The organism is Pseudarthrobacter cellobiosi (assembly GCF_023913755.1).
GTDB lineage: Bacteria > Actinomycetota > Actinomycetes > Actinomycetales > Micrococcaceae > Arthrobacter > Arthrobacter cellobiosi.
Genome location: NZ_JAMXBJ010000046.1, coordinates 1 through 57,671 on the forward strand (window position 1 = coordinate 1; position 57,671 = coordinate 57,671).

The following is a 57,671-nucleotide window of genomic DNA, read 5'->3' on the forward strand; positions in this document are numbered from 1 at the left end:
CCATGCCCACGATTCTCCCAGCCGCCCCTACCAGGACATGGTTATTCTGTCGGCGTTTTAAGAATTAGGGCCTGTCATTTCTGACCCACGCACCTAGCTGGCGCCTGGGCCTTTGCGCCGGCTTTCGCGGCCGTGCCCCGCTTGAGCGGTGTGGGCCAGCACCGTTCAAGCGGGTCCGGGCAGCTCATCAGGGGATTCCCGGCCGCGAGAGGGCACCCGGCCGGGCCACGGCCGGCCGGCGCCCGGGCCGTCCGGACCTTCCCGAATCTTCGGGTAAACTTGTCTGCGGCCCCTCATGTGGCGTCATCCTGTTGAACTCCCCCAGGACCGGAAGGTAGCAAGGGTAAACGGGCTCTGGCGGGTGCATGGGGGGTCTTTACTATTCCCCCACAGGGCGACCGCCCGCGAGGGATCCTGATTGTCAGCCCGGATTGGTAGGGTTTTCCCGTGACTGTTACTACCACCGCCCTTTACCGCAGATACCGCCCGGACTCCTTCGCCGACGTTATCGGGCAGGAACACGTCACCGAGCCGCTGATGACGGCACTGCGCAAAAACCGTGTCAACCACGCCTACCTCTTCTCCGGCCCACGCGGTTGCGGAAAGACCACCTCCGCCCGCATCCTGGCCCGCTGCCTCAACTGCGCCCAAGGCCCCACGGATACGCCCTGCGGTACGTGCCCCAGCTGCATTGAACTGGCCCGCGGCGGCTCAGGCTCCCTGGACGTCATCGAGATCGACGCCGCCAGCCATGGCGGTGTGGACGACGCCCGCGACCTCCGCGAGCGCGCGACGTACGCTCCCGTTCGCGACCGCTACAAGATCTTCATCATCGATGAGGCCCACATGGTCACCTCTGCCGGGTTCAACGCCCTGCTGAAGATCGTTGAAGAGCCGCCGGAGCACATCAAGTTCATCTTCGCCACCACGGAGCCGGACAAGGTCATCGGCACCATCCGCTCCCGCACGCACCACTACCCTTTCCGGCTTGTCCCGCCGGAGCCGCTGATGGTGTACCTGGAGCTGCTCTGCACCCAGGAAAACGTCCCGGTGGCACCCGGCGTCCTGTCCCTGGTGGTCCGGGCCGGCGGCGGCTCCGTCCGCGATTCCCTGTCCGTGCTGGACCAGCTGATGGCCGGCGCCGGACCCAACGGCCTCGACTACGAACTTGCCGTAGCCCTCCTCGGCTACACCCACGCATCGTTGCTGGATGACGTGGTGGAAGCTGTGGCCGCCTCAGATGCCGCCACCGTTTTCCGGGCTGTGGACCGCGTGGTGCAGACCGGCCACGATCCCCGCCGCTTCGTCGAGGACCTGCTGGAACGCTTCCGCGACCTCATCATCGTCCAGGCCATGCCCGAAAGCGCCCAGGTCATCCTCCGCGGCATGCCGGCGGACCAGATCGCCCGGCTCCAGAACCAGGCGCACAACCTCGGGGCCTCCGAACTCTCGCGCGCCGCTGATGTCACCAACACGGCGCTGACCGAGATGACCGGCGCCACGTCTCCCCGCCTGCACCTCGAGCTGCTCTGTGCCCGCATCCTGCTCCCCAGTTCGGAACAGACCGAACGCGGTATCGCTGCCCGGATCGACCGCATGGAGCGGCGCCTGAACTATGCCGGGAACGACGTCGGCGCTCCCGCTCCGGCGGACGCTGCGGTTTCGGCTGCACCCGCTGCGGTTGCTGCAGTGCCGGCAGCGGCAGCGCCGCTTGCTGCTGCACCCGTTGCCGTACCAGCAGCTTCCGTGCAACCAGTTTCTGCGCCAGCCGTTTCTGAGGCGCCCGCTGCGGCACGTCCGGTTGCTTCGGTTCCGGCCGCGGCACAGCAGGTGGCTGCTGCGCCGGTTGCTGCGCAGCAGCCTTCAGGGCCAGCCGCTGCCGCTCCTGGGTCGGGCCGGCCACAGGCCAGCGGAGCCGACGAGGCCAGACAGTCACTGACGCCGCCCAGGGTCAGCACCAACGACTGGCCTGTTGACGAGTCCACAGGCAGACGGCCCGCTTCCACGCCGCAGCCAACCGGACAGCCCACCCGGGAGACCGGGGCAGACGCCCCCCGCGCAGTTTCCCCGGCCACCCCGCCGGCAAGCACCGACGCTGTCACGGCTCCTGCCACCGCTGCACCCGCTTCGGTTAGCCATGCCCCTGCCACTGCTGCACCGACCGGTGCGACAGGAACTGGCGGGGCAAGCACTGGGGCCGCCGGCACAGGCGACGTCGAAGTCCTGCGCCGCGCCTGGCCGGAAGTCCTCCAGACGCTCTCCAAGATCAAGCGCAGCACGTGGGCGCTGGTTGAGCCGAACGCCCAAGTGGGCGCCTTTGACGGCCAGGTCCTGACGCTAGCGTTCAGCACTACCGGGTTGGCTGGCGCCTTTGGCCGGGCCGACCACGCTGAGAACCTGCGGCAGGCGATCCACAAAACGGTGGGCATCGACTGCCAGATCACCGCAATCGCCAGTGGGGCCAACAGGGCAGCGAGCGCTGAGCCAAACCCAAAAGCACCCGCTAGTCCGGAAGCTCCGGCCAGTTCAGCCGATGTCGCATGGGGCCTGGCCCCTGCTGGCGCCGTTTCCACCCCTGTCGTCCATGCCACCGCGCCGGCACCTTCCCCTGCCCCCTCCCCCGCGACGCGTGCTCCTGAACCGGCCGCGCCTCCTGCCGCGGCTGCACCTGCACCGTCTGCAGGCGCAGTAGTTCCTGCAGAAACTGTCCAGCACGCCGGCGACGTCAGCGCGCCGGCAGCCACTGAGGCCGCCCAGGTATCAGCCGCCGAGGGTCAGCCGGGACCAGCTGAGCCGGATGCCATTGCCGGTTCATTTGCCTACTCCGATGACGACTGGGGTCCTCCGCGCGACGAAGATGCTCCGCCGCTGGACGAGGAACCCCCCATGGACTGGGATCCTTCGGCTGCGGCTGCGCCACGCCTGTCGCCTGCACAGCCAGAGCCTTCAGCGGCGGCACCCGCCAGGCGGCCCGCTCGGGGTACTTCAAAGGCTGCAGCAGCAAAAACCTCCCCAGCAGGCAGGTCCTCCGCTGCTGCATCGGCCGCTCCGTCCCAACCCGATGCGGCATTGGATCCGTGGGGCCGAGCCGTCGAGCAGGCGCCGGGCGTATGGGTGGTTGGCACGGAGCCGAATGTTGGCAAAAGCCTGAACACGTCCGTCCCGGAAGAGGCGACGGAGACCGCTCCCGCACCCAGCTACGAGCCCGCCACTGCCCAGGTCCCTCAAACTTCACCTGTCGTTGGCCAGTCCGATGCGGACGCCAGCTGGGGCTTGCCTCCAGTGGCCGCCGCCGCAATTACCGACGTCGCTGCGCAGCAACCAGCCGTGCAACATTCAGCTGCACCGCAAAGCCCCGCGCTGGAACCCGCCGAGCCTCGGAGCGCGGCGCCATCCGGCCAAGCACCGGCAGCCCCGGCGGCGGAAGTAGTGGTTCCCGAACCGGCTGAAGTCCGCGAGTACGCCATGGCATCGACTGCTCCGGCTGCCGCCCCCCTGCAGCCGGCACCGGCAACTTCCGAGTCCGCTTCCGCCGCCCGGCAGAGTCTTTACCAGCGCCTGTCCAACAGCCCCGAGGCCGAAGCCGGGCGCGCCAAGGCTCCAGCCAGGGCTGCCGCCGCCACCTACGTGCAGGACATACCGAGCGCGGACGATGAAACCATCGAGGAATCCGGCGTCTTTGGACGCGCCGCCGTCGAGCGTATTCTGGGCGGAAAGCTGATCGAAGAGCGGTCCCCGGACGGAAGCCCCATCGTTTCAAGGTTCTAGGCACCTGCAGTACGTACTCCCGCAACGCCAATCACCATCCAAGCCAAACCAAAAGAGGAAAACGTGTACGAAGGTGCAGTCCAGGAGCTGATCGACGAGCTCGGACGGCTTCCCGGCGTCGGTCCCAAATCCGCCCAGCGGCTTGCCTTCCACATCCTCGAAGCGGACCCCCAGGACATGAAGCGACTCGTGGAAGCCATCACCATGGTGAAGGAACGCGTGAAGTTCTGCACGGTATGCGGCAACGTCACCGAACAGGAATTGTGCAACATCTGCCGCGATCCCCGCCGGGACCCGTCGGTCATTTGTGTGGTGGAGGAGTCCAAGGACGTCCTCGCCGTGGAGCGCACCCGGTCCTTCCGCGGCCGGTACCACGTGCTGGGCGGGGCCATCAACCCCATTGCCGGCGTAGGGCCCGAGCAACTGCGGATCCGGGAACTCCTGACACGGCTGAACGACGGCGCCATCCAGGAAGTCATTATCGCCACCGACCCCAACCTCGAAGGCGAAGCAACGGCCACGTACCTGGCCAGGATGCTGAAGACAATCGGCATCGTCGTGACCAGGCTGGCCTCCGGCCTGCCCGTGGGCGGCGACCTTGAGTACGCCGACGAGGTCACGCTCGGCCGTGCTTTCGAAGGCCGCCGCAACGCCCTGACCTGAGCCGACCTCATCTGACCGGGGGTAAGCAGACAGGCGCTCTGACCTGGCCTTGCCAGGGCTCAGGGGCTCAGGGTTCAGGGCTCAGGCGTCCGGGTTGAGCCGTCTTCGGGCAGCCCTGTGGCCGCTAGCCAACAGAATCCCTGCAACCCCGGACTGCGTGCCAACGCCAATGAGTGCCAGTGGCATCTCGGCGCCTGTCTTCTCCTGTTCCTGCCCCTCCACACAAGGAACCTGCGTGCCTTCCGCTGCGTTCTGCAGCTCCCCGGGCAGCCAGTCCAGGGCGTTCTCCTTGGGTTCGGCCTCACCGGCAAGCAGCGCCAGGATCACCATCGGGTTGCTCGTCGCCATCCAGAAGATCCGCTCGGTGTGGTAGACCTCGGCGATTCCACGGAACTCCGGCGAACACCGATAGGACGTAACCCTGCCCAACTCGTCCCGTTGAATATTGATGGCCACCAACACCGGCTCATAGGCCCGGACGCTGGGCAGGAGCGCTATCACCGCCACGACGTTGCCGACCAGAAGCAAAGCTGCGACGCCCCAGGCCAGAACCCTTCCTCTCTGACCCTCGAGCCAACGCGCAGCACCCGCGCCAATGCCGCCAAAGACCATGACTTCAAGGACCATCAGGACAAAAGACACCCCGGCAACTGCTGGCGAGGACTCCGACCAGAACGCGAGCAGCAGCAGGAAAACGACCGAAACGGTGGCGAAGATCAATCCTTTGGCACTGCAGCGCACCCAGTCCAGCAGGGGTCCCTCCACACCAGCCTCGGCGTGATCCGGCCCAGCGCCGCGCTGCGTTTCCCCCCACAGGATAGCGAGCACACAGCTCACCAGCACCAGCATTGCGGCCGTGAGGATGTATACCCAGGCGTGGGATTCCGGCGGCAGGTCACCGCCCGTGACCAGGGCGATCACCAACAGCGTGCCGGTGCCCCAACAGACACCGAGAATGGCGGCACTCCCCCACCAGAAGCGGGCAGACCGGACAGTCTGAAAGGCTGATGCAAGCGCACTACTGACGAGCAACCGAACCTGGCCGCCCGGGGAAGAGCTGTCCCCGGCGTCGTTTTCATCGTCGGGCTGGATTTTTCCGGCGCCGATGGGTTCGTAGACGGGTTCGTCAGCGGCCGGATCCACCTCGTCAGCCATGGTCCGCGTCCGCCACGTTCTGATCAGCTACGTTCTGATCAGCCACGTTCTGATCAGCCACGTGCCGCCTCCATCCCTATGGACAGGCCCAGCCCCCGACAGTCAGCTGCCAGTTCGGCCGGCCAATCCAATCGTGATCCGCTGAAGCGGGCCTGTCCAGTGCCCTGCAGTGCACTTCACTGCACCCCATTGCCCTGCGGTCCAGTGCGAGGACTGTCCCGTGGAGCCAGCTTTAGGCGATGCGGGTTCCGCGTGCCAGCCTGTGCGCCGGGGTTCGCAGCGAGCGCCAACCCAACCACATCAGCAGTCCGGCAAGCAGCAGCTGCAGGCCGAGCCCCAGCGGCCACAAGGGAATGGACTGTGCCAGGTAGCGCAGCTTGGCCTCGCCGTTGGCGCAGGGGTACGTGCCCTCGGGACCGGCCATGGCGTAGCGTGCACCCTGGCTGATGGATTCGATGGCCCCCACCGGCGATGACATTCCGAAGCTGTTGTTGACGCGGACCGTGTAGGGGATGGCATCAGCCACCACCACGTACGGATTCATGGCCAGCATCCACGCCACCCTTTCGGTGCGAACGGCCGGCTGGGCGCGCAGCGGTCCGGAGCAGGTGTACTCCGGTTCCTGCGGCGCTGTTTCGTCGGGTACCGGCTGCAGCGGTTCGTAGTTGCGGTACTGCGCCTGGTTGGCCATGATGGTGCCCTGCGAGAGCCCGGCGCCCAGGCCGAAGGCAATCAGGGAACCGAATACCAGCCCGGCCACGGCAAGGTACGTGACCACAATCGAGAACAGCGGGCGTCCAGCCAGCGCGGAAATTCCGACGCCGATGGCACACACCACGCCCACTTCAACGGCCAGCATCAGCAGGGCCACGATGACATGGCCGGGCGTCATGCCGCCAAGGGCGACTCCGATAACCAGGAACGGCGTGCTGGCAACCAGGAAGGCCAGGGCGGCGGCCCAGGCGGCGAAGAATTTGCCCCACAGGATCTGGCCGGGACGGAGCAGGGTCACCTGCAGGATGGCGAGGGTCCCGCCGGCGCGGTCGCCATTAACGGCATTGGCAGACAGTGCGGGCGCCACCAGCAACGCGAAGAGCAGGACAAAGGCCAGGACCACTTCGAAGATCATGGACCCCGGTCCCTGGTCGGCCGGCAGAAAGTTGGAATAGGCGCGCTGGGCTTCGCGCTGGGCGTTCCAGCTGGCCCACGTCAGCCAGGTCACCAGGCCCGTCAGGATGAACCAGATGGCCAGCATGATGTACCAGCCGCGGGACCGGAGCCGCTGCTTCAGTTCCAGGACCACCACATCCCGGATCCCCGCAAGGTAGCCGGCACCAAAGCCGGAAGCCGGCGGGCGCTGCGTTGTATCTGTCAGCTGGCTCATCGCCGCTCCCCCTCGAGGTTCATGTAAGTCTCTTCCAGGGCACCCGAGGCGGGGGCAAAGGAGCTGACCCCGACGCCGGCCAGCACCAGGTCGCGCAGGAGGCGGGCGGCGTCGTCGTCGTTCAGCAACACGAGGCTGACAGCCGGCCGGCGGCCGTCCTCAACCCGGAACGCAAGGCCCAAGTCCGTGAGTTTGGCGGCGAGCGCGGCACCGTCGGTTGCCGAGATGGCGTAGCGCCTGCCGGAGGCGGCAGCCGCGTCCGTGGTCTGGTGCCGGACCGTCTTCCCTCGGTTGACGAACACCGCTGCGTCGGCAATTTCGTCCAGCTCGCTGAGCACGTGGGAGGAGACCACAATGGACTTCCCCTCAGCCGCAAGCTGCCGCAGCATCACGCGCAGCTCCACCCGCGATCCCGGGTCCAGGCCTGACGCCGGCTCATCGAGCAGCAGCACGGACGGATCGTGGATCAGTGCGCGGGCCAGGCTGAGGCGCTGCTGCTGCCCCCGGGACAGGACACGGGCCGGCTGGTCTGCACGGTCGCTCAGGCGGACCCGATCCAGCATCTCGGTGACGCGCTGCGGGATTCCGACCTTGGGCAGCCGGTAGAAACGGGCTATCTGAGTGAGGATCTCACGGGCGGTCAGGGACTCCCACACACCCAGGGTGTCCGGCATCCAGCCAATCCTTTTGCGCACTTCCGCGCGGTGGTGCTGCGGATCCAGCCCATCCACTGTGACAGTGCCGGAATCCGGCGCCAACAGCGATGCCAGCATGAGCAACAGCGTGGTTTTGCCGGCCCCGTTGGGGCCGATCAGCGCGGTGACTTTTCCCGCCGGAGCATGGAAATCCATGTACTCGACGGCGTGCACCTGCCCGAAGCTGCGGCTCACCGCGGTGGCGCTGATGCCGTCCTGGCGCGGGCTTTCCGGCTGGGCCGGAATGCCTGTTTTGTCCCAGTTTTCTGTCATTTCCCGAGCACCTGTCCCCCAAACCGTTCATGCAAACTGACTATATGAGCCTACGCCTGAGCCGACAGGCACAGTATCCGCCGGAAGGCTGAGATTTGGACACAATTCCACGTCCGGCCACAGGCGGCGATAAACTGGGCAGACACGTCACGCCGGCCAGCCGCAAGGCCGTGCCTGACCTCCAGAACTCCGATTGATCCAGTGAAGGTACGCGCATGAGTACGCCCACTTCCGAAGTGCACACAGCAACGCAGCCACAGGAGCTGCCCGAAGCCGCTGCCGTGACGAAACAGCTGATCGTGCAGAAGTTCGGTGGCTCCTCCGTGTCGGATGCCGAGGGCGTCAAGCGGGTCGCCAAGCGCGTGGTCGACGCGCAGCGGGCCGGCAACGAAGTTGTGGTGGTCGTTTCGGCCATGGGCGACACCACCGACGAACTGCTGGACCTTGCCGCCCAGGTGACCGATTCTGCCCCGGCCCGCGAGATGGATATGCTCCTCTCCGCCGGTGAGCGCATCTCCATGGCACTGCTGGCCATGGCCATCAACAAGTTCGGCGCCTCAGCCCAGTCCTTCACCGGCTCCCAGGCCGGCATGATCACGGACGGCATCCACGGCAAGGCGCGCATTATCGACGTCGATCCGCACCGCATCCGCACCGCCTTAGACAAGGGGCACATCGCGATCGTTGCCGGGTTCCAGGGCATGAGCCGCAGCACCAACGAGATCACCACCCTGGGCCGCGGCGGCTCGGACACTACCGCCGTCGCCCTTGCAGCCGCGCTCGACGCCGACGTCTGCGAGATCTACACAGACGTTGACGGCATCTATACCGCGGACCCCCGCGTGGTGCCGTCCGCCCAGAAAATCGACACCATCTCCAGCGAGGAAATGCTGGAACTCGCCGCGTCCGGCGCGAAGATCCTGCACCTGCGCTGCGTTGAATACGCGCGCCGGTTCGGTGTGCCGTTGCATGTCCGGTCCTCATTCAGCCAGAACGAAGGCACCTGGGTCATCCCCAGCGCCGAAGACAAGATCACCACTCAAGAGGGAGTTGCCTTGGAGCAGCCAATCATCTCCGGCGTTGCACACGACCGTTCCGAAGCCAAGGTCACCGTGGTGGGTGTTCCGGACATCCCCGGCAAGGCAGCCGCGATCTTCCAGGTCATTGCCGACGCCCACTCGAACATCGACATGATCGTGCAGAACGTTTCCACGCACGGCACGGGCCGGACGGACATTTCCTTCACGCTCCCCATCGTCGAAGGCGCGGAGGCCCTGGAAGCGCTCAAGGCCGCCCAGCCGGACATCGGCTTCGAGAACATCGAATACAACGAACAGATCGGCAAACTGTCCCTGATCGGGGCCGGGATGCGGTCACACCCGGGCGTCTCCGCGACGTTCTTCAAGGCCCTGTCCGACGCCGGGATCAACATCAACATGATCTCCACCTCGGAAATCCGGATCTCCGTGGTGACACACGCCGATCTCCTTGATGACGCCGTCCGGGCAATCCACAAGGCCTTCGACCTGGACAGCGAGGACGAGGCAACCGTCTACGGCGGCACCGGGCGCTAGCCCTCAGCCTGCTGCACGATCATAAGGATGTTCTGGAGGCCGGTTCTGCCGGCCACCAGAACATTTTCTTTTTGGGCAAAAGCGGGCAACTCAGCCCTGCTTGTCCAATTCTTCGCGGCGCACGGCGTAGTGATGACCTTCGGAATCGGTTTCCACTGCGAAGTGGGAAAGGTCCTCATCAGAGGCCTGCTCAAACTCATCATGCTTGTGGACCACGGGCGAATCCGTGTCCAGACGCGTTGCCGGCCCGAAGACAAAACGGAGCCTGTCAGTCGCGTGCATAAAACCGGTGAGCGCATGTCCCATTGTTTCCACCCCCTTCCCGCGTTGCGGGCGAAAGAGCTGCTACCTCCTGTTGGAGTCAGTGCCCTTATTTTACGCCCGCGGCCCAAAAAAGGGTCTGGTGAGATTGTGCCTGATGGGGAGGCCGGGGGGGTCACCGGAGGGACTGGTCGTCCGGGTTCCTGGGCACAACATAGGTGCTGCCGTCCGGGCGGGTGACCGTTTCCCATTGCTGGGTTTCCCGCTCGCGCTGGACCAGGAGCGCCCGGTTCTCTTCGGTCATGTCATGCACCAGGGAACTGCGATTGGCCGGGCCGAAAATCGCCCGGAGCTTGCCGGTTGCCCGCATGAACCGCTGGGATGCGTTGCCCTTGTCAGCTGACTTGCCTTTGCCCATGAAAGTGACCCCTTCGATAGAACCCAATTACTCGCTCCAGTGTACGCTAACAATTAGTACACTAACTATTGGAGGAATGTGATGATGGTACGGGCCGGCGCTGCGCGGCAGCAGGACGATGACCTCCTCTTGGAGCAACAGCTCTGCTTTGCACTCACCGTGGCATCCAGAAGCGTGGTGGGCGCCTACAAGCCCGTCCTCGAAAAGCTCGGACTCACCCACCCGCAGTATCTCGTGATGCTGTGCCTTTGGGAATCAGCACCCCGCACCCTGCGCAGCATCAGCGAAGCCCTGGCGCAGGCCCCGGCCACCATCTCACCGCTTCTTCGGCGGCTGGAGGAGGCCGGCTTTGTCACCCGCCAGCGGGTGGACGGAAACGAACGCACCCTTGCCGTGGGCCTGACCCCCGCCGGCGCCGCGCTGCGTCAGCAGGCCATTGCCGTCCCGGGCACCATGATGGAACGCCTGGGGCTGACCCGCGAGCAGGTGGGCGAGCTGCACAGATCCATGATGGGGCTCATCGCCGCCGCCGCTGGAACCAACGGGCAACCCGTCGGGGAGTAAACCCGGCAAGGCGTAAAATGGCAGCAACCTAGGAGGGTCCATGCGTTTGCGAACAGTACGGCCATTGCTAGCGGTCCTCGCCGTCGCCTTGCTCGCCGCGTGTACGGGCACGCCGGACGGGACCGGGACTTCATCCGCCAGCCCCACAGCCAGCTCCTCCGCCAGCCCGGGCACCTCGGGGTCCCCCGCTCCGGACACCGAGACCACCGTCCCTGCGCCGTCCCCTTCCGCACCCCCGGCCCCGACGGCAGGCCCCGGCGCCGGCAACGCCGAACTTGCCATCATGGTCCAGCCCTCTTCCACCAAAGCGGCGGTGAACTACACGCTGGTCTGCCGCGACGGCCTCCCCACGGCTGAGAGCAAGCACCCCAGGCCGGAGGCTGCGTGCGCTGCCCTCAAGAACAACGCTGCGCTCCTCAGCCCGGCCCCCAAGAGCAAAGACGTGGCCTGCACCGAACAATACGGCGGCCCGCAGACCGCCACGGTCACCGGGATTGTGGACGATACTCCCGTGGATGCCGCGTTCGCGCGCACCAACGGCTGCGAAATCGGTGCCTGGAACGCAGCCCAGGACGTCCTGGGTGCCAGCGGTGGAGCAACGTAGCCTGCTGACGGCCGATGCCTGGCGTGCCCGCGAAGAAGCGCACGCCCAACGCGTCCGCCGTTACTCGGATCCCTACCTTGCCCGCCGCTCGGCAGGTCGGAAGCACCCGGTGGAGGACTTTCTTTTCACCTACTACACCCAGAAGCCTGGCCAGCTGCTGCGCTGGCACCCGGGAGCCGGCGTCGTACTGACCGCTGAAGCGGCGTCCGCCCGCATGGGCTGGAAGCACTACAAAACGCTCGACGACGGCGAACTCGCCTCCCTAGGGCTGCCGCCAGGAACCACCGCTGTGACTTTTGACCGCGCCCGGTTCCTGGCCGACCGGTACGAGGCTGTGGCCTTCGCGGACATCATTCTTCGCGGTACCGCTGCCCGGCCCTCGCAGTTCGGCTGCTTCGGGCTGCACGAATGGGCCATGGTCTACCGCCAGGACAAATTCGACCTGCGCCATGAATACCTGCAGCTGAGGTTGGGGTCTGCCGGCACGGACAAAGTGGTGGAGGACAACCGGATCCGGTGCTCACACTTCGACGCCTTCCGCTTTTACACGCCCGACGCGATTGCACTTAACGAACTGGCGCCCAGCCGCGAAAACCAGCGGCACATGGAACAGCCGGGCTGCCTGCACGCAAACATGGATCTCTACAAGTGGGCGTACAAGCTGCTGCCCGCGCTTCCCAGCGAACTGGTCATGGATTGCTTCGAACTGTCCTGGCGGATCCGGGCCATGGACATGCAGGCCTCCCCCTACGACCTCGCGGAGTGGGGTCACCCGCCCATTCGGATCGAAACCACTGAAGGCAAAGCGGCCTACGTTGAGCATCAGCGCGCCTTCGCCGGCGAGGCTGCTGCGCTCCGAGGGCGCCTGGCGCAGGCCTTGGCACCGCTTCGAACACAGGGGACGGCATGAAGGATCTGGAGCTGACCATCAGGGTCACGGAAGACCCCGACTCGCCCGAGTTCGAATTCCGGCTGATAGTCCGCGATGGCCACCCTGCTGACGGGTGCACGTTGCCTGACCCCGCAGGAGCGCTGTCAGCCATGGAACGCTTCGGTGAGAACATCTTCTTTCCCAAACCGGGCCCCCCGAAACTCTGCACGCAGCAATACGGCGGGCCGCAGGTGGCCGTTGTGACCGGCTCCATCAACGGCCGTCCCGTCAGTGTGACTTTCCGGCGAACTGATGGCTGCGAAATCTCCCGCTGGCGCGCCATGGCTCCCCTGCTCGGCGGGACAACGGGTTCCCGCGGCGAAACCTGACCATCGGCGGCAGCTCCGCCATCGACAGGAACGCCGCCGGAACCAAGCGGTCCGGCGGCGTTCCCGTGCTGTTGCTGAAAAACTAGAGATCCATGTTGCGGTTTCCGGAGAACTCCGGGATCTCCTGCTTCTTCTTTTCCTTTTTGACCCTGTCCTTCTTGTCTTTCTTGTCCTGGGCCGGGTCATCCGCCGTTTCATCATCAGGGACGGCCACAGCACTGCCTGGTGTGACAACCACGGAGACGAAGGTGGGCACGCTCGAACCGGCGAACGTCACCCGGCCGATATAGGAGCCCTCAGCGAGATCCTTCCAATGGAGCTTCAGAATCCCCGACTGGCCGTTCCCGAGCCGCAGCGGATTGGGGGTCACCGTGGCATTTCCCACGTTGGCTCCGAGCACCGCAGCGTCCACGGACGCTTTGGTGGGCTGCCCATTGGGGCTTGCGTAGAGGTTCACAAAAATCGTGTACACGCCCGGCGCCGGGTTCGGAACCGAAATCGATTCACTGGCAGAGGCCGTCTGCGCCAGCAGCGCCTGTCCCGCCGGATTGAAGACCACCATGTCAAAGTCGGCGGTCTCGTCGGAGGAATAGACGGAGAACTTTGCCAACGGCGATCCGGCCGGAACGGTGACCTCCTTGGCGAAGTTGGACGCGTCCGTTTCCAGGGCCAGCGGTCCGGGAACCAGTTCGATGGCCGAGGAGTCAGCCTTGGACAGTCCGTCCAAGGTGATGTTCACGGGCGTGTTCGTGCCGGAAACCACCGGAATGTCGCCCTGCCCCTGGCCTCCTTCCGAGGTGAAGGCCAGGTTCGCCGGCGCCACCACCGACTGCGGGCGGACGGCCACCGGCGATGCCACGTTCTTGCCGGCACCCTGCCAGACGAGGTTGCCCATGGCAAACTGCCCCAAGGCAGCGCTGGTGTTCTCGAACTTGACCTTAAAGGTGCGCTTCTCGCCGGGAGCGTTGAAACTAAGGATCGACGGCGTGACCGTCACCTTGATGCCAGGAACGCTGGCCTTGGCCCGGTAAACGCCGGGGGTCAGCGCGGTGACAGTCCGGGTGACTTCTGTCTTCCCGGTAAGTGCCCCCAGCGCGAACGAGGCAACATTCATATCCCGCGGCGCAGTTGTTCCGAGATCCGGGATGCCCAGGTCCAGGCCCGTTCCCTGGATGAACTTCAGGTAGTCGTCCTCTGAATTGTCGTAGACCAGGCCGGGATCGAGGACCCGTGCAACGTCCACCTGGCCAGCGCCGGTGGCGGTGACGTCACCGTTCCTGGTGCCGTCTGCTTTCTTGATGTCAGCTGCCGTAGTCATCATGGCTGACTTGATAGTGGCCGGAGACCACGTGGGGTTCTTGGCCAGAATCAAGGCGCCAAATCCAGCCACATGCGGCGCAGCCATTGATGTCCCGGACATCATGCCGAACTGGTCGCCGCCGGAACCGATGGGAGACACCCCTGCCAGCACCGCAACGCCCGGCGCCGCCACGTCAGGCTTGAGCAGGTCTGAGCCGGTGGCGAGCAGCGGGCCCCGGGAGGAGAAGCCGGCGATCTGCGGCTGCGGCGCGGCCGGAAGACCGGTGGTGTCCGTGTTCACCAGGGCGACCTTGATGCCGGGGTTGGCGGTGATCTTGTCCTTGATCTGCTGCGTGGCCGGCGGGTTCACGTGCACTGTGGGGACTGCGTGGCGGTCCAGGTCCTCGGAGGAGGTGGTCACGTTGACTAGGATCATGCCGATGCCGCCGGCACGCTGCACCTCGGCGCTCTTGGCTACGCGGTCCACCACTCCGCGGTCGCAGACAACAATCTTCCCTGTCACTTTGGCGGGATCCAGCGCATTGGGGGCGCACAGTTCCGGGTTTGCTGCGCCGGCGGCTGCGGCACCTACCGCCAGCACAACGTTGCTCGCAGGAACGGGGGCGGCCATGAGACTGGCGCCGCGGTACTTGCTGCCGTCCTCAAATTCGACGGTTCCCTGCAATTCCGTGGAGAAGGAGCTCGCGGCCACCGTGGTCAGCCACGGAGCGCCGTGGTTCACTGTGCTTGCCGCCGGCCCGGAGTTTCCGGCGGATGCGGCAACAAAGATTCCGGCAGAGGCCGCGGAGAGGAAGGCCAGCGAAACCGGGTCTGTGGTGGTTGAGGTGCTGCCGGAGATGGAATAGTTCAGCACATCCACGCCGTCCAGGATGGCTTGATTGATCGCGGCCACGGAGGCGGAGCTGTAGCACCCGCCCGTGGCCGGGTTGTCGTCCTCCCAACACACCTTGTAGACGGAGATCTTTGCCGCCGGCGCCACGCCGCTGGTGATGCCCATATCGGTTGCACCAAGGTTGGCCCGGACGTTCGCGTTGCCCGCGGCCGTGCTGGCAGTGTGCGTCCCGTGGCTTCCTACATCCACAGGCGAAATCAGTTCTTCTGGCGCGCGGTTCTCCGGCGCCACGTACGCCATGTAGTCGTCAGCGAAGTAGCGTGCACTCAGGACTTTGGAGTTGCAGGCGCTGCCGTCAAACGCGGCCCCGGTTCCCTGGCCCTTCTGGCACTCACCGACGAAGGTGTCGCCGTCGGACTTGAGCATGGCGATGTTGCCGTCCGCGGTGCGGTACGGGGCGCCCACCTGGGCCTGTCCGGCGAGTGGTTGCACGTCTTCACCGCCGAAGAACGGGTTGGAGGGGGTGTAGCCGGAGTCAATAACGCCCACTACGACGCCTTTGCCGGCATTCTCCTGCCCGCCGAAGGCAGTCTTCCAGATGCCGTTTTCACCGCTGAGCCCTAGGAAGTCTGTGGTGGAGTAATCCGGCGCGTTCTCCGTGTCCGGTGCCACCATCAGGACGGCCGGGTCCTTGGCGAGCTTAACGGCCTGGTCGGCCGTCAAATCCGCCGAGAACCCGTTGATGGCAGCCGTGTACTGGCGCTTGATCTGGACGCTTTCGGACCCGGCCACAGCGTTCTGCCTGCCCTCAAGGTGCGCCTGGTACTGCTGGACTTCGGGCCGGTCGGCGTCAAGCTTGCGGCCGTTCCGGGGCTTCGTCGCTGCGAGTCCGGGAGACCCGCCGTCGTAGGTGGCCGCCGGCTTCTCCGCCAGGACCACAATGTAACGGCCGGCGGGGTAGTCGCCGGGGTTGATCTTCTTTGAGGCAACTGCCGTGTTTGCTTCAGCGGGCGCCGCGGTAGCGGGGCTCATCGCCATCGAAGAAAGGAGCAGCGGCAAGCCCACGGCCAATGCCGCCGCTTTCCGGAGTCCCCCGCCCCGAATGGGGCTTTTTCCAGTTGATTTCACGAGCGACTACACCTTTCACGAGGAACGGCCGGCCACGTTGCCGGTCTGAAGCAGCTGGGAACGGCACACGACATTACAGATTTTGTAATGCTGTGACCAGCCGTTACAAACAGTACAGACTGAGAGCTGAATATGACATAGGACACATCAGGCGTATACGTCAGTCATGCAGCGTTTAGGGGATGCCCGGGAGACCAGCGGGAACAAAGAAGACCCCCACGTAGTGCCGGACTTTGGGTAAGTCCGGCCCTATGCGGAGGTCTTCTCTGGTGCTAGGAAATCACCCTGGCTCAACCCTTAGGCGTCACCTGCAGGCGGTCGAAGGAGACCTGCTTGCCGTTCTTGTCCAGCACCACCACGTCGTCGCGGCCGCTCTGCACACCCGAGGGCAGGATGAACTCCACCGTGTTGTCGGTAGTGGGGAAAATCCAGCCGATCCCGTAGCTCTTCTTGTTGAGGTACACGAAGTACCACTGGCCGTAGTCGAGACCCTTCAGGGTCACCTTCTGGCCGTTGCGGTACTTGTCCTGCGTGCCCAGGTCGAACGGAGCCGTCTGCTCCTCGAGATCCTGGACAGCGAGGACGGGGACCGTCTCGGGCTGTGCCGGCTGGAGATTCAGCAGCAGTGCGCCGCCGGTCACCGTGGCCGTGACCTGCTTGGCGCCGTTGGTGGCCATTGCTTCGAACGAGACGGCGTCGAGGCGGCCTGCCGCGATGTCGGCAGCGGTCAGGACATGCTCGCGCGTTGCCGTCACGGTCCCGCCCACAGCCAGGGCCTCCTGGCTGATGGAAGCGTCCGGGGCACTGAGCCCGGTCAGGGAGACATTGCCGGCGTTGCCTACGGTGTAGGCGTATGAGACCGTATCGCCTTCGCTGGCGAAACGGTCGCCGTCGGCGTCGGTCCACTCAGCGGAAACGGTGCCTTCCAGCTTGGCGTCGCGGACCTTCAGGTCCACTTCGCCGCCGTCCACTGTGTAGATCTTGCTGCTCTGGCGTGCCGAGCCGACTTCCCAGGTGGTCTTCGGAACGAAGTAGCCCTGCTCCGCCTCGGCAGCGGTCACGGTGTGGCGAGGCGTGGCGCAGGTGTAGCCCTGGCCGGCCGGCAGCACGCCGTAGCGGCAGTTGCCCGGGCCTTCTGGGACGAACGGGCTGAAGTTGCCGGCGGTGGGAACCACTTTTTCGACAAGCGGGCTCGTGTTGCTCACGCTGAAGGTGTACGGAACAGCGTCGCCGGCGGCGTACGGTGCGGTGGCGAGGTCACGGCCGGAGTCCGCACGGGCGCCGGTGATGCTGGCGGAAACCAGACCATCACGCAGTGCCACAGCGGCGCCGGTGAACGGAACCGTCTTGGTGAGCGACGGCGTCGCGCTGGCCGTGATGGCGAAGCTCGCCTGGGGAACAAAGTAGCCGCGCTCGACGTCCCCTGCGGTCACCGTGTGCTTGGCCGTGGTGCAGTTGTAGGTGGCACCGGCGGCCAGGTTGTTGAACCGGCAATTGGGTGCGCTGGGTGCGCCTTGTGCCGGCGGCAGGAAGCCGGTTTCGAAGTTGCCGGACACTGGAACGGAATTCGCCGTCACGTTGGCTGTGCTCTTGACCGCGAACGTATAGCTCAGGACGTCGCCCGCCTGATAAGGGCTGGCGATGACGTCGCGGGCCGGGGCTGTTCCGGTAATGGTGAGCCCCACCTGCGGAGCAACCGGGACGGTGGCCGTGAAGGTGAACTGCGAAACCCGGCCATCCGCCGTCGTAAAGGCAGCGTTAAGGTTTTGAGGACCGCTGGCGTTCGCCGGGGCGGTCAGGGCGACGTTGACGGTCGCCGAGGCGCCTGGCACGACGTCGGGCACGGGCACCGTGGTGGCCGTCCAGCCGGCCGGGGTGTAGACGGTGGCGTTGGCGCCGGAGAGCGTGGCGGCTTCCTGGTTGGTGACCGTGACTGCCACCTGCGAGGTGGCACCCGGGGCCGTGGTGACGGCCGGCACGGACAGCGGGGCGCAGGCGTAGTTCAGCCAAGCGTCGTCGAACTTCGCGAACTGGATGTTGTCCGTGTAGTTGCCCTCATACAGGACACCGAACTTGCCGTCCTCCAGCCGGGACACCGTGGAGTAGGCGGAGAAACCGGTGCGGACGGTGCGCACACCGGGCCAGGTGGCGCCGTCGTCGCAGGAGATACGGGCAGAGACATTCTCGCGGCCGGTCTTGGAATTGGAGTTGGTGAAGATGAGTTTCTTGGCGTCCGCTGAGCCCTGAGCCGCGTCCGGGAACATCCGGGCGATGGAACCGTTGTTTGCCGGGTCCGGCAGTTCGGTGTCCTGGGTGACCGGACCATAGGTGGCGCCGCCGTCTGCGGAGATGGCCACCTTGCGGTAGCCCTGGTTGGCGTTGTCGCGCGAGTTCAGCAGTACGCGGCCGTCGGAAAGTTCCACGGTCTTGTTCTCGTCCATGCGGTCGCCCACGTTGGCACCCTTGTGCCAGGTCACGCCGTGATCGTCCGAGTAGACGCTGTAGGCCTGGATCTTGTTGGTGCCGTCGGCCTGGCGCACATCGCCGGCGTACTGCTGGATCAGGCGGCCCTTGTACTGGCCGTACTTGAGCTGGATGCCTTCGCCGGAGGACGCGAAGTTGGAGCGGATATCGCCTGCCACCGGGCTGGTCTTGCTGGTGCCCGGCTTGGTGACGTTGGTGATGAGCCTTGGCTGCGTCCACGTGACGCCGCCGTCGGAGGATTCGATCACGGCGGAGGAGATCACGCTGCGGTCGGCGTCGTCGTTGCCGAACTGGCTGCCGAAGAAGCCCTGGTCCTTGGAGTACACGAACAGCGCGAAGACCTTGCCGGCCTCGGCGTCGTGGATGTAGGACGGATCACTGTAGCCGTATTTGGGGCCCGTGGCGTCGCCCACGTGGCCGGCGGCGATGACCTGCACGGGGCCCAGGTCTGGCCGCCGTCGGTGCTGCGGCGCTGCACGATCGAGTTGGGGTTCGGAGCGTCTGCGGCGCTGCCGGGGCGGCCGTCCCACGAAGCGAGCACCACGTTGTTGCCCAGGTAGGTCAGGGCCGGGATCCGGTAGAAGAAGTTCGCCGCAGTCCGGTCGGCGCCGATGTTGGCCTCCGCGAATGAGCCGGGAGGAGCGGTGGGGTTGTTCGGGGGGATCGGTGCCGCCTGCGCGGCGATCCCGGATCCGGCCAGCAGCGCCAGCGCTACCAGCCCGGCTCCTGCGGTTCGGCCAATACGTCGGTGCCTGTTCCGCTTAGTAGAAATTCGCAAATCCATATCCTTTCAAGGCGCCGCGGGGCGGCGGATCGGGAGAATTCGGCCGTGAGGGCGGTCTTGGCACCCGAGGGGATACCACCTGCCACATACGACGTCCTACGACCATAGTGTTTAGAGCGTCACATGGCTAGGAGTTTCCGCAAGTTGCTTGGGAGAGGCCTGGGACAGGGCGTTCGGGATCAGTACATTTTCAGCAGGGCAGCCGACGCAGGGGCACATGCAGCAGGCACAAAAACGGGCGCCCCCGTTCAGGGACGCCCGGTTGAGGTTTGCGCAAAGACTTGAGGCCGGGATAAGGGGCGGGCGCCTACTGCCTGGGCGTCCGAACCACGTCACTGATCCACTGGCGGGTCTTTTCGTCCACGGGGCCGGCCACGCGCGTTTCCCGGGCAGCCCGGTCCGCCTTGATCTTCTGCATAACCATCCGGCCCAACCCGGCAAAAACGGCCACGGCCATCATCGGCAACAGCAGAGATTTCGATTTTTCAGCCATGCGGTAATCCTAGTGACGCTTGCTCCGCGAGGCCATAGCCCGCCGTCGTCCTCCACCGCCCGAAAGCCCGCCCCGCCGCGATGACTGTGGCCGATCCCACCGAATACAGGGTGCGGCGCTCGGCCCGGTAGAATGGCCTAGCAAGCTCGCGGAGCGCCCGTCCACACTGTTCGAAAAAGAACGTCCCCAGCATCCCGGAACGGCGTAAGACGGCGTGACTCCGCTGCGCCCTTACCCAATGCTCACGCACAGGAGTTGCCGGATGCCCCGGATCGTTGTTGACGTCATGCCCAAGCCCGAGATTCTGGACCCGCAGGGGAAGGCCATCGTGGGTGCACTCCCCCGTCTGGGCTTCACCAGCTTTAGCTCTGTCCGCCAGGGCAAGCGCTTTGAACTGACGGTTGACGGCGAGGTGACCGACGCAATCCTGGCCCAGGCCCGCGAAGCCGCCGAGACCCTGCTGTCCAACCCCGTGATCGAAGACGTCGTCAACGTCGAGGTCGTCGAGGCCTGAGATGACTGAACTTCCCTTGATCGGCGAGGCAATTGCCGTCGCCGCCGAGCCCCGGCTCGCCGGTGCCCGGATCGGCGTTGTTACTTTCCCAGGCACCCTTGACGACCGCGACGCCGCCCGTGCAGTCCGGCTCGCCGGCGGCACCGCAGTGCCGCTCTGGCACGCGGACACCACCCTGGGTGATGTGGACGCCGTCGTGATCCCCGGCGGTTTCTCGTACGGCGACTACCTCCGCGCCGGCGCAATTGCCCGCTTCGCGCCGCTGATGTCCAAAATCATCGACGCCGCCAACTCCGATGCCAAGCTGCCCGTGCTGGGCATCTGCAACGGCTTCCAGATCCTGACGGAATCGCACCTGCTGCCCGGCTCCATGATCAAGAACGACCACCTGAAGTTCATGTGCCGCGACCAGGTCCTGCGTGTGGAAAACAGCAACACCGCCTGGACCCTGGACTACGAGTCCGGCCAGGAAATCACGGTGCCGTTGAAGAACCAGGACGGCCAGTACATCGCCGACGAAAAGGTCCTGGACGCGCTCGAAGCCGAAGGCCGCGTGGTGTTCCGATACGTGGGCTTCAACCCCAACGGCTCACGCCGCGACATCGCCGGCATCTCCAACGCCGCCGGCAACGTGGTGGGGCTTATGCCCCACCCCGAGCACGCGGTGGAAGTTGGCTTCGGCCCCGAATCCCTGGACGGGATCGGCGGGTCCGATACCGACGGCCTGGGTTTCTTCACCTCCGTACTGAACAAGATTGTGGGAGGCAACAAATGACCGAGATCAATTCGGTGGTCGAGCCTGTCGAGACCTCATCCAAGAAGTTCAACATCGACACCGTCAAGAACGCCGCCAAGACGCCGGACACTGAACTGCCGTGGGCCGAACTCGGCCTGAAGCAGAACGAGTTCGATGAGGTAGTCAAGGTCCTGGGCCGCCGCCCGACCGGCGCCGAATTGGCAATGTATTCCGTGATGTGGAGCGAGCACTGCTCCTACAAGTCCTCTAAGAACCACCTGCGCCAGTTCGGCGACAAGGTGACCGACGAGATGAAGAAGGACATGCTGGTGGGCATCGGTGAAAACGCCGGCGTCACCAACCTGGGCGACGGCTGGGCCGTGACGTTCAAGATCGAGTCCCACAACTCGCCGTCGTTCGTGGAGCCCTACCAGGGCGCCGCAACCGGCATCGGCGGCATTGTCCGCGACATCATCTCCATGGGCGCTCGCCCGGTGGCTGTGATGGATCCTCTGCGATTCGGCGCCATCGACCACCCGGACACTGCCCGCGTGATGCACGGTGCCGTTGCCGGCATCGGCGGCTACGGAAACTCCTTGGGCCTGCCGAACATCGGCGGCGAAATGGTGTTCGATTCCGTCTACCAAGGCAACCCGCTGGTTAACGCGCTGGCTGTCGGCGTGATGCGCCATGAGGACATCCGCCTGGCCAACGCCTCCGGCAAGGGCAACAAGGTAGTCCTGTTCGGCGCCCGCACCGGCGGCGACGGCATCGGCGGCGCCTCTGTTCTGGCGTCCGAGTCCTTCGACGATACCAAGCCGTCCAAGCGCCCCGCCGTCCAGGTCGGCGACCCCTTCGCCGAGAAGGTCCTGATCGAGTGCTGTCTCGAGCTGTTCAAGGGCTCGCTGGTTGAGGGTATCCAGGACCTCGGCGCCGCAGGCATCTCCTGCGCCACGTCCGAGCTCGCCTCCAACGGCGACGGCGGCATGGAAGTTGAACTGACCTCCGTCCTGCTCCGCGACCCCACTCTGACCCCGGGCGAAATCCTGATGTCCGAGTCGCAGGAACGCATGATGGCCGTGGTCACCCCGGAGAACATCGCCGCCTTCGAAGCTGTCATGGACAAGTGGGCCGTGGAGTACTCCTGGCTCGGCGAGGTCACCGACACCGGCCGCCTGATCATCACCTGGGACGGCGTAGTCATCGTGGACGTCGACCCGCGCACCGTGGCCCACGACGGCCCGGTCTACGACCGCCCGTACGCCCGCCCCTCATGGCAGGATTCCGTACAGGCCGATTCCTTCACCGGCTCCGTACAGGACACCGGCCGCCCCTCCGCCCCCGCGGAACTGGCAGCCGCCGTCTCCGAGCTCGTGGCCTCGCCGAACATGTGCAGCAAGGCCTGGATCACCAACCAGTACGACCGGTATGTGGGCGGCAACACCGCCCTGGCGTTCCCGGACGATGCCGGCGTGGTCCGCGTGGACGAGGAAACCGGCCTGGGCGTTGCCCTGGCCACCGACGCCAACGGCCGCTACACCTACCTTGATCCGTACCACGGCGCACAGCTGGCGCTGGCCGAGGCCTACCGCAACGTGGCCACGTCCGGCGCCGTGCCCATGGCCGTCAGCGACTGCCTGAACTTCGGCTCCCCCGAGGACCCGGACGTGATGTGGCAGCTCGCGGAGGCCATCCGCGGCCTGTCCGACGCCTGCATGGTGCTGGGCATCCCGGTCACCGGCGGCAACGTCTCGCTGTACAACCAGACCGGCACCACGCCCATCCACCCCTCCCCCGTGGTGGCAGTGCTGGGCAAGCTCGACGACGTCGCCCGACGCACGCCGTCGGGCTGGCGTGAGGACGGCCAGGCCATCTACCTGCTGGGTACGACGGCGGCTGAACTGGACGGCTCCGAGTGGGCCAACATGCGTGGTCACCTCGGTGGACTGCCGCCCAAGGTTGACCTCGCCGCCGAACGCGAGCTGGGCGAAATCCTGATCAACGCGTCCCGAGACGGCATGGTGGACTCCGCACACGACCTCTCCGAAGGCGGGCTTGCGGCAGCCCTGGTGGAGTCCGCACTGCGCTACGGCGTGGGTGCCCGGATCGCCCTGCAGGACGTTCTGGACCGCGACGGCGTGGACCTGTTCACAGCGTTGTTCTCCGAGTCCCAGGGCCGCGCAGTTGTTGGCGTGCCCCGCTCCGAGGAAGTCCGGTTCAAGGACATGTGCACGGCCCGCGGCTTTGCCCACACCCGCATCGGCGTGGTGGACGCAGCGAGCAACAAGCTGGAGATCAACGGCGTGGACACCATGTCGCTGGACGCCCTCCGCGAAGCCCACGAGGCAACCCTGCCGAAGTACTTCGGCTAGTCCCCTCCCGTCGATTGCTCCGTAACCGCCCTTTTGAACCCTCAAAACGGCGGTTACGGAGCAATCGTTCGTTAAGGCCGGGACCGCCATCCGGCTTGTACCAGGGCTGTGCGGACCTTGGCGACCGCAGGCTTGGCGTCATTGAGCATGTGCCGCTTGGAAATCCTGACTTCAGTCCACCCCAGCGTGTGGTACTTTTCAGAACGCGTGATGTCCCGGACGATCTGCCCGTCCTCACCGTGTTGTTCACCTTCGTACTCGATCCCGATCCGGTACTTGCGGTAGGACAGGTCCGGCTCGTGATGGCGTCTACCGTCGTCGCCGATGATCGGCACGTTCACCTCCGGTTCCGGCAGCCCCGCCCTGACCATGGCCAGCCTCAACAGCGTCTCCTGCGGCGAGTCAGAGCCCACCCGGATGAGTTTGATGGCTTCCTTGGCCCTGCGTAGCCCGCGCTTTCCCTTGTGCCTGTCGATCATTCGCTGAAGATCTGCCAGGCTGCAGAGAGGCATGTCCCTGTCCTCAAACGCCGCCCTCGGCACGCGAACACAACTGTCCCCCATGGCCACAAGTTCGTCCACCGTGAGCATTTCCGCCATGTCCAGCCAGGTTCGCTCCGGAGTGGTCACGGGAATTCCGTCAACTGTGGTGACCTCGTCGCTGTAAAGCTTCATGCGGTGCACAATGACATGCGGCCGGTTCAGGTGTGCCGAGCCCTCAGGCCTGATGACGTGAAACATCTCCGGATTCCCCTTCTGCTGACGTCGCGGCAGCACGAGCATCGCCGCCGCGGTGAGGTGCGACGCGGCGCATCGCTCGTTGACCTCAATGAAGGGCCGGACCCTCTCACTCAAGGGGAGCTCCGCCGTCGAGCTTTCCGACCGGATCCCCTTGCCGAGTCGATGCAGTGCCCGGTGTCGCAGCCGCTTGTGCGACACTCCCGCGCGCGCCGCCTCGACAACTGTGAACGGACGGTTCTGTAGTTCCTCGGGCAGCGGGCGCGGGGTCTTCATGGATTCATCAGAGCAGACTGCCGCGTTCGCTGCAGAAGTTATCCACAGCCTTCATCGATTGCTCCGTAGGCGCCGTTTTGGGCACGCAAAAAGGGCGCCTACGGAGCAATCGATGGGTCAGTCTTCGCTGTGGAGCTCCCGCTGCCTTGAGCTGAGCAGTTCAAACTCCGGCCGGGCGGCCACAAAGCGTTCGACGGCGGTGAGCACCTCCACGAGATGCGCCCGGTCTGCTGCCACCAGGCCGGCGCCCACCTGCGAGCGCCGGTATTGTTCGTGGTCCCCCACCTCCGCTACGGACACATCGAAGCGGCGCTTGAGCTCGGCCAGCAGCGGCCTGATGACGGAGCGTTTCTCCTTCAGGCTCTGGACGTCGCCGAGGAGGATGTCGAATTCAATCCAGCCGATCCACATGCAGCAATCGTATCGATTGCTCCGTAAGAGCCGTTATGGAGGGTCAAAAGGGCCCGTACGGAGCAATCGACGTCGGTCAGATGGTGAGTTCGCCCATCCGGTCCCAGCCGTCGCCGTCGAGCTGGCGGCTGATGATTCGCGGCGTCTCGGCCAGCGCCTGCGGCATGTCCGCCATGGCCTGCTTGAAGTGGGGGCTGTTGACGTGGTCCCCGGCGGCGTCGTCCTTGAAGGCTTCCACCAGCACGAACTCGTTGGGGTCCTCCACGCTGCGGGACCAGTCGAACCACAGGTTGCCGGGCTCCGCCCGCGTCGCTTGGGTAAAGCCGTCAACGAGGCCGAGCCAGCGCTCGGACCAGTCGGGTTTGACCTTGAACTTAACGACGATGAAGATCATGCGGTATTCCTTCTGTTGCAGGGGTGTGGGTTGTTCAGTCTGCGGCCAGGGCCACGTCACAGGCCTGGATGGCCTCACGTGCAGCCTGCTGCTGCGCAGGGGTTCCGGCCCGTTCCGCCCACTGTTCGGCCAGTTGGAACTCCACGAGCGCCTCGTTGAAACGGCCGGCGCTGTGCAAAGTCCAGCCGAGGTTGTTGTGCAGCGCCACCATCCAGCGCCGTGTGTGCGGATCGTGAGCGGTAGAGGCGTATTCGAGGGCGCTCCGGGTCCACAGCTCAGCATGGGCGGAGTCTGCCAGGGCCAACATGTGCAGCGCGTCGACGGCCAGGAACTCCTCACCCAGGTGATCGCCGAGCTCGGCTGCCTGTTCGAACAGGGGTACGGCCATGGCGGCGTGGCCGCTGGAGTTCAGGACGCGTCCGCGTTCCAGCAGGATCCGCACGCCGACGGTGGGTTCTTCCTCGCCGTCCACGGAGTCCAGCAAGGCATCCGCCTCCTCGTAGCGGCCCTGCAGGCCAATGGCCCGGCCAAGCTGCGTGGCGAGTTCGGCCTTTTCGTAGGTGTCGTAGGTTGGGTCAGCAAGGGCGTCCCGGAAGCGCTGTTCGGACAGCTCGGGATCCCCAAAGTTCCATAGGCGGTCAAGGGTCGATTGGTCCAGCATGTACCTTCTCCTGATCAGCTTTCACCTGCGGCGAGTTGGCGTGCCCCTCCAACGTATCGCGAAGTGATGTGCCGTTGCGCCGCCCGGGCCAGCAGGCCTCCCGCCTGGTAGAACCAGTTCGCGTGCCTGCTGAAGGCGGTGATCTTCAGGAACACCCGCCCGTCAGCGCCGATCTCAACTTCGAAGGCTTCTTCGCCGCGTTCAGGATGGCCGGGCAGCGTGCCGTAGCCGAAGCCCGCTGACTGGGGGCCGTCTCCCGGCACCGGCCGCCGCACCCAGACCACCTCGCACGGGGCATTAATACGGAAAGGCCCGACGCCGAACCCGCTCACCACGCGCGCGCCGGGGATCACGACGTCGGACTCGGTCCGGACGCGCAGTCCGGACCGACGCTGCAGTTCCCATGTAAGGATTCCGTACGCCACCCGGCGGTAGAGCGCCAACCCCTCACCCAGGTACTCCTGCGATACGAGGCAGGGGTAGCCTTCCGGCGCCCGGCCGTGCTCGGTGGAGCCGATGCCCGGGTAGTTGAGGCCGCCGGCAGCCAGGCGCTCCCCGGTCAACGGGGCTCACCCGAAGAACCGGACAGCCGCGCCCATCCCAGCTGCTCCTGTTGCTTGCGGCTCAGGGAGGCCACCACCAGATCGTAGGAATCCTCCACCATGTCCCGGACCATGGCGTCGGGCAGGTTTCCGTCCAGCCGCACGCCGTTCCAATGGGTCTTGTTCATGTGCCACGCGCCGGTGATTTCCGGGTGGGCGGCCCGCAGCTGCTCAGCCAGGGCGGGTTCACATTTCAAGCTCACGGACCAGTCGTCGGGGTTCATTGCGGACGCCGCAAACATCTTGGCTTCGTGCCGCGCGCCACCTGCTACGGCAGCCCGGACCTTAAACACGGAGGTCTCCGGACCGAAGGGAAAATCCTCGAAGGCACCGGGAAATGACAGGCATATTGCCTTGAGTTGGGCTGCGTCCATGGACCGAGCCTATAAAGCCCTTCCCGGCGGTGCTAGTCTGCGAAGATGTCACCCGATCAGGCCATCATCCCCGTTCTGGACATGAGCGCCGCACGCCAGCCGTACGGCTCCTTTAGCCCGGAATTCATCGACCAGCTGCGGGACGCCGCCCACAATGTGGGCTTCTTCCAAATCACTGGTTACGGCGCCGCCCCCGGCCAGGCCCAGGAGCTGCTGGCCCTCATCAAACGCTTCTTCGATCTGCCCCTCGAGGAGCGGATGAAGCTGGACAACAGGATTTCACCGCACTTCCGCGGCTACACCCGGATGGGCACTGAAATCACGCAGGGACGGGCCGACGCCCGCGAGCAGATCGACTACTCCCCGGATCGCGAGCCCGTCCACAACTATCCGGCCGATCAGCCGTACTGGCTCCTCCAGGGGCACAATATGTGGCCCGAGGAGGCGTTGCCGGAGCTCAAGCCGGCGGCCATGGCCTGGGCCGACCTGATGTCCAGTGTGGGCATGGAGCTGCTGCGTGGGATCTCGGTTTCCCTGGGGCTGCCGGAGGACCACTTCGACGAGCCCTTCGGCAACGAACCGGCCTGGATGGGCAAGCTGGTGCATTACGTCGGCGGCGTGGTGGAGGCGGCCGGCGACCAGGGCGTAGGCTCCCACGCCGACTACGGTTTCGTCACCCTGCTCCTCCAGGACGAGGTGGGCGGGCTGGAAGTGCTGCCGCCTGGGACCAGTGAATGGGCACCGGTTGAGCCTGTTCCCGGGGCACTCGTGGTGAACCTGGGCGAAATGCTGGAGGTGGCCACGGAAGGTTACCTCGCCGCCACGATCCACCGGGTTCAGGCGCCGCCACCCGGCGTGGACCGTTACTCAGTCCCCTTCTTCTGGTCGCCGCGGTTGGATGCCGTGATCGATCCGGTGCCACTGCCTCCCGAGCTCAAAGCCCAGGCCCGTGGCATCTCCGACGATCCGTCCAACCCGATGCTCGCGTCCTTTGGCCTGAACATGCTCAAGGGCCGCATGCGCGCCCATCCCGATGTGACCGAACGCCACTACCCGGAACTGATGCAGCGCTGATCGTCGCCCAACCCTGAGCCTGCCGCGCACGCGCGTGCCGCGGGAGCTGCGCGTCCAGGGAACCAGTCAGAGGTTGTACTTCCACGCCTGCTGCGCGGGGCAAACGTCCATCACCACGTCCAGGCCGGCGGCCTTGGCACGGTCCACTGCCGCTTCGTCGATAACACCCAGCTGCAACCACACGGCTTTGGCGCCCACCGCAATTGCCTGGTCCATCACCGCCCCGACCTTCTGCGAGTTCACAAAGCAGTCGACGACGTCGAGGGGTTGCTTTTCAGTGGGAATCTCACCCAGGGTGCGGTACCCGGTTTCGCCGTGGACAGGGTGGCCGGGAAGGTTGACCGGGATGATCTCCATCCCGAGCCGGTCGCGGATAAACAGCGAGGTGTCGTAGGCGGCACGCCACTCATTGGTGGTCAGGCCCACGATGGCCCACCGCCCTTTGTTTCGCATCAGGCGCTCAATCACGGCAGGATCGTTGACGTGGACCATGACGCAAGCGTACATCGTCCCCTGAGCGGCCCCTGATCGAATATTTGAATGAATAGCGGGCGTCAATGCCTGGCGTGAACGAATATTACGTTCCGCGGACCCCGATTTGGCGCAGAGCGTACGGTCAGCTGTAGTGGAAGTGACCATCCCGAGCGGCCGAGAGACCTGGATCGATGAAGCCGCAGCATCCCTGACCAAACGCTGTACCCGTTGAGGCGACCATCCTCGGCAAACAGTGAAGGGTGCTACCGCCAGGATCGATGGAGCACATCTATGACATCAGAAGTATCCTCTGCCACGTCTCTGTCCACCCTGAGTCCCGTCAGCGCCGCAGCAGCGGCCGCCGCACTGGGCTCTCCCCAATCCACTTCGAACGCGACGGCGGTCGAAGCAGGGCTGCGTGACGCGCCCGGCCCTTCCAGCAGCTCATCGGGATGGTCCTCGACCGAGCCCAACGACGTCGCCGTGCACGGCGCACCGTCGGGAGGGCCGGCGCGCCACAGCAGCACCACCGCCGCGCAGCACACGGCGGAGCACGAAGCAGCCCAGCACCACGAAGAAACACGCGGCGAAGCACAACCGGACAATGTGGCATTTTGGGAACAGCAGGCCCTCCGCCTGGACTGGGCCCAGCCAGCAGGAACGTCCGGCGGCAAGCCGTGGCACACGGCCCACCGCCGCGTCCCGGCCGACGCCGCAGCCCGAAAAGGCCCGGAGATCACCTGGTTTGAGGGCGGCAAGCTCAATGTCGCCTTCAACTGCGTGGACCGCCACGTAGCCAAGGGCCACGGCGACAAGGTGGCCCTCCACTTCGAGGGCGAGCCCGGCGACCGTCGAGCCATCACGTACGCGGAGCTGCAGTGCGAAGTCTCCAAGGCGGCCAACGCCCTGCAGGCCCTGGGCATCACCAAGGGTGACCGCGTGGTCATCTACCTGCCGGTCATCCCCGAAACCGTCATCATCACCCTCGCCGTGGCCCGCATAGGCGCCATCCACTCGCTCGTTTTCGGTGGCTTCTCCGCTGAAGCCCTGAAGTTCCGCGTCGAAGACACGGGCGCCAAGCTCCTGGTGACCACGGACGGCCAGTTCCGCCGCGGTGTCGCCGTGCCCGTCAAGGACAACGCGGATGCCGCCGTCGCCGGGGACAACGCGATCGAACACGTGCTGGTCATCAACCGCACCACGGCGCCGGAGGACCTGGCCGCCGTCCCCATGACTGAAGGCCGCGACGTGTGGTGGCATGACGCCGTCGGGAGCGCCGCGGAAGTCCACGAACCGGAGGCGTTCGACGCCGAGACGCCGCTGTTCATCATGTACACGTCCGGGACCACCGGCAAGCCCAAGGGCCTGGTCCACACTTCCGGCGGGTACCTGACCCAGGCGTCCTGGAGCTTCGAACACCTCTTCAGCAACCCGGATCCCGCACTCCGTGACCAGGACGTGCACTGGTGCACGGCGGACCTCGCCTGGGTCACGGCGCACACTTACGAGATCTACGGCCCGCTCTCCAACGGCGTCACCCAGGTGATCTTCGAAGGCACTCCGAACACCCCGCACCCGGGCCGCCACTTCGAGATCATCGAACGCTACGGCGTCACGCAGTACTACACCGCGCCCACGCTGGTCCGTTCCCTCATGGGCTGGTTCCCGGACGGCGTGCCGGGCAGCTACGACCTCTCCTCCATCCGGATGCTCGGCACCGTGGGCGAGGCCGTGAACCCCGAGGCCTGGCGCTGGCTGCGCCAGAACGTCGGCGCCGGCACCGCACCCGTGGTGGACACGTGGTGGCAGTCCGAGACCGGCGCCACCATCCTCTCCCCCGCGCCCACGGACACCGAGTTCAAGCCGGGCTGCGCGGCCCGCCCGCTGCCGGGCGTCAGTACCAGGATCGTGGACGACGCCGGCAATACAGTGCCGCCGGGCGTCCAGGGTTTCATTGTGGTGGACACCCCCGGACCCGCTATTGCGCGCACCGTCTGGGGCAACCCCCGCCGCTACTACGACTCCTACTGGAGCCAGTATGTGGAACAGGGCTGGTTCCTCGCCGGCGACGGCGCGAAGTACGATGCCGACGGCGACATCTGGATCCTGGGCCGCGTGGACGACACCCTGAACGTCTCCGGCCACCTGCTGTCCACCATCGAGATCGAGTCAGCGCTGGTGTCCCACCCCGATGTGGTGGAGGCCGGCGTCTGTCCAGTGGCAGATCCCAAGACCGGGCACGCGATTGTCGCTTTTGTCGTACTAAAGCGCGGGCTTTCGCTCCCCAACCGCCCCCTCCCCTCGCAAGCTCGGGCAGGGAACCCGGCGGTCGTGGGCCCAGGCTCTATCGCCGAGGAGCTCCGCAACCACGTGGCGAAGGCGATCGGCCCGATCGCGAAGCCGCGCGACGTCGTCGTCGTCCCTGACGTACCGAAGACCCGCAGCGGCAAGATCATGCGCCGGCTGCTCACCCAATTATTCGAGGGGACCGCCCTGGGCGACACCACCTCGCTCCAAAACGAACCGGCGATCGCCGGAATCCAGGACGTCCTGCGCGAGCGGACCCTAGTAAAGGAAAACTCATGACAGACATCAGCAACGTTGCCCGCCTTTCAGAGCCGCTCAAGTTTGCGTACTGGGTGCCGAACGTTTCCGGCGGCCTGGTGGTCTCCACGATCGAACAGCGCACCGGCTGGGACTTTGACTACAACAAGAAGCTCGCGCAGATCGCCGAGAACTCCGGTTTCGAGTACGCCCTGACGCAGACCCGGTATGCCGCGTCCTACGGGGCCGACAAGCAGCACGAGGCCACGTCCTTCAGCCTTGCCCTGCTCGCCGCCACGGAGCGTCTCAAGGTCATCGCCGCCGTCCACCCGGGCATGTGGCACCCCGGTGTGCTGGCCAAATACATCATCACCGCGGACCACATCTCCAACGGCCGCGCCGCCGTCAACATCGTCTCCGGCTGGCTCAAGAACGAGTTCACCAACTTCGGCCTTGACTGGCTGGAGCACGACGAACGCTACGTCCGCACCGAGGAGTTCATCAGGGTGCTGCGCGGCCTGTGGACCGAGCAGGAGTACAGCCAGGCCGGCAAGTACTACAACATCACGGACTTCACCCTGAACCCGGCCCCCGTGGACGTTCCCGGCCGCGCCCACCCCGAGGTCTTCTTCGGCGGCAACTCGACGGCGGCCCAGGCCACTGCGGGCCGTGTGGCCGACTGGTACTTCTCCAACGGCAAGGACCTGGAAGGCTTCAAGGAGAATATCGCCGGCGTGGTGGCAGCGTCCGGCGAAACCGGCCGAGGCAACGACGGTGCCCTGGCCGCCCCCCGCTTCGGTCTCAACGGCTTTGTGATCGCCCGTGATTCCGAGAAGGAAGCCCGCGATACGCTGCGCGAAATCGTTGAGAAGGCACACAAGCCGGCAGTCCAGGGCTTCCGCGACGCCGTGCAGGAAGCCGGCGCGTCCACCAAGGACGGCAAGGGCATGTGGGCCGACTCCAGCTTCGAGGACCTGGTCCAGTACAACGACGGCTTCAAGACCCAGCTGATCGGCACCCCGGAGCAGATCGCCGAACGGATCGTGGCTTACAAGAAGATCGGCGTGAACCTCTTCCTCACCGGCTACCTGCACTTCCAGGAGGAAGTCGCCGCCTTCGGCCAGGACATCCTGCCGATCGTCCGCGAACTCGAAGCCGACCTGGCCCGCAAAAACGGCACCCAGCTGGACGTGTCCGGGACGCCGGTTGCCGCAGCCGCCGAGTCGGTGGCTGTCTGATGGCTGACCGCAAGTTCGGTTTCCGCACCCGCGCGCTGCACGCCGGCGGCACCCCCGACGCCGAGCATGGCGCCCGTGCGGTGCCCATCTACCAGACCACGTCCTTCGTGTTCAAGGACACCCAGGATGCCGCCAACCTCTTCGCCCTGCAGAAGTACGGCAACATCTACTCCCGCATCGGCAACCCCACCGTGGCAGCGTTCGAGGAGCGCATCGCCTCGCTGGAGGGCGGCATCGGCGCGGTGGCGACGTCGTCGGGCATGGCCGCGGAGTTCATCACGTTCGCTGCGCTGACCCAGTCCGGCGACCACATCGTGGCAGCCTCCCAGCTCTACGGCGGCACCGTCACCCAGCTGGACGTGACCCTCCGCCGCTTCGGCGTTGACACCACCTTCGTTCCCGGCACCGACCCCGCGGACTATGCCGCGGCGGTGCAGGAGAACACCAAGGCGATCTTCGTCGAGGTGGTGGCCAACCCGTCGTCGGAAGTCCAGGACCTGGCGGCCCTGGCCAAGGTAGCGCACGACGCCGGCGTCCCCCTCGTGGTCGACGCCACCCTGAGCACGCCGTACCTTGTGCGCCCGATCGAACACGGCGCCGACATCGTGATCCACTCCGCCACCAAGTTCCTGGGCGGGCACGGCACCACGCTGGGCGGCGTGATCGTGGAGAGCGGCCGGTTTGATTGGGGCAACGGCAAGTTCCCCACCATGACCGAGCCGGTGGCGTCCTACGGAGATGTCTCCTGGTGGGGCAATTTCGGCGAGTACGGCTTCCTCACCAAACTGCGCTGCGAACAGCTGCGGGACATCGGCCCGGCACTTTCCCCGCTTTCGGCCTTCCAGCTGCTGCAGGGCGTGGAAACACTGCCGCAGCGCCTGGACGAACACCTCAAAAACGCCCAGGCCGTGGCCGAATGGCTCGAGGCCGATCCCCGGGTGGCGTACGTCAACTTCTCCGGGCTTCCCTCGCACCCGCATTTTGAGCGCGCGAAAAAGTACTTGCCGCTGGGCCCCGGCTCCGTGTTCTCCTTCGGGGTGAAGGGCGGCCGCACGGCCGGGCAGAAGTTCATCGAATCCCTGCAGCTGGCCTCGCACCTGGCCAACGTGGGTGATTCCCGCACTCTGGTGATCCACCCGGGTTCCACCACGCACCAGCAGCTGAGCCCGGTCCAGCTGGAATCTGCGGGCGTGCCCGAGGACCTGGTCCGGATTTCCGTGGGCCTGGAGGACATCGACGACATCCTGTGGGACCTGGACCAGGCACTGGACGCGGCCTCGGAACCGGTGGTCGAGCTCGTCGGGACCGTGGATTCCTGCACGATTGGAGCCAACGTATGAGCACCAGCGAACGAACCTGGACCGGACCTTCGGCTCCGGAACGCCTGAACCTGCTGCGCGCAGCCACCTCGATTGCGATCGTGGGCGCCTCGGACAAGCCCTCCCGGGCGAGCTACTTTGTGGCGACGTACCTGCAATCGTCCACGCGGTACAAGGTGTACTTCGTGAACCCCGTGGTCAAGGAGATCCTTGGTGAACCGACCTACGCCTCACTGGCCGATCTTCCCGAGAGCCCGGACATCGTGGATGTGTTCCGCAAGCACGATGACCTCCCGGGCGTCCTGGACGAGGCCATCGCGGCCGGCGCCAAAACCCTTTGGCTGCAACTCGGTTCCTGGCATGAGGACGTGGCCGCGGACGCGGAAGCCGCCGGGCTCAACGTGGTGATGGACCGCTGCGTGAAGATCGAGCATGCCCGGTTCCATGGCGGGCTGCACCTGGCCGGTTTCGACACCGGAGTGATCTCCTCCAAGCGGCAGCTGCTTTCCTGACGGACAGGCGCTTCCTGACACAAACCTGATCAGCGGGTCAACTTCTTCAGCCAGATTGAACCGGGGCCCGCGTTGCCGGCCCCGGTTTTTTCTGTCAGTGCTGGGGGGACGATGGCCGACGTCAGGGACTCCCCCGCGGCTTCGGCCAGAGTACCGGCAACCAGCTTTCCGGCCTTGTCGAGCTCGGCAGCGGCGTCAGTGGCGGCCTTGGCAGGACCTTTGCTTTCCTGGGTGGCAGCGTCCTGGGAAGCAGCACCGCCAGGGGGGACACCCGCAGCGTTCCCCGGCGCGCCGCCGTCGTCCGTCTTTGACTTGCCGGGCGACGTGCCGTTTCCGCGGCCTGCCGGCTCCGTGCCCCGGTTCTGGCCTGCGTTTTCCGGACCGTTCGGTGGCGGGGCAGTTTCCCGTTCAACAGTTTCCGGCTGTGCCGGCGCTCCGTCGTCGCGGGTTGCCGGCTCCGCGCGCAACTGCGCCTCCGCCGGATTCGCGGCGGTCCGGCTGCCGGCGGGAGTCCCTGCGATGGACCAGCCAGGAGCCCAGTCCTGCAACAACTGCTGGATGGAACTGCTGGCCTGCGCGTCCGGAGCGGTGCCGCTGGCGGCCACCCCGGTGACGCCCAGCCCCATCCCCGCGATGACGGAAAGGCCCACAACGGTGGTCCGGTGCTTCCGGAGGAGCCTGTGCCGGGCAAGCTGGGGGGTCTGGCCTGACAGGAGCGCCGCCAGTTCGGGACCGGGCTCGGGTACAGGCAGGGAGCCTAGGGAGCCCACCGCGAGAAGGGCTTCGCGGAGACCGGCGGCATCGTCCACACCGGCGTCAAGGAGCATTTCATCAATGGTCCGGATCAGGGAGCTGGCATTAAACGTCATGGCGCCACGTACTCCTTCACTGCGGACTGCTCGCGCAGCCGGATCAATGCACGGCGCTGGAGTTGCTTGACGGCGCCGGCACTCTTGCCCATCACAGCGGCCACCTGGTCCACTGTGAGGCCCGCGACGAGGCGTAACGACAACACTTCCCGCTGTTCATCCGGCAGCTCGTTCAGGAGATCCGCGACCTCCTGCGGGGAGATCCGTTGCAGCACCTCGGCCTCAGCGGAGGACTCCTCGCGTCCGTCCAGCTCCGGTTCGAACGGAAGTTTGATGGGTGTTCGTTGCTGGCGCCGGTGATCGTCCACCATCCTGGCGTGCGCCACGGAGAAGACAAATGTGCGCAGCCCGGCCACGCCGCCGGTAACCCTCTGCAGCCGTGGCAGGACGGTAAGGAAGACTTCCTGCATAGCCGCCTCCGGATCTTCTACCCCGCGGGCTGTGAGGTAGCCCAGGACCTGTGGCGCGTAGGTTCGGTACACAATGCTGAAGAGCTCCGGATCACGGGCGCGCGCACGCATAACGTCGTCTGTCAGTGCATCGGTCACGGACACAGGGCCTTCGGTGGAGGGGACTGGGCTGGCTCAGCTTGGGCCCGCACGTCATCCGCGGAATGCCCTCGCCAGCTAACTTTACCCTCCAGTAACAAAAGAGCCGGTCTGGAACATGATGGGGGACAAGTTCCAGACCGGCGCTTCATAGGGGTAATCGCTCAAGGCACCGCAGGGGTTACGCCGTCGGACAAAAAACTTTCCGCAGCCGTGACGTGGGGGGGATTCTTGAGCTGACTACGTCCGGCGCGGCTCACGCCCAGCTCTGCGCGGTCACCCTTCGGCGCGGTGTTTTGGCAAGGACGAAGGTGTGTGCCCTGGCGGCGGGAACGCGCTGGTCCCCACAGTCCGGCTGGAGTTGGACGGGGACCACCACAGGGGCTGGCACGGGGGCCGGGGGTGCAACCTTGGCGGCGGGGCAGAGATCGGTGACCAGCCCTGTCCCGGCGCATTCGCGCACGGCGGCGATCCCTGCGGCCACTGCGGACTTATCCTCGAAGGCCCCGGATACGGCCACCACAGTGCCATCCGGTGCCTTGAGGTGGAACCTGAACCGTGAATCCGAGTCCAAGAAAACTTCAAACTTCCCGGCCATGGTAAATCCTTCCGGTTTGTGGGTCCCGTCCGGGCGACGTCTTCGCCCCGGCCGGCCGGAAGCATCGCTGCGTCCGGTACCTACGGGTCTGGTCCAATGTTCTGCTGATCGGGTTCAGCGTGTGCTTAAGAGTCTGTCCGGCCCGCCTGCAGACTCACAAGACCGGCCGCGTAAACCCTGTGTAAATTCCCAAGTGACTGACAGTTAACGTCGCGAAAACCGTTTTTGAGGACGCTAAGTGCGAGTCACTTGGGTCAGCAGACGACAAAGGCGGGCCACCTTTCCAGGTGACCCGCCGTCGTGGTGCCTTACAGGCCGTTAGTCGTTGATCAGATCGTGAACCACGATGGTCTGGTCGCGGTCCGGGCCGACGCCGATCGCGGAGAAACGCGTGCCGGAGAGCTTTTCGAGGGCCAGCACGTAGTTGCGGGCGTTCTCGGGGAGATCCTCCAGGGTGCGGGCACCGGTGATGTCCTCGGTCCAACCGTCGAAGTACTCAAAGATGGGCACTGCGTGGTGGAACTCGGTCTGCGTCATGGGCATTTCGTCGTGCCGCACGCCGTCAACGTCGTACGCAACGCAGACCGGGATCTGCTCGATGCCGGTGAGGACGTCCAGCTTGGTGACGAAGTAGTCCGTGAAGCCGTTCACGCGGGAAGCGTGGCGGGCCAGGACGGCGTCGTACCAGCCGCAGCGGCGCGGGCGGCCGGTGTTTACGCCGAACTCGCCACCGGTCTTCTGCAGGTACATGCCCATCTCGTCGAACAGTTCGGTGGGGAACGGTCCGGCGCCAACACGGGTGGTGTAGGCCTTGATGATGCCGATGGAGCGGGAGATCCGGGTGGGGCCGATGCCCGAGCCAACGGACGCGCCGCCGGCGGTCGGGTTGGAGGAGGTCACGAACGGGTAGGTGCCGTGGTCGACGTCCAGGAACGTGGCCTGGCCGCCTTCCATAAGCACAACCTTGCCCTCGTCCAGGGCGTTGTTGAGGACCAGGGTGCTGTCGATGACCAGCGGGCGCAGGCGCTCGGCGAAAGCCAGGAAGTAGTCCACGATCTCGTCCACCACAATGTCGCGGCGGTTGTAGACCTTGACCAGGAGCTCGTTCTTCTGGCGCAGGGATCCTTCCACCTTCTGGCGGAGGATGGACTCGTCAAAGACGTCCTGGACGCGGATGCCCAGCCGGGCCACCTTGTCCATGTAGGCGGGGCCGATGCCGCGGCCGGTGGTGCCGATGGCGCGGCTGCCGAGGAAACGCTCGGTGACCTTGTCCAGGACCTGGTGGTAGGGCGCCACGAGGTGCGCGTTGGCGGAGATGCGCAGCTTGGACGTATCCGCGCCGCGGGCTTGCAGGCCTTCGATCTCCTGGAACAGGGCCTCGAGGTTCACCACACAGCCGTTGCCGATGATCGGAATCGCGTTGGGGCTCAAAATGCCGGCCGGAAGGAGTTTGAGCTCATACTTCTCACCGCCTACGACGACGGTGTGCCCGGCATTGTTGCCGCCGTTGGGCTTTACGACGTAGTCAACGCGGCCGCCCAGAAGATCGGTGGCCTTGCCTTTTCCTTCGTCGCCCCACTGGGCTCCTACGATCACGATTGCTGGCATGGGATCCTCCCCCATTCGTTCGGGCCGCACAGGTCCGTCCACCGAAATGGCAGTCCTGCGTAGCGCCGTTCATGAGAATGCCCCGAAGGCCATAGCCTGGCCGGACCGCTACGGCGGCCAACCACGCAAGAGTCCGGGGCTCTTACCACCCAAGTTTAGCCGATCACGGACTTTGTCCACTCAATAGGGTGCCCATGGCCCTTCGCGCGCGGCAAAGGACCACGGGCAGACTTCCCGTGATCTACTACTCGTCGTCAGCTTCCTCGCCGGGACGGGACGTCTGGGTGTCCAGGCTGTCCCAGAAGGAGGTGTCGGCGTCGGCAATCGACCCGTCAGCGATGGCCGCCGCAGTGGCCGTCAGCGTGGTCACCGTTTGCTGGATCAGGTAACCGTTGCTGCGGAGCCCGAGGGCGTAGCCGTCTAGATAGTGATCAGACATGCCACGCATTTCGAAGAGCAGGGTGGCGATCCCGTACTCCACTGCGATGCCGTTGCGGCTGATGGTCTCGGCGCTGCCGCCCACATACTTGCCCAAGTGGCCCCAGCCGGTGGAGTCGACGTTGTTGAAGACCACGGCGCCTAACTGCTTGGACATTTCTACAACAGCCGGATCGGCATTGGGCGTGGTGGGGTACAGGATGGACCCGGAGACCAGCTTTCCGTCGCGTTCACTCCGGGTGCCCTGGTGGTGCAGGTCGATCATGTAGTCAATGTTGTACTTGCGAATGACGTTGTTGTGGAGCGCCTGGGTTTCGGGCTGGATTTTGGCTACGTGGTCACGGTTCAGGTCCACCTCCTCGGCGTTGTACCGCGTCATGTGGCGGTCGCCCTTGGCCAGGTAATCATCCAGCGGGAAGTTCACATCTCCCATCGCGCCGTCGGCGTTGAGCATGGGAACGATGAGGATGTTCACTCCGTCCAGGATGTCCCCCGATTTCCCGGTTCCCAGGTGTTTCACGAATGCCATGGCACCCTCGGTGGTCAGCTGCTCATTTCCGTGCTGCTGGGTCAGGTACAGGATGGTGGGTTTGGCCGGGTCCGAAATGTACTTCACCAGGTGGATGTCCCGGCCCTTGACAGTCTGGCCGATCACTTCCAGATCCATGGCTGGCTGGCGGGTGTCCTGATCCTTCAGGAAGGAGACCAACTCGTCATAGGTTGCCAGTTTCGAGGTGGTGATCTGGCCGTTGCCGTCATAGTTGGGGCCTTCGCCCACGGCTTGGGCCAACGGTGCCGGCGCGGCGAGTGCCGCCAGAACCAGGGCTCCAGATACGGCCGCGGTCCTTAAAGTTGCCAGGGTTTTGTTCACGGTACGTTACCTCTTTCGACTGCATGGAGGGTGCGACCAGCCGCAACGTCCTCATTGCGGGCTGTCACAGACAGCCAATCAAGCTAAACGAAAGCTGTCAATTAACTTGACAAAAGGCTGATCGCCCTGTGCCGTCCATCACGGGAGGTTAGGGCCGGGCCCCGCATTTCGCGGGGCTTGCTAAACTGATAGAGATCGACCAGGAATCGGTCCACACCACATTTCAAACCACGCCGGACGGGCGCGCCCATCACGCGCCCATTTTCCGGATTGGCAGCATCGCCGAGCCCCGCAGGAGACATTGCACTATATGACAGCCCTGGCCCCCGAATCCCTCCGTGAACAGCTCCTGAGCCGCCGCTACGAGCCCAACGTTGCCGCCGTCAACGAGCTGTGCGATTCCCTGCAGAGCGTCAAGCCCCACACCGAAGTCCCCTACGTCGACCCCATGCACGACGTGGACGAGTGCCGCATCATCAGCCTCTACTCCAACATCGGCGAGGCTGACCCGTCCGGCTTCATCACCGCCGGCGACGAAGACGCCGCCACCCGCATGCTCGGCATCCAGTGGAAGCTGGGCCTGCGCCCCGAGTTCGTGATGCCGTGGAACGTGCACCCGTGGCATACGCCGGGCGAGGTCAACGGCAAGTTCACGCCGGACCAGATTTCCGCCGGCCTCAAGCCGCTGCTGAAGTTCCTCGCCGTGGTCCCCCGCGCCTCGGTGATCGTGGCCCACGGCACCGAAGCCAACCGCCTGGCCAACCTGCTGCTGAAGACCGAAGTTCCGCTGCTCTGGCGCCGCGGGCTGAAGACCTACAAGGTCCGCTCCCTCAGCGGCCGCGCCTTCGCCGGGACGCCCGCGCGGCAGGAACAGTACCTCGAGGAAATGCGCGTCGTCTACACCGACGCTATGGCCCGCACAGGACTCGCGAAGGTCTAACAACCGGAGCATCTCTCGAAAAGCTCGACCACCTTACGACGGCGGGCGGTCACCTTTCCTTCTGAAAGGTGACCGCCCGCCGTCGTCGTTTCGACAAGCTCAACAACCGGAGTTGTCAGCCCTCGATGGCTGCCTTGGCTGCCGGGTCCGANCGGGTCCGAGTCGTTAAGGAACTTCTCGATGCGTTCCGGTTCCTCGGCTTCGCCGATGGCCGCGGACGCGCGGCCCAGCGAGTAGAGCGCGCGCAGGAAGCCGCGGTTGGGTTCGTGCTCCCACGGGATGGGACCCACGCCGCGCCAGCCGTTGCGGCGCAGCGAGTCCAGCCCGCGGTGGTAGCCAACGCGCGAGTAGGCGTAGGAATCGATGGTGCGGCCCTCGGCCCACGCCTCCTCCGCCAGGACAGCCCACAACAGCGACGATGTGGGGTGCTTTTCAACCAGGTCCAGGGCTTCGGCGCCGGCGTCCAGCTGAGCGTAGACGTCGGTCTCGGCAGGCAGGAGCGTTGGCTCCGGGCCCATGAGGTTCTTGCGGAACTCGTCGGACATTCCTAGAAGGTCTTTCCAGCGGAACCCAGCTGCTTGGTTGCCTCGACGACGCGGGCGGACAGGCCCGCCTCGGCGGAGGCACCCCAGACGCGCGGATCGTAGAGCTTCTTGTTGCCCACTTCACCGTCAACCTTAAGCACGCCGTCGTAGTTCTTGAACATGTGGTCCACCACGGGACGCGTGTACGCGTACTGGGTGTCGGTGTCGATGTTCATCTTGATCACACCATAGGAAACGGCGTCAGCGATCTCCTGGTCGGAGGAACCGGAGCCGCCGTGGAACACGAGGTCGAACGGGCTGTTCTTGCCAAGTTTGGCTCCCACTTGGGCCTGGATGTCCTTGAGGATCTCCGGGCGCAGCTTCACACCACCGGGCTTGTACACACCGTGCACGTTGCCGAAGGTCAGGGCCGTGATGTAACGGCCGTTCTCGCCGGCGCCGAGGGCTTCAATGGTGGCCAGAGCGTCCTCCACCGTGGTGTACAGCTTGTCGTTGATGGCGTTTTCCACGCCGTCTTCCTCGCCGCCCACGATGCCGATTTCAACTTCGAGGATCATCTTCGCGGCGGCGGTGCGTTCCAGCAGTTCGCGCGCGGTGCTGAGGTTCTCGTTGAGCGGCTCGTGCGAACCGTCCCACATGTGCGAGTTGAAGATCGGGTTGCGGCCGGCCTTGACCTCGGCCTCCGAAGCTGCGAGCAGCGGCAGGACAAAGCCGTCCAGCTTGTCCTTGGGGCAGTGGTCGGTGTGGAGGGCAATGTTGACGCCGTAGTTCTTGGCAACTTCCCGGGCGAACGCGGCGAAGCCGAGCGAACCGGCCACCATGTCCTTGGTGGCCGCGCCGGACCAGTAGGCGGCTCCGCCGGTGGACACCTGGACGATGCCGTCGGACTCAGCCTCGGCGAAGCCGCGCAGTGCGGCGTTCAGCGTCTGCGAGGAGGTGACGTTGACGGCCGGGAATGCATAGCCTCCGGCCTTGGCACGGTCGATCATCTCGGAGTAGATCTCTGGGGTTGCAATGGGCATGGTGACTCCTATGCTGAGTTTTCGTCTATGGGTTGTGACCCTGGAGAGTAGACCTCTTACGGCTAGCCACCATCCTAGCCATTTCTGTGCAGGGGCAGTGTTTCGGGTCACGCGGGCCGGTAACACTTACGCTCACATGCCGCACCGAGATGGCATTTCACGGCAGTGCCGGAGCCCGGGACTGCCACGAAATGCCATCTCGTGCAGGGGTTTAGCCGTACAGCCAGCAGTTGCTCACCGCGGACCGGCCCGCGAAGCGGCGCTCCAGGAAGTTGAACGCCTGCGGGATGGCGGCCGCGTAGCCGCCAACGTGGGTGGCCCCGGCCGTGACATCGAAATACACCGACGATCCGGCGGCGCACCAGCGCTTGGCCAGCTGCCTGCCCTGGTCAAAGGGAATCACGTCGTCGAGCACGCTGTGCGAGAGCAGCACAGGGACCGCGGGCGCCCGGCCGTTACCGATCTTCTGTTCGGCAATGACCGTCTTGAGCTCCGGGAGGTCCAGCAAGGAACTCAGCTTCTGCCCGGACACGGTGAGCTGCGCAGTGTTCAGGAAGCCGCTCGAGGCAATCGACTGCAACGTGCATTCGTTGTTCGTCGCCGCAACCTTCGCCCGCCCGGCAGCGTTGAGGTGGGGGCTCAGGTCCAGTCCGCCGGCGGCGCTCATTCCCGTCACCGCGTAGAGCAGGAACCCGGTGTACAGGCCGCCGTCGAGGTTTCGTCCGACGGCGGGAAGGTCGGCGGGGACCGCCCCCGCGTAAGCGCCCTTGAGGTTCAGCTCCGGAGCGTATTGGGGGGCAAGTTCGACGGCGGCTGCCGAGGCGCCGCCGCCCTGCGAGTAGCCGGCCAGCGCCACCGGGCCGCCGGGAACGATCTGCGGGTTCCCCAACCGCTGGGCCGCACGGGCGGCGTCGAGGACGGCGTGCGCCTGCGATTCGCGCGCCATGTAGGTGTGGCTTCCGGCCGTGCCGAGACCCTCATAGTCGGTCACGGCTACGGAGTAGCCCCGCGCCAGCAGCCCGGCAATGAAGATCCCCTCGTATTCCTCGCCGGTGGCCATGGCCCGGGACGGTGCACATTGGTCCCCCTGCCCCTGGGTTCCGGCGGCGTAGCTGACCAGCGGACGCGGGCCGGGATCGGTCCAGGCCGCGTACGGCACCAGCACTGTGCCGGTCACGGCGACAGGCACCCCGGAACTGTTCACGGAGCGGTACATGATGCGCTGCACGGAGGCCGGGGCCCGGATGGTCTTGAGCGGATCGACATAGAAGACAGACGGCTCCGTCCGGACCAGGTCGCCGTTGTTGGCCGGAAGTGAGGCGGGGGTGAAGTAGAAGTCGAGCGGGTTGGCCGTCGTCGCCGGCGTTAGGGCAGGTGCCGGAGCGGCGTAGGCCACCGCGCCCCAACCGAAGGTGAGAACCGCGGCCAACGCAATGGCCGAACAGACGCCTACAGAAGGATGCTTCATTGAACCTCCAGTCAGTGTCACACTCGCCAATGAGCGTGATCCAAGCCACATGCTACTGATGGGTAACTTGTGGACCTAAGGATTCTCCGAAGATTTCCGATAGTTTCGTCTCGGATTCAACGGCGGGGTTCAGAAGGCGCGCTACAGAACGGGCTGGCTAAAGACGTGCCGGCGGATCCAGGCATGCATGGCGATCGCGGCGGCCGAGGCGGCGTTGATGGAGCGGGTGGAGCCGAACTGCTCGATGGACAGGGTGGCCAGGGCCGCCTCGTGGACCTCCGGTGTCAGCCCGGGCCCCTCCTGGCCGAACACCAGGACGCAGTCCTTGGGCAGCTCATACGTCTCCAGGGGCACGGAGTCCGGGAAGATGTCTATCCCGATGATCGCGAGCCCCTCCCCCTGCGCCCACACCACAAAGTCCTCCACGGTGGGGTGGTGGCGGACGTGCTGGTAACGGTCGGTGACCATCGCCCCGCGCCTGTTCCACCGGCGTCGTCCGATGATGTGGACTTCCTTGGCGAGGAACGCGTTGGCGGTGCGCACCACGGTGCCGATGTTGAGGTCGTGCTGCCAGTTTTCGATGGCGATGTGGAAGTTGTGCCGCTTCGAATCGAGGTCCGCCACGATCGCGTCATGCTTCCAGTAGCGGTACTGGTCCACCACGTTGCGGCGGTCGCCGTCGGCCAGCAATTCCGGATCCCAGTGGTCGCCCGCGGGCAGCTCGCCGTCCCAGGGCCCGACGCCGACCTCCGCCTTTGGCTCCGAGGCCTCCTCGGGCGCTGGCTCCTCCGCTGGAATCGGATGAGGTTCGACTGGGTTTCCGGGCGTTTGTTTCACCCCTCAACACTAGACTGGACCACTGGAGCATTCATCACCGGCGGAGGTAAACGTGGCAGAAGCAGACCAGGTACAGGGTTCACCGGCGGTTTACCGCAGCGGCCAGGAGATCGAATGCTGGCTGACAGACATGGACGGCGTACTCGTCCACGAAAACCATGCCGTCCCAGGGGCCGCCGAACTGATCCAGCGCTGGGTGGACACGTCCAAGCGGTTCCTGGTGCTGACGAACAACTCGATCTTCACGCCCCGCGACCTCGCCGCCCGGCTCCGGGCCTCCGGGCTGGAGATCCCCGAGGAGAACATCTGGACCTCGGCGCTGGCCACCGCGCAGTTCCTGAAGGACCAGGTGCGGGGTTCCGGTTCCGGGAACCGCGCCTACACCATCGGCGAGGCAGGGCTGACGACGGCGCTGCACGAGGCAGGCTTCATCCTCACCGACCAGGACCCGGATTTCGTGGTGCTCGGCGAAACCCGGACCTACTCCTTTGAGGCCATCACCATGGCCATCCGCCTGATCCTGGCCGGGGCCCGCTTCATCGCCACCAACCCCGATGCCACGGGCCCGTCCAAGGATGGACCCATGCCCGCGACCGGCGCCATCGCGGCCCTGATCACCAAGGCCACCGGCAGGGAACCGTACATTGTGGGCAAGCCGAATCCCATGATGTTCCGGTCGGCCATGAACCAGATCGATGCGCACTCCGAGACCACCGCCATGATCGGGGACCGGATGGACACGGACATCGTCGCGGGCATGGAGGCCGGCCTGCACACGGTCCTGGTGCTGACCGGCATCACGCAGCGAGAAGATATCGCCTCCTACCCGTTCCGGCCGAACCAGGTCCTGAACTCCGTGGCCGACCTGAAGAACCAGATCTAGAAGACCGTCACCTTCGAGCCGCCGCGGGGCAGCGGGAAAAAGTCGTCCATCAGCCGCTCCACGATGGGCCGGTAGATGAGCGGATTCCAGCCGGGGCTCGCGTGCGCCGGCAGGGCCCCGTCCGTTTGCAGGTCCATGGAGACCATGTGGGGTTGGAACGCTGCCGACCACGCGTCCTTGGCCGTCTGGTAACGGACGGTGCGGTCTTTCGGGTTGCCGATGTACGCCATCCGCGTGCCGCCGAGCTTGTCCACAAACCGGTTTCCGTCGAAGTGGTAGATGTACGCCGACTCGGACTGGATGAGCACACTGGACGGGGCGATCGGGGACAGCTGCTCCATGGTCTGGTCCAGGATCTGCCGCCAGGTCCGCTCGTCCTTGTGGATGACGCGCTCCCCCAGTTCGTAGCTGCCGCGGACCACGGACGGGACACGGAAGCCGCTCTCGTACAGGAACACCACGCCGTCGAACCAGCTCTCGTCCAGCACGTCGCTGCGGCTGTAGGGGCTGGAGTCCAGCAGGATGAAGTCCACCTCCACGCCGTGGAATTCCCTGAGCCGCGCGGCCACCTGGGTGGCCACCATGCCGCCGAAACTGTGGCCGTAGAAGAAGAGCTTCGTGAGCTTTTTCGCCCGGACGTGTTCGATGACGGCGATCACCACCTCGTCGATGTCCAGCCCTTGGTTGGAATAGCCGACGGCGGCGAGCTGGCCGCGCTTGTTCAGCGCACCACGCATTGCGTTCAGGATCCAGAGCGCCTCTTCCCAGCTGGTCTTGTAGCCGGGGAAGAGGAACCAGCTGGCGTTCGGGTAGTAGGCGTCGGCGAAGTCGTCCGCGACCTGCAGGATCCGGTTGACCTGCCGCTCCGCCTGGACCCGGCGGGTAACCAGCATATCCGCCGCCAGCAGGGCCGAGGCGCCCGTGCCGGCCAGGAACCCGCGGCGCGAAAACCGCTTGAGTGCGGCGGCATTGGCCAGCAGCCGGGCTTGATGAGCTCCTGGCTGTTCCTGCGGATCTGCTTCCCCCCTGTACGGCACACCTCTACCGTAGCCACAGCGGAAGCCGCCGCTGCAACCCTGAGGCCGGCCACGGCCCCGGGCAACCCTGGGCGCGGGCGGCTGCTGGACCCGCCAGGAGGGGCCGAACCCGCCAGGAGAGGCCGGGCTAGGACAGGCCCAGCTCGTCCTTGCCGAAGGCGAACAGGTACGGGACGCCGGTCTCGGCTTCGATTCTTTCCTTGGAGCCAGTGTCCCGGTCCACGATGACGGCCACGGCAACCACGTTGCCGCCGGCCTTCCGGACACCCTCAACAGCAGTGAGGGCCGAGCCGCCGGTAGTGGACGTATCCTCCAGCACCAGAACCTTGCGGCCCTCAACCGACGGACCTTCAACCTGGCGGCCCATGCCGTAAGACTTCTGGGCCTTGCGGACCACAAAGGCGTCCACGGTGCGACCGGCGTCCACGGCGGAGTGCATAACAGCGGTGCCCACGGGGTCAGCACCCATGGTCAGGCCACCGGCGCACTCAAAGTCGATCCCGGCGTCGTCCGTCAGTGCCAGCATGACCTGGCCCACCAGCTTGGAGGCTTCATGGTGCAGCGTGATGCGGCGAAGGTCGATGTAGTAGTCGGCCTCGGCGCCGCTGGACAGGATCACCTTGCCGCGGACCACGGCCAGTTCCTTGATCAGTTCCAGCAGGCGGGCACGGGCAGCAGTGTTGGAAGCAGCATCAGGGGTGGCAGTCATGGTCTCCAGTTTACTGGAGGCCCCGACGCGGAAATGGCCCTGTGACGCAGAAATGGAATGGCGCTACGCGTATACGCGTAGCGCCATTCCATCTGCGAGTCGTCAGCCCAAAACCGCAGCGATAACCCTAGAGCCGGGTGTCGAAGGAATCGCAGAAAACGTTCTCGTTGAACGTCCCCTGGAACTCGGACTTGCCCATGATCTTCTCGATCGTGGCCCGGATGGCCTCCACGGTTCCCGCATGGGCGTGGATGGCGGTCTTGACCATCGGCACGTCGATGAGGTGGTTGGGCTGGTTCAGCGACACAAATACTGTGGGAACCTCGGTGGCGTACCAAGGGATTTCCGCGGCCATCGGGGTGGACCACTTGATCCGGATGGCCGCTTCCTGGGCGAAGCCCTTGACGTTGGCGAAGACAAACGCGGCGTCATACTTGTCCGCGTAATCGCCGGTGGCTTCCTCGGAGATGACGGACATAAAGTTGATGCCCGTCTCCCCCGCAGCACTGCGCTGAGCGGCCGTTTTGAACAGGTGCACCTCGAAGCCGGCTTTCTCCAGCTCGTCCTTGACCGTGTCCAGGTAGCCGAGCGGATCGGCCATGGTGAAGTCCGAGCCGCCGGAGATGCCGTACAGGCGGATCCGCTTGTGCGTTTCCGGCCGGATGGGCAGGTTATGCGCCGTGTCCTTGACCAGGGTGACGGTCTTGTCCGCGATCTCCGCAGCGATGGCGCGGTGGGCGTCGCTGCCGATCACAGCGAGTGCCTCCACCGGAGGAACCAGTTCGTTGCGGTCCTTCAGGTGCAGCCCCAGCGAGGCCTTGAGGGCAAGGATGCGGCGCAGGGCGTCATGCAGGCGCTGCTCGGTGATGACGCCGGACTTGTAGCCATCCAGCATGTACTGGAAGTCTTCGTCGGCGTTGCGGAAGAACAGGAACATGTCGCAACCGGCGGCAATGGTCGCAGGAACCAGGTCCTTGCGCTTCATAGCCTGGGTGAGCCCGATCATCTGCGAGGCGTCCGTGAGGATGAGCCCGTTGAAGCCGAGTTCGCCGCGCAGCAGGTCCTGGAGCAGTTCCGGGGCCAGTGTGGCGGGACGGATGTCCTTGTCCGCCAGGCCCGGGCGGAAGTGCCGGGAAAGCTCCGGAGCGCCGATGTGCCCGATCATGATGGACTGCACGCCGTGCCCGATCATTTCGCGGTAGACGTGGCCGTACGTCTTGTTCCACTCGTCGTAGCCGAGGGTGTTGTAGGACGTGACCACGTGCTGGTCGCGCTCGTCCATGCCGTCGCCCGGGAAGTGCTTCATGGCGCAGGCAGTGGGTGATTCACTGATGCCGTCGAAGTACTCCTTGGCCCGCTCCACCACGATCTCCGGCGTGTTGCCGAAGGCCCGGGTGGAGATGACCGTGTTCCGCCAGTTGTAGTGGATGTCCACGATCGGGGCGAAGGCCCAGTTGCAGCCCAGGGCTGCGGTTTCAACGCCGGCAACCTGCCCCATCCGGTGTGCGATGGACTTGTCCGGGTGCGAACCTGCCTGCAGGTGCGTGGATACAAACGTGCCGTCGTCGCAGCTTCCGGCGCCACCCATTTCCGGGTTGGACGCCACCAGCAGCGGCACCTTGGACTTCGACTGCGCGTGCCGAATGTGTTCCTGCACGGCAGCGGACGGGCCTGGCCGGTACCGCATGCCACCCACATGGAAGTTCTCCAGCACACCATCGAGGTATTCCGGGGAGTAATCGTTGTTGTGGTTGATGAACAGCTGCCCGATCTTTTCCTCAAGCGTCATCGATTCCAGCGTGGTGTTCACCCAGGTGACCGCTGCATCGTCGAGGTAGAACGGCGCGGCCTGGAGGTCGACGTCGAACTGGCGCAGTGGGGTGCCCGTGGCACCGGTGGCGGAGGTTCCGACGGCGGCAGTCACCGCAGCTGCGATGCCCGCCAACGCGTCGGCCACGACCTGGTCCACTGGACCGGCGATGTCCACCACAATGCCTGCCTCGTCGGCTTCCAGCGCTTCGAGGGTGGCCAGCTGGGATTCCAGCAGCGCGGGCGGCATGAAGTGCCCGGAGCGGCCTTCGGTCCGTGCCCTAAGAACGTCTTTGCTGCCGTGCAGGTGCAGGAACACCGTGTCCGGCGCCTGGGCGCGGATGGCGTCGCGGTAGCTGCGGCGAAGAGCCGAGCAGGCCAGAACCAGGCCGCCCTTGGCGGCTGCCAGTTCAGAGCCCACCGTGGCGAGCCACGGCCAACGGTCCTCGTCGGTCAGCGGAGTGCCCGCTGCCATCTTGGCGACGTTCTCCACCGGGTGGAGGGAATCGCCGTCGAGGAACTGAACGCCCAGCTCGCGGGCCACCAGGTCACCGATGGTGGTCTTGCCGCAGCCGGAGACGCCCATAACGATGACGCGGGGACCGGAGGCTCCCGCTGTGGAGGGGGATGTAGTGGCGGTCACCAGTCGTGCACCGTTCCGTCCACCAGGCGGTTGTACGGCAGGTAGGCCTGCTGATACGGGTACGCCGCTGCGGCTTCCTCGTTGAATTCGACGCCGATGCCAGGCTTGTCGCCCGGGTGCAGGTAGCCGTCCACGAAGGTCATGGACTGCTCGAAGACCTCGTTGGTCTTGTCGGAGTGCTGCATGTATTCCTGGATGCCGTAGTTGTGGATGGCCAGGCCCACGTGCAGCTGGGCGGCGAAGCCTACCGGGGAGATGTCCGTGGGGCCGTGGAAGCCGGACTTGATCTGGTACTGGGCGGCGAAGTCCATGACCTTCTTCAGCGGGGAAATACCGCCGAAGTGGGTGGAGGCTGCGCGCACATAGTCGATCAGCTGTTCCTTGATGATGGTCTGGTAGTCGTACACGGTGTTGAAGATTTCACCAATGGCCAGCGGGGTGGTGGTGTGATGGCGGACCCAGCGCAGTGCTTCTTGGTTTTCGGCCGGGGTGCAGTCCTCGAGCCAGAAGAGGTCGTACGGTTCCAGGGCCTTGCCGAGCTTGGCGGCCTGGATGGGGGTCATGCGGTGGTGTCCGTCATGCAGCAGCGGCAGCTCGGGACCGAATTCGTTGCGCACGGCTTCGAAGACGGTGGGCAGGTGGCGCAGGTACGCGCGGGTGTCCCAGTCTTCCTCCACGGGGAAGGCGCCGCGGCCGGCAGGCTCGTAGTCGTAGCGCTCGCCCGAGGCCTGGGCCTGGGCAGCAACACCGTAGACGGCCTTAATGCCGGGGACAGCGGTCTGGATGCGGACTGACTTGTAGCCCAGTTCCAGGTGCTCACGGACGGAATCGAACAGCGACTCGATGTCCGCGCCGGACGCGTGGCCGTAGGCCCGCAAGCCGTTGCGTGACGCGCCGCCCAGGAGCTGGTAGACCGGCATGTTCGCCATCTTGCCCTTGATGTCCCACAGGGCCATGTCCACGGCGGCGATTGCCGCCATGGTGACCGGGCCGCGGCGCCAGTAGGAGCTGCGGTACAGGAACTGCCAGGTGTCCTCGATCCGGTGCGGATCCTTGCCGATCAGCAGCTGGGCCACGTGCTCTTTGAGGTACGCGGCAACAGCCAGTTCGCGGCCGTTCAGGGTGGCGTCACCGATGCCGGTGACCCCGTCGTCCGTAGTGATGCGCAGGGTCACGAAGTTACGTGACGGGCTTGTCACGAAGACTTCGGCGGCAATGATTTTCACGGCAGATCCTTTCGGGGACTTCTGGTCAGTTGGTGGTGCTGGAAGTTAGTGGCCGGCAGTTTTGCCGGCGCCAACCGGCGTGCCGGCGTGAGCGGTGGTGCTGGCGTCAGCGGCGGTGGCGTCAGCGGCTTCGCCGGCGCCGACAGTTTTGGTCCGGCGTTCCTGGATCTCCTTGAGGATTTCCGCGTGCTTGGCGTCGGTCAGCGTGTACTTGGACATTACTAATACGGCAAGGATAGTCAGCACTGCAGGGATCGCACCCGCAGCGATCTGAATGCCGAACAGGGCGTCAGCGGTCTGGGCCGCGCCGGACTTGTAGCCGCCCAGTGCCAGGGCGTATGCCGCCAGGGCGCCGCCCACAGCCTGGCCGGACTTGCGGGTGAAGGAGAACAGGGCGTAGGTGATTCCTTCGGTGCGGACACCGGTCCGCCATTCGCCGTACTCCACTGTGTCGGCTTCCAGGGCCCACACCACGATGTTGACGGCGAGGACACCCACCAGGCTGACCACGAGGCCGGTAAAGCCCATCCAGACCTGGCCGGCCGGGGTGAAGAAAATGATCGCACCGCCGAGGACAGTGACCAGCGAGGAGTAGATGTAGACGCTCTTCTTGCCAACGTTTCGGACCAACCTGGGCATAAAGGCGGCCAGGAAGAAGGTGAGCGCCAGCTGGATGATGGACAGTACGGGGTACAGGTCCAGGCGGCCCAGGACGTCGCGCAGGTAGTACAGCTGCACGGAGGTCAGGGCGAGGTAGCCGGAGAGGAAGAAGAACGAGCTGAGGCACAGCATCATGAGGGGCTTGTTGCCCTTGAGGGTTTCCACACTCTGCTTGAACGTCACCTTGGGGACCGCTCGATGCACGCGCTCCTTGGCGGTCAAGGCCGTGAAGAAGTACAGCGCCGTTCCGATGACCACGAAGACCAAGGTGATGGTGGTGAACGTCGACTGGAGGTCGGCGCCCGGCTTGATCAGCGGTGCAACGAAGATACCCAGAGCAGAGCCCACCAGCAGTGCACCCACCATGCGGGCCGAGCCCAGCTTTGCGCGCTCTCCCGGATCCTGCGTCATAGCGCCGGCCAGCGAGCCGTACGGAATGTTCACGAGGCTGTAGGCAAGGCCAAGGGCTGCGTAGGTGACGTAGGCGTACAGCAAGGTGCCGGATTCACCCAACTGCGGGACGGAGAACGTTGCCACGCTCAGCAGGAGCAGCGGGATGGAGCCGAACATGATGAACGGACGGAACTTGCCGAAGCGCTTGCTGTAGGTCCGGTCTACGAGCCGGCCGGCAAAAACATCGGCGAAGGCGTCAAAGAGCCTGACTACCAGCAACAGGGTTCCGGCGGCTGCGGCGGAGATACCAGCAACGTCGGTGTAGTACACCAGCAGGAACATGGTGGCGGTGGTGAAGGCGAGGTTGTTGGCTGCATCGCCGGCGCCATAGCCGATGATGCTGAGCTTGTTTAGCTTTTTCATGAATTGGGCTCCTTTACCCTTGCCGCCGTGTTGGCCAGCGAAAATTATTGAAATGCTATGAAGCGGTGAATCTTTGGCGATGCTGCAGTGGGGAGAATCCGCATCGCTCGGCATACCGCCGGGTGTTTCTCGTTGCCTGTAATCCTAGTCACTTGGCAATAAGATGGCAAGCGGTTGCCATAAATTTCTGTTAATGCTTCATAAACTGCCCGTCATAGAAACAGAACTGCCCGGTCCAGGACCCTGGACCGGGCAGTTCTGTTCATTACGCAGCAGAAGTGCGCCTTGGCATGGTGCTTAGGAGCCCGCCGCGAATGTTCCGAGCAGGCCGGAAACGAGCTCCACGACGGCGTCGTCCGCTGCGACAGCGGGATCCACCAGCGCCAGGACCGCCCGCACGCGCTCCGTGCCTACCAGCTGGTTGGCCGCGGCTACCTCAGTTGCCAGCGGATCGTGGAACGTCCCGGCCGCTGCGCTGAAATCAATCCAGGCCGCGATCATCAGTGCCGCAGCGGCACCGGACTTGCCCTGGGCCCGTTCGGCCAAGAGGACAGGCACAGCCCGCATGCGCAGCTTGGTGCTGCCGTCCATGGCGATCTGGGCCAGGTGGTGGGCAATGCGAGCATTGCTGAAGCGGGCCAGCAGGGCCGCGCGGTACGCCGGGATCTGCAGGTCCGCGCCACCGGCCGCGGCGCCGGACAGGTTCGCCTCGGCTTCGTCCCAGAAGCTTTCGACGGCGGTCAGGCACTGCGGGTCCGCGAGGGCCTGCGCCACCGTGGTGTGTCCGCGGAGCTGGCCGGCGTAGGCCAGCAGGGAATGAGCGCCGTTCAGGAGCCACAGCTTGCGGTTCTCGTAAGGCTCGATGTGGTCAACGAAGACCGCGCCGGCATCTTCCCAGCGCGGACGGCCGGCCGGGAAATCGCCGCTGAGCACCCAGTTGGTGAAAGGCTCTGCCACTACAGGCGAGTTGTCGCGGTAGCCGCAGGCGGCCTCGACGGCGGCGATGTCCGCTTCCGTGGTGCGCGGCGTGATGCGGTCCACGGACGTGCTGACAAAACTGACATTTTCCTCGACCCAGGCAGCGAGCTCCGCGTCCCAGGCCTGTGCCAGGCCCGCCACGGCGTTGCGGGCTACCGTGCCGTTGTTGGCGAGGTTGTCGCAGCAGACAACGGCGAGCGGCCCGGCTCCCGCAGCCCGGCGCGCGGCGAGGGCGAAGACCAGCCGGCCCAGCGGCGTCGACGGGTTTCCGCTGCCGGAAGCCAGCAGCGCAAGGTCGCCGGCGACGTCGGGCGCCGTAGTGTCCAGCTGTCCGTCGGCACCGAGGCGGTACGCCGCTTCGGTGACCGTCAGGGTGACCATGGCGGTGGCAGGTGCCGAAACGAGCTCTGCGAGCCGCTGCACGTCCGCGCCGTCGACCGCTTCAACGATGCTGCCGACGACGGCGAACGAGTCGCCGCTGTCAGCGCGCTCCACGAGCGTAAAGAGGCCGTCCTGCTCGGCAAGAGCCAGCGCAGCGTCTGGGCGGCGGCCGGTGAAAGCGGCAATGCCCCAGTCCGAGGCGTCGCCGGCCTGGCTGGTGTACCAGGCCTGGTGCGAGCGGTGGAAGGCGCCGAGCCCGAGGTGGACGATCCGGACCGGCGGTTTGGCGGCAGCGTGGACGGTCCGGTTCAACTGCGGCAGTGAAACGACTGCCTTGACTGCTGCGTCCGTCTGTTCGATGCTCACAGTTTGAAAACCCTTCGCGGGGAGGAATCAACGGTGTCCACGATGATTTCGTGGGCACGGTCTTCACTGACACGGTGCTCTGCCACGAGGCGGGCCAGGAAGGAGGCTTCGATCCGGCGGGACGCATCGTGGCGGGCGGGGATGGAGCAGAAGGCCCTGGTGTCGTCGATGAAACCGGAGGAACGGGAGAACCCGGCCGTTTCGGTAACGGCGGAGCGGAACCGGAGCATGGCATCCGGGGCGTCCAGGAACCACCAGGGTGCGCCCAGATAGACGGACGGGTAGAAGCCGGCCAGCGGTGCGAGCTCGCGGGAAAACACGGTCTCGTCCAGCGTGAACAGCACCAGGTGGAAGTCCTTGGCCGTGCCGAAGTCCTGCAGCAGCGGTCGGATGGCCTCGGTGTAGTTGGTGGCGAACGGGATGTCGTGGCCGGTGTCGGCGCCGAAGGCATCAAACGTTGCGGTGTGGTGGTTCCGGAACGAACCCGGGTGGATGGTCATGACCAGGCCGTCTTCGACGGACATGCGACCCATCTGGTACATCATGTGGGCTTCGAAGGTGTTGCGGTCCTCAGCCGTGGCCTTGCCGGCGCGGGCGAGCTCGAAGATCCTCTCGGCTTGGGCGCGGTCCAGCTTGAGCGTTGCCGGGGTGAGGACACCGTGGTCGGCGGAGACTGCACCGTGCTCCACGAAGTAGCGGCGGCGGTTTTCCAGGGCCGTGATGTAGCCCGCGTAGCCGTTGGCGCCGTCACCGGCAGTTTCGATCAGGCGGTCAACGTTGGCGCTCCACGTGGGGTGCGCAATGTTCAGGTAGGCGTCCGGGCGGAACGTCGGCAGGACGCGGCCGTTGAAGGTGGAGTCCTCGGCGATGGCCTTGTGGCTGGCGAGGTTGTCCAGGGGATCGTCCGTGGTGGCAAGGACTTCGATGTTGAAGTCCTTGAACAGCTGGCGGGGACGGAAGCCCGGTTCCACGAGTTTGGCGGCGATGGCGTCATAGCTGGCGTCAGCGGACATCTCGCCCAGGTCTGCGCCCAGGTTGAAGACGCTGTCGAACTGATTGCGCAGCCAGTAGCCGGAGGCCGTGCCCTCGAAGAGGGGCCAGGCATCCACGAACGTGCGCCAGATCTCGCGTGACTCGGGCGTGGTGGGACCGCCGGCGCGCAGCTTGTCCAGTGGTGCGCCGTTGGCGTGGATCAGGCGGGTGACGTAGTGGTCCGGGCTGACGAGCAGCGCTGCCGGGTCCGGGAACGGCGTGTTGTGCTCGATGACGGCGGCGTCAACGTGGCCATGCGGGGAGATAATGGGGAGGTCCTGTACGCGCGTAAGGAGGTCCCGCGCAATGCTGCGCGTTCCTGGGTCGGCGGGCAGGAGCCTGTCTGGGTTGGCAGCAATCGACTGTGACATAGATCAATAATCTGCCTGGCGCCTCGCATTGTCAACCGGTTGCCATAAATTGCCAAATGTTGGAATCGGCCCGTCAGTATTCACTTCGCGGGCAGGATCCTACCGCTGGACCCGCGCAGCACCAGCTCAGTCTCCACGCTCAAAGTGCTGGTCTGCTCCCCGCTCCCGTGGAGAAAGTCCAACAGGCGCGTCGCTGCAGCTTCGCCGCACTCCCCCAGCGGCGAACGCACCGTGGTGAGCGGCGGCGTCGTGAAATCCGCGCCGAAGATATCGTCAAAGCCGATGATGCTGATGTCGTCGGGCACCACAATGCCGGCGGCCTGGAGTTCCTGCATGAGCCCGATGGCTAGCAAGTCGTTGTACGTCATGACCGCGGTGGCACCGCTGGCGCGGACATCGCGCGCAGTCTGCCGGCCGCCGTCGACCGTTGGTTTGGTTGACTCAAGCCGCACGGCCTCAAGCCGGGACCATTCGCAAGCTGCCTGCACACCCTCCCAACGGCGTTCGGACATCCAGGACTGCGGCGGCCCCGCTACATAGGCGATCCGCTGGTGTCCGTTGGCGGCCATGCTCCGGATCGCCTCGCTGATCCCCTTGTTGACGTCCGGCACCACGCACGGCACGCCCTCTACTTCGCGGTTGATGACCACCACGGGCTTGTCCTGGGCCAGGGCGCGGATGTTGTCATCGTCCATGCGCGGGCTAGCGAGAATAAGGCCGTCGACGGTGGCCATGAGCCGCCGGGCGGCAGTCAGTTCAGTAGCCGGGGACTCCGCCGACTCGGCGAGCACCAGGGTGTAATCCCTGCTGGTTGCGGTGGTCTCGGCGCCGCGGATGATGTCAAAGAATGTGGGGTTGGTGATGTCCGCGACGATGAGGCCGAACGTGTTGGTCTTGCCCGTGGGAAGTGCGCGCGCAAACGGATTGACCTGGTAGTTCAGCTGGGCGGCCGCATCCTCGATGAGCTTCTGTGTTTTGGAGCTGACCCTGCCCGGCTTGCTGAGTGCGCGGGAAACGGTGGACGCGTTGACGCCGGCCATCTTGGCGATATCGTAGATGGTCGCGTTGGATTTGCCGTCGCGGCCATGCTTTTTGACCGAACCCGTTGATGGGGCGGTGTCCGGCGTTTGGGGTTCAGTCACCGCCCCATCCTAACGATGAAACCACTTAAGCAGGTCGCAGCTGTGGCCGTTTTGATGGTCCAAAACGGCCACAGCTGCTGGTCAGCTCCGCTACTCGCGCAGGAGGTTATGCGCGCTGCGGGAACTTGCCCTCTTCGGCGATGCGCTTGTTGAGCTCCGCGAGGAATTCGTTCTCGTCGAAGTCCAGTCCAACTTCTTTGCCGGTCCAGGCGGAGAGGTGGATGGCGTTGGCCAGGCGGACGCCGTTGATGCCGTCCGAGCCCGGAGCGAGCAGCGGCGTGCCGTCCAGGATGTTGGCGGCGAAGTTCTCCAGGACGCCGGAGTGCTGAGCACCCCAAGCGGACTCGAACTCGATGACCTCAGTGGTGTAGTACTCCTCCGGGTTCAGCTCGCCCATAAAGAGCTTACGGACATCGTCCATGCCCATGCCGTCGCTGAGCTCGCGCTCGGGCTTCTTCAGGCGTGTCACGGTAGCGGTCTTGCTGCCCTCGACGACGATCTTGCCCTGGTCGCCCAGGATCTCGAAGCGGTCGGTCCCGGTCAGATCGTGGGTGGCGGTGACAAATACGCCGGTAACACCGTCTCCATAGTCAACCACCGCGGTCACTTCATCTTCGACGGCGATGTCGCGGCGGAAGCCGAACGAAACCTTGGAGTATACGGACTTCGGCACGCCGCAGATCCACTGCCACAGGTCCAGCTGGTGCGGTGCCTGGTTGACCAGGACGCCGCCGCCTTCGCCGCCCCACGTTGCACGCCATTCGCTGGAGTTGTAGTAGCCCTGCGGACGCCACCAGTTGGTGATGATCCAGTTGCTGCGGCGGATCTTGCCGATCTCGCCGTTTTCCACAATCTCTTTGAGCTTCTTGTACAGGGGGTTGTTGCGCTGGTTGAACATAATGCCGAAGGAGAGTTCCGGCTTGCTGGCAGCGAACTCGTTCAGTTCCTTGACCTGCTTGGTGTAGACGCCGGCCGGTTTCTCCACCAGTGCATGGACGTTGCGCTTCAGGGTCTCGATGCCCATTTCAGGGTGCAGGAAGTGCGGTACGCAGGTCACGACGGCGTCAACGTCGCCGCTTTCCAGCATCGCGATGTAGTCGTCATAGAAGGGAGCCTCGGGGTAAGTGGCCGAGGCAATTTCCTTCTTGGCAGGATCGGTGTCGCAGATGGCGCCGATCACCATGTTGGGGACCATGCCGTCCGTGATGAACTTGGCGTAAGCGCCGCCCTGCTGGCCCAGGCCGATGATGCCGAGGCGTACTTTCTTGCTCACAGTTATTTATCCTTCTTCGTTGGTTGAGCTTGTGTTTCGTTGGTTGAGCTTGTCGAAACCAAAAGCGGTCCGCTTAGAAGAGCTCGGACTGGCCCAGGGCAATCAGGTTGTCGTAGGAAGTCTGCAGCGCTTCCCAAACCGTGCGGCCATAGAGTTCGTCCTGCTCCACCAGCAGGTACTCGGCGCCGGCAGCCTGCGCGGCCGGGATGATGGATGCGAAGTCCAGGTTGCCTTCGCCCACTTCGGCGAACTGGACAACATTCTTGAACTCGGCCATGAAGCCCATAAAGTCGCCGGAATCCAGCAGACCCATGGCCGACTCCGGCATTTGGCCTATCCGGTAGTCCTTCAGGTGGACCATGGCCGTGCGGCCGGCGTACTTTTCCAGGGTGCGGACCGGGTCCAGGCCGCCGCGCTGGACCCAGTGCACGTCGATTTCCATGCCCATGGCCGGGGAGTTCTCCGCAATGATGTCCAGCATGTATTTGCCGTCGAACTTCGCGAACTCGATGTGGTGGTTGTGGTAGTACAGCCCCAGGCCCTGCTCCTGCAGGCGCTCGGCGTACTCGTTGGCCTGCTTGGCGAAGTCAATCACCGCGCCGATGGACGTCATTGCCTCGAACGGCAGCATACCGATCCGCAGCAACTTCGAGTCCAGGCTCTTTGCGTCATCCACGATCTTGTCAAAGTGCTCCGCCAGGGA

The 57,671-nt window shown here is 65.2% G+C and carries 49 protein-coding genes, 1 other RNA gene and 2 pseudogenes (1 of these 52 running past the window's edge); 18 read left to right on the forward strand and 34 right to left on the reverse strand.

Annotation, left to right across the window (positions count from 1 at the left end; genetic code table 11):
• Positions 1-284: 284 nt before the first annotated feature.
• From ffs to recR, 3 genes are all read left to right on the forward strand, one after another.
• An RNA gene (gene ffs, locus NG696_RS12210) (signal recognition particle sRNA small type) lies at positions 285-381 on the forward strand.
• A gap of 66 nt (positions 382-447) precedes the next feature.
• Positions 448-3,768 carry a DNA polymerase III subunit gamma and tau gene (locus NG696_RS12215; protein WP_252575567.1) on the forward strand — a complete coding sequence of 1,107 codons (3,321 nt, stop codon included), beginning with the start codon at positions 448-450 and terminating at the stop codon, positions 3,766-3,768.
• 63 nt (positions 3,769-3,831) lie between these two features.
• The gene (recR, locus tag NG696_RS12220) at positions 3,832-4,431 is read left to right on the forward strand and encodes a recombination mediator RecR (RefSeq protein ID WP_056348564.1); all 600 of its coding nucleotides are present in this window, start codon (positions 3,832-3,834) and stop codon (positions 4,429-4,431) included.
• An 81-nt stretch (positions 4,432-4,512) separates the two neighbouring features.
• On the opposite strand, the gene NG696_RS12225 is transcribed toward recR, so the two are convergent.
• From NG696_RS12225 to NG696_RS12235, 3 genes are all read right to left on the reverse strand, one after another.
• Positions 4,513-5,586 (reverse strand): hypothetical protein, encoded by a 1,074-nt coding sequence (locus NG696_RS12225; RefSeq protein ID WP_252575569.1) that lies wholly within the window; start codon positions 5,584-5,586, stop codon positions 4,513-4,515.
• 232 nt (positions 5,587-5,818) lie between these two features.
• Positions 5,819-6,970 (reverse strand): ABC transporter permease, encoded by a 1,152-nt coding sequence (locus tag NG696_RS12230; RefSeq protein WP_252575571.1) that lies wholly within the window; start codon positions 6,968-6,970, stop codon positions 5,819-5,821.
• The gene (locus tag NG696_RS12235; RefSeq protein WP_252575573.1) at positions 6,967-7,938 is read right to left on the reverse strand and encodes an ABC transporter ATP-binding protein; all 972 of its coding nucleotides are present in this window, start codon (positions 7,936-7,938) and stop codon (positions 6,967-6,969) included. Before NG696_RS12235 ends, NG696_RS12230 begins: the two co-directional genes overlap by 4 nt.
• Positions 7,939-8,153: 215 nt before the next feature.
• On the opposite strand from NG696_RS12235, the gene NG696_RS12240 reads away from it, so the two are divergent.
• A complete protein-coding gene (locus NG696_RS12240) occupies positions 8,154-9,512 on the forward strand; it encodes an aspartate kinase (RefSeq protein WP_252575575.1) in 1,359 nt (452 codons plus the stop codon).
• 90 nt (positions 9,513-9,602) lie between these two features.
• On the opposite strand, the gene NG696_RS12245 is transcribed toward NG696_RS12240, so the two are convergent.
• Entirely contained in the window at positions 9,603-9,818 is a 216-nt protein-coding gene (locus NG696_RS12245) for a hypothetical protein (protein WP_252575576.1), read from the reverse strand.
• Between the two features lie 130 nt (positions 9,819-9,948).
• Positions 9,949-10,191, reverse strand: coding sequence for a hypothetical protein (locus NG696_RS12250; protein ID WP_058930165.1), 243 nt, complete (start codon positions 10,189-10,191; stop codon positions 9,949-9,951).
• Positions 10,192-10,275: 84 nt separating this feature from the next.
• On the opposite strand from NG696_RS12250, the gene NG696_RS12255 reads away from it, so the two are divergent.
• Genes NG696_RS12255 through NG696_RS12270 form a run of 4 tightly spaced genes read left to right on the forward strand, consistent with a single transcriptional unit; the run spans position 10,276 to position 12,619 of the window.
• Positions 10,276-10,755 carry a MarR family winged helix-turn-helix transcriptional regulator gene (locus NG696_RS12255; RefSeq protein ID WP_252575578.1) on the forward strand — a complete coding sequence of 160 codons (480 nt, stop codon included), beginning with the start codon at positions 10,276-10,278 and terminating at the stop codon, positions 10,753-10,755.
• 40 nt (positions 10,756-10,795) lie between these two features.
• The gene (locus NG696_RS12260) at positions 10,796-11,359 is read left to right on the forward strand and encodes an SSI family serine proteinase inhibitor (RefSeq protein WP_252575580.1); all 564 of its coding nucleotides are present in this window, start codon (positions 10,796-10,798) and stop codon (positions 11,357-11,359) included.
• Positions 11,337-12,269: a 3-methyladenine DNA glycosylase gene (locus tag NG696_RS12265; protein WP_252575582.1), complete on the forward strand. Its 933-nt coding sequence runs from the start codon at positions 11,337-11,339 to the stop codon at positions 12,267-12,269. The genes NG696_RS12260 and NG696_RS12265 overlap by 23 nt, the downstream gene beginning before the upstream one ends.
• Complete coding sequence (locus NG696_RS12270; protein ID WP_252566887.1) at positions 12,266-12,619, forward strand: serine protease inhibitor; 354 nt, start codon at positions 12,266-12,268, stop codon at positions 12,617-12,619. The genes NG696_RS12265 and NG696_RS12270 overlap by 4 nt, the downstream gene beginning before the upstream one ends.
• An 82-nt stretch (positions 12,620-12,701) precedes the next feature.
• Here NG696_RS12270 and NG696_RS12275 read toward each other — a convergent pair whose 3' ends face one another.
• The 3 genes and pseudogenes from NG696_RS12275 to NG696_RS12285 form a co-directional block, all read right to left on the reverse strand.
• Positions 12,702-15,875 (reverse strand): S8 family serine peptidase, encoded by a 3,174-nt coding sequence (locus NG696_RS12275; protein WP_445260428.1) that lies wholly within the window; start codon positions 15,873-15,875, stop codon positions 12,702-12,704.
• A 314-nt stretch (positions 15,876-16,189) separates the two neighbouring features.
• A pseudogene (locus tag NG696_RS12280) lies at positions 16,190-19,167 on the reverse strand (exo-alpha-sialidase).
• Positions 19,168-19,474: 307 nt separating this feature from the next.
• A complete protein-coding gene (locus NG696_RS12285) occupies positions 19,475-19,660 on the reverse strand; it encodes a hypothetical protein (protein WP_252566883.1) in 186 nt (61 codons plus the stop codon).
• 262 nt (positions 19,661-19,922) lie between these two features.
• On the opposite strand from NG696_RS12285, the gene purS reads away from it, so the two are divergent.
• The 3 genes from purS to purL are packed head-to-tail and all read left to right on the forward strand — an operon-like array spanning position 19,923 to position 23,282.
• The gene (gene purS, locus NG696_RS12290) at positions 19,923-20,174 is read left to right on the forward strand and encodes a phosphoribosylformylglycinamidine synthase subunit PurS (RefSeq protein ID WP_056631212.1); all 252 of its coding nucleotides are present in this window, start codon (positions 19,923-19,925) and stop codon (positions 20,172-20,174) included.
• 1 nt (position 20,175) lies between these two features.
• Entirely contained in the window at positions 20,176-20,949 is a 774-nt protein-coding gene (gene purQ / locus NG696_RS12295; protein WP_252566881.1) for a phosphoribosylformylglycinamidine synthase subunit PurQ, read from the forward strand.
• The gene (gene purL / locus NG696_RS12300; RefSeq protein ID WP_252566879.1) at positions 20,946-23,282 is read left to right on the forward strand and encodes a phosphoribosylformylglycinamidine synthase subunit PurL; all 2,337 of its coding nucleotides are present in this window, start codon (positions 20,946-20,948) and stop codon (positions 23,280-23,282) included. The genes purQ and purL overlap by 4 nt, the downstream gene beginning before the upstream one ends.
• Positions 23,283-23,353: 71 nt before the next feature.
• Here the strand turns inward: purL and NG696_RS12305 are convergent, their stop codons facing one another.
• The 6 genes from NG696_RS12305 to NG696_RS12330 all read right to left on the reverse strand — a co-directional run bounded on the left by NG696_RS12305 (position 23,354) and on the right by NG696_RS12330 (position 26,737).
• A complete protein-coding gene (locus NG696_RS12305; RefSeq protein WP_252575584.1) occupies positions 23,354-24,295 on the reverse strand; it encodes a type IV toxin-antitoxin system AbiEi family antitoxin in 942 nt (313 codons plus the stop codon).
• 117 nt (positions 24,296-24,412) lie between these two features.
• Entirely contained in the window at positions 24,413-24,706 is a 294-nt protein-coding gene (locus NG696_RS12310; RefSeq protein WP_252566875.1) for a DUF503 domain-containing protein, read from the reverse strand.
• A gap of 76 nt (positions 24,707-24,782) precedes the next feature.
• Positions 24,783-25,100 carry a putative quinol monooxygenase gene (locus NG696_RS12315; protein ID WP_252566873.1) on the reverse strand — a complete coding sequence of 106 codons (318 nt, stop codon included), beginning with the start codon at positions 25,098-25,100 and terminating at the stop codon, positions 24,783-24,785.
• A 34-nt stretch (positions 25,101-25,134) separates the two neighbouring features.
• Positions 25,135-25,761, reverse strand: a complete 627-nt coding sequence (locus tag NG696_RS12320) for a hypothetical protein (protein WP_252566871.1) — start codon at positions 25,759-25,761, stop codon at positions 25,135-25,137.
• 14 nt (positions 25,762-25,775) lie between these two features.
• Positions 25,776-26,324: a DUF1990 domain-containing protein gene (locus tag NG696_RS12325; RefSeq protein ID WP_252566870.1), complete on the reverse strand. Its 549-nt coding sequence runs from the start codon at positions 26,322-26,324 to the stop codon at positions 25,776-25,778.
• On the reverse strand, positions 26,321-26,737 hold the full coding sequence (locus NG696_RS12330; protein WP_252566868.1) for an MmcQ/YjbR family DNA-binding protein: 417 nt from the start codon (positions 26,735-26,737) through the stop codon (positions 26,321-26,323). The genes NG696_RS12325 and NG696_RS12330 overlap by 4 nt, the downstream gene beginning before the upstream one ends.
• Before the next feature lie 45 nt (positions 26,738-26,782).
• On the opposite strand from NG696_RS12330, the gene NG696_RS12335 reads away from it, so the two are divergent.
• Positions 26,783-27,811: an isopenicillin N synthase family dioxygenase gene (locus NG696_RS12335; RefSeq protein WP_252566866.1), complete on the forward strand. Its 1,029-nt coding sequence runs from the start codon at positions 26,783-26,785 to the stop codon at positions 27,809-27,811.
• A gap of 66 nt (positions 27,812-27,877) precedes the next feature.
• Here the strand turns inward: NG696_RS12335 and NG696_RS12340 are convergent, their stop codons facing one another.
• Positions 27,878-28,303, reverse strand: a complete 426-nt coding sequence (locus NG696_RS12340; protein WP_252566864.1) for a CoA-binding protein — start codon at positions 28,301-28,303, stop codon at positions 27,878-27,880.
• Positions 28,304-28,576: 273 nt separating this feature from the next.
• On the opposite strand from NG696_RS12340, the gene acs reads away from it, so the two are divergent.
• The 4 genes from acs to NG696_RS12360 are packed head-to-tail and all read left to right on the forward strand — an operon-like array spanning position 28,577 to position 33,898.
• Entirely contained in the window at positions 28,577-30,871 is a 2,295-nt protein-coding gene (gene acs / locus NG696_RS12345; RefSeq protein WP_252575586.1) for an acetate--CoA ligase, read from the forward strand.
• The gene (sfnG, locus tag NG696_RS12350) at positions 30,868-32,067 is read left to right on the forward strand and encodes a dimethylsulfone monooxygenase SfnG (protein ID WP_252566860.1); all 1,200 of its coding nucleotides are present in this window, start codon (positions 30,868-30,870) and stop codon (positions 32,065-32,067) included. The genes acs and sfnG overlap by 4 nt, the downstream gene beginning before the upstream one ends.
• Positions 32,067-33,407, forward strand: coding sequence for an O-acetylhomoserine aminocarboxypropyltransferase/cysteine synthase family protein (locus NG696_RS12355; RefSeq protein ID WP_252575588.1), 1,341 nt, complete (start codon positions 32,067-32,069; stop codon positions 33,405-33,407). Before sfnG ends, NG696_RS12355 begins: the two co-directional genes overlap by 1 nt.
• Positions 33,404-33,898: a CoA-binding protein gene (locus NG696_RS12360; RefSeq protein WP_252566856.1), complete on the forward strand. Its 495-nt coding sequence runs from the start codon at positions 33,404-33,406 to the stop codon at positions 33,896-33,898. The genes NG696_RS12355 and NG696_RS12360 overlap by 4 nt, the downstream gene beginning before the upstream one ends.
• A 29-nt stretch (positions 33,899-33,927) precedes the next feature.
• Here NG696_RS12360 and NG696_RS12365 read toward each other — a convergent pair whose 3' ends face one another.
• The 5 genes from NG696_RS12365 to NG696_RS12385 form a co-directional block, all read right to left on the reverse strand.
• On the reverse strand, positions 33,928-34,767 hold the full coding sequence (locus tag NG696_RS12365; RefSeq protein ID WP_252566854.1) for a hypothetical protein: 840 nt from the start codon (positions 34,765-34,767) through the stop codon (positions 33,928-33,930).
• Positions 34,764-35,315 carry an RNA polymerase sigma factor gene (locus NG696_RS12370; RefSeq protein ID WP_252566853.1) on the reverse strand — a complete coding sequence of 184 codons (552 nt, stop codon included), beginning with the start codon at positions 35,313-35,315 and terminating at the stop codon, positions 34,764-34,766. Before NG696_RS12370 ends, NG696_RS12365 begins: the two co-directional genes overlap by 4 nt.
• Before the next feature lie 256 nt (positions 35,316-35,571).
• The gene (locus NG696_RS12375) at positions 35,572-35,913 is read right to left on the reverse strand and encodes a YegP family protein (RefSeq protein ID WP_252566851.1); all 342 of its coding nucleotides are present in this window, start codon (positions 35,911-35,913) and stop codon (positions 35,572-35,574) included.
• 318 nt (positions 35,914-36,231) lie between these two features.
• The gene (locus NG696_RS12380) at positions 36,232-37,521 is read right to left on the reverse strand and encodes an adenylosuccinate synthase (protein ID WP_056348633.1); all 1,290 of its coding nucleotides are present in this window, start codon (positions 37,519-37,521) and stop codon (positions 36,232-36,234) included.
• A 244-nt stretch (positions 37,522-37,765) separates the two neighbouring features.
• A complete protein-coding gene (locus NG696_RS12385) occupies positions 37,766-38,830 on the reverse strand; it encodes a M14 family zinc carboxypeptidase (RefSeq protein WP_252566849.1) in 1,065 nt (354 codons plus the stop codon).
• 310 nt (positions 38,831-39,140) lie between these two features.
• Here NG696_RS12385 and NG696_RS12390 point away from each other — a divergent pair, with 310 nt between their 5' ends.
• Entirely contained in the window at positions 39,141-39,770 is a 630-nt protein-coding gene (locus NG696_RS12390; protein ID WP_056348638.1) for a uracil-DNA glycosylase family protein, read from the forward strand.
• Between the two features lie 152 nt (positions 39,771-39,922).
• Here NG696_RS12390 and NG696_RS12395 read toward each other — a convergent pair.
• From NG696_RS12395 to NG696_RS12410, 4 genes and pseudogenes are all read right to left on the reverse strand, one after another.
• Positions 39,923-40,315: pseudogene (locus NG696_RS12395) on the reverse strand (DUF3151 domain-containing protein); the annotation flags it as partial.
• A gap of 2 nt (positions 40,316-40,317) precedes the next feature.
• The gene (gene fbaA, locus NG696_RS12400) at positions 40,318-41,337 is read right to left on the reverse strand and encodes a class II fructose-bisphosphate aldolase (RefSeq protein ID WP_056348649.1); all 1,020 of its coding nucleotides are present in this window, start codon (positions 41,335-41,337) and stop codon (positions 40,318-40,320) included.
• Positions 41,338-41,548: 211 nt separating this feature from the next.
• Positions 41,549-42,805, reverse strand: a complete 1,257-nt coding sequence (locus tag NG696_RS12405; protein WP_252575590.1) for a lipase family protein — start codon at positions 42,803-42,805, stop codon at positions 41,549-41,551.
• Positions 42,806-42,946: 141 nt separating this feature from the next.
• Positions 42,947-43,642, reverse strand: a complete 696-nt coding sequence (locus NG696_RS12410) for a TrmH family RNA methyltransferase (RefSeq protein WP_374208674.1) — start codon at positions 43,640-43,642, stop codon at positions 42,947-42,949.
• A 52-nt stretch (positions 43,643-43,694) separates the two neighbouring features.
• Between NG696_RS12410 and NG696_RS12415 the strand changes: the two genes are divergently transcribed.
• Complete coding sequence (locus NG696_RS12415; RefSeq protein WP_252566841.1) at positions 43,695-44,525, forward strand: HAD-IIA family hydrolase; 831 nt, start codon at positions 43,695-43,697, stop codon at positions 44,523-44,525.
• Here NG696_RS12415 and NG696_RS12420 read toward each other — a convergent pair.
• The 10 genes from NG696_RS12420 to NG696_RS12465 all read right to left on the reverse strand — a co-directional run.
• Complete coding sequence (locus NG696_RS12420) at positions 44,522-45,562, reverse strand: alpha/beta fold hydrolase (RefSeq protein ID WP_252575591.1); 1,041 nt, start codon at positions 45,560-45,562, stop codon at positions 44,522-44,524. The genes NG696_RS12415 and NG696_RS12420 overlap by 4 nt on opposite strands.
• A 127-nt stretch (positions 45,563-45,689) precedes the next feature.
• The gene (gene pyrE, locus NG696_RS12425; RefSeq protein WP_193340778.1) at positions 45,690-46,271 is read right to left on the reverse strand and encodes an orotate phosphoribosyltransferase; all 582 of its coding nucleotides are present in this window, start codon (positions 46,269-46,271) and stop codon (positions 45,690-45,692) included.
• Between the two features lie 127 nt (positions 46,272-46,398).
• Positions 46,399-48,666: a gluconokinase, GntK/IdnK-type gene (locus NG696_RS12430; protein ID WP_252575726.1), complete on the reverse strand. Its 2,268-nt coding sequence runs from the start codon at positions 48,664-48,666 to the stop codon at positions 46,399-46,401.
• A 53-nt stretch (positions 48,667-48,719) separates the two neighbouring features.
• Entirely contained in the window at positions 48,720-49,949 is a 1,230-nt protein-coding gene (manD, locus tag NG696_RS12435; RefSeq protein WP_160677348.1) for a D-mannonate dehydratase ManD, read from the reverse strand.
• A gap of 45 nt (positions 49,950-49,994) precedes the next feature.
• Positions 49,995-51,425: a glucuronide transporter gene (gene uidB, locus NG696_RS12440; RefSeq protein WP_252575593.1), complete on the reverse strand. Its 1,431-nt coding sequence runs from the start codon at positions 51,423-51,425 to the stop codon at positions 49,995-49,997.
• Between the two features lie 297 nt (positions 51,426-51,722).
• Positions 51,723-53,150: a mannitol dehydrogenase family protein gene (locus NG696_RS12445; protein WP_252575595.1), complete on the reverse strand. Its 1,428-nt coding sequence runs from the start codon at positions 53,148-53,150 to the stop codon at positions 51,723-51,725.
• Entirely contained in the window at positions 53,147-54,553 is a 1,407-nt protein-coding gene (uxaC, locus tag NG696_RS12450; protein WP_252575596.1) for a glucuronate isomerase, read from the reverse strand. Before uxaC ends, NG696_RS12445 begins: the two co-directional genes overlap by 4 nt.
• 80 nt (positions 54,554-54,633) lie before the next feature.
• Positions 54,634-55,695: a LacI family DNA-binding transcriptional regulator gene (locus NG696_RS12455; RefSeq protein ID WP_252575598.1), complete on the reverse strand. Its 1,062-nt coding sequence runs from the start codon at positions 55,693-55,695 to the stop codon at positions 54,634-54,636.
• A gap of 106 nt (positions 55,696-55,801) precedes the next feature.
• Positions 55,802-56,968 carry a Gfo/Idh/MocA family protein gene (locus tag NG696_RS12460; RefSeq protein ID WP_252575599.1) on the reverse strand — a complete coding sequence of 389 codons (1,167 nt, stop codon included), beginning with the start codon at positions 56,966-56,968 and terminating at the stop codon, positions 55,802-55,804.
• A gap of 73 nt (positions 56,969-57,041) precedes the next feature.
• A protein-coding gene (locus tag NG696_RS12465; RefSeq protein WP_252575601.1) for a sugar phosphate isomerase/epimerase family protein crosses the window boundary here: on the reverse strand, positions 57,042-57,671 show its 3' portion. Its footprint extends 231 nt past the window's final position; only the last 630 of its 861 coding nucleotides appear in the window; the start codon falls outside the window, past its right edge; the stop codon is at positions 57,042-57,044.

Excerpts from the sequence above, each read along its gene's own strand:
- NG696_RS12225 (WP_252575569.1), bottom strand. The coding sequence starts at position 5,586 with ATGGCTGACGAGGTGGATCCGGCCGCTGACGAACCCGTCTACGAACCC.
- NG696_RS12230 (WP_252575571.1), bottom strand. The coding sequence starts at position 6,970 with ATGAGCCAGCTGACAGATACAACGCAGCGCCCGCCGGCTTCCGGCTTT.
- NG696_RS12235 (WP_252575573.1), bottom strand. The coding sequence starts at position 7,938 with ATGACAGAAAACTGGGACAAAACAGGCATTCCGGCCCAGCCGGAAAGC.
- NG696_RS12240 (WP_252575575.1), top strand. The coding sequence starts at position 8,154 with ATGAGTACGCCCACTTCCGAAGTGCACACAGCAACGCAGCCACAGGAG.
- NG696_RS12245 (WP_252575576.1), bottom strand. The coding sequence starts at position 9,818 with ATGGGACATGCGCTCACCGGTTTTATGCACGCGACTGACAGGCTCCGT.
- NG696_RS12250 (WP_058930165.1), bottom strand. The coding sequence starts at position 10,191 with ATGGGCAAAGGCAAGTCAGCTGACAAGGGCAACGCATCCCAGCGGTTC.
- NG696_RS12255 (WP_252575578.1), top strand. The coding sequence starts at position 10,276 with ATGGTACGGGCCGGCGCTGCGCGGCAGCAGGACGATGACCTCCTCTTG.
- NG696_RS12260 (WP_252575580.1), top strand. The coding sequence starts at position 10,796 with ATGCGTTTGCGAACAGTACGGCCATTGCTAGCGGTCCTCGCCGTCGCC.
- NG696_RS12270 (WP_252566887.1), top strand. The coding sequence starts at position 12,266 with ATGAAGGATCTGGAGCTGACCATCAGGGTCACGGAAGACCCCGACTCG.
- NG696_RS12285 (WP_252566883.1), bottom strand. The coding sequence starts at position 19,660 with ATGGCTGAAAAATCGAAATCTCTGCTGTTGCCGATGATGGCCGTGGCC.
- purS (WP_056631212.1), top strand. The coding sequence starts at position 19,923 with ATGCCCCGGATCGTTGTTGACGTCATGCCCAAGCCCGAGATTCTGGAC.
- purQ (WP_252566881.1), top strand. The coding sequence starts at position 20,176 with ATGACTGAACTTCCCTTGATCGGCGAGGCAATTGCCGTCGCCGCCGAG.
- purL (WP_252566879.1), top strand. The coding sequence starts at position 20,946 with ATGACCGAGATCAATTCGGTGGTCGAGCCTGTCGAGACCTCATCCAAG.
- NG696_RS12305 (WP_252575584.1), bottom strand. The coding sequence starts at position 24,295 with ATGAAGACCCCGCGCCCGCTGCCCGAGGAACTACAGAACCGTCCGTTC.
- NG696_RS12310 (WP_252566875.1), bottom strand. The coding sequence starts at position 24,706 with ATGTGGATCGGCTGGATTGAATTCGACATCCTCCTCGGCGACGTCCAG.
- NG696_RS12315 (WP_252566873.1), bottom strand. The coding sequence starts at position 25,100 with ATGATCTTCATCGTCGTTAAGTTCAAGGTCAAACCCGACTGGTCCGAG.
- NG696_RS12320 (WP_252566871.1), bottom strand. The coding sequence starts at position 25,761 with ATGCTGGACCAATCGACCCTTGACCGCCTATGGAACTTTGGGGATCCC.
- NG696_RS12330 (WP_252566868.1), bottom strand. The coding sequence starts at position 26,737 with ATGGACGCAGCCCAACTCAAGGCAATATGCCTGTCATTTCCCGGTGCC.
- NG696_RS12335 (WP_252566866.1), top strand. The coding sequence starts at position 26,783 with ATGTCACCCGATCAGGCCATCATCCCCGTTCTGGACATGAGCGCCGCA.
- NG696_RS12340 (WP_252566864.1), bottom strand. The coding sequence starts at position 28,303 with ATGGTCCACGTCAACGATCCTGCCGTGATTGAGCGCCTGATGCGAAAC.
- acs (WP_252575586.1), top strand. The coding sequence starts at position 28,577 with ATGACATCAGAAGTATCCTCTGCCACGTCTCTGTCCACCCTGAGTCCC.
- sfnG (WP_252566860.1), top strand. The coding sequence starts at position 30,868 with ATGACAGACATCAGCAACGTTGCCCGCCTTTCAGAGCCGCTCAAGTTT.
- NG696_RS12355 (WP_252575588.1), top strand. The coding sequence starts at position 32,067 with ATGGCTGACCGCAAGTTCGGTTTCCGCACCCGCGCGCTGCACGCCGGC.
- NG696_RS12360 (WP_252566856.1), top strand. The coding sequence starts at position 33,404 with ATGAGCACCAGCGAACGAACCTGGACCGGACCTTCGGCTCCGGAACGC.
- NG696_RS12365 (WP_252566854.1), bottom strand. The coding sequence starts at position 34,767 with ATGACGTTTAATGCCAGCTCCCTGATCCGGACCATTGATGAAATGCTC.
- NG696_RS12375 (WP_252566851.1), bottom strand. The coding sequence starts at position 35,913 with ATGGCCGGGAAGTTTGAAGTTTTCTTGGACTCGGATTCACGGTTCAGG.
- NG696_RS12380 (WP_056348633.1), bottom strand. The coding sequence starts at position 37,521 with ATGCCAGCAATCGTGATCGTAGGAGCCCAGTGGGGCGACGAAGGAAAA.
- NG696_RS12390 (WP_056348638.1), top strand. The coding sequence starts at position 39,141 with ATGACAGCCCTGGCCCCCGAATCCCTCCGTGAACAGCTCCTGAGCCGC.
- fbaA (WP_056348649.1), bottom strand. The coding sequence starts at position 41,337 with ATGCCCATTGCAACCCCAGAGATCTACTCCGAGATGATCGACCGTGCC.
- NG696_RS12405 (WP_252575590.1), bottom strand. The coding sequence starts at position 42,805 with ATGAAGCATCCTTCTGTAGGCGTCTGTTCGGCCATTGCGTTGGCCGCG.
- pyrE (WP_193340778.1), bottom strand. The coding sequence starts at position 46,271 with ATGACTGCCACCCCTGATGCTGCTTCCAACACTGCTGCCCGTGCCCGC.
- NG696_RS12430 (WP_252575726.1), bottom strand. The coding sequence starts at position 48,666 with ATGGGCGTCTCCGGCTGCGGCAAGACCACCATCGGTGACCTGGTGGCC.
- uidB (WP_252575593.1), bottom strand. The coding sequence starts at position 51,425 with ATGAAAAAGCTAAACAAGCTCAGCATCATCGGCTATGGCGCCGGCGAT.
- uxaC (WP_252575596.1), bottom strand. The coding sequence starts at position 54,553 with ATGTCACAGTCGATTGCTGCCAACCCAGACAGGCTCCTGCCCGCCGAC.